The 57671-nt window shown below is 65.2% G+C and carries 44 protein-coding genes, 1 tRNA gene and 1 pseudogene (1 of these 46 cut by a window edge); 31 read left to right on the forward strand and 15 right to left on the reverse strand.

Annotation, left to right across the window (positions count from 1 at the left end; genetic code table 11):
* The first annotated feature begins 424 nt into the window (after positions 1–424).
* The 9 genes from HMPREF2792_RS06150 (at position 425) to HMPREF2792_RS06190 (ending at position 10761) form a co-directional block, all read left to right on the forward strand.
* Positions 425–928, forward strand: coding sequence for an ECF transporter S component (locus HMPREF2792_RS06150; protein ID WP_230307979.1), 504 nt, complete (start codon positions 425–427; stop codon positions 926–928).
* Between the two features lie 107 nt (positions 929–1035).
* Positions 1036–3282 carry an ATP-binding cassette domain-containing protein gene (locus HMPREF2792_RS06155; protein WP_232748477.1) on the forward strand — a complete coding sequence of 749 codons (2247 nt, stop codon included), beginning with the start codon at positions 1036–1038 and terminating at the stop codon, positions 3280–3282.
* Between the two features lie 166 nt (positions 3283–3448).
* The gene (locus tag HMPREF2792_RS13275; RefSeq protein WP_232748479.1) at positions 3449–3976 is read left to right on the forward strand and encodes a hypothetical protein; all 528 of its coding nucleotides are present in this window, start codon (positions 3449–3451) and stop codon (positions 3974–3976) included.
* Positions 3973–5016 carry an ABC transporter ATP-binding protein gene (locus HMPREF2792_RS06165; protein ID WP_070531848.1) on the forward strand — a complete coding sequence of 348 codons (1044 nt, stop codon included), beginning with the start codon at positions 3973–3975 and terminating at the stop codon, positions 5014–5016. The genes HMPREF2792_RS13275 and HMPREF2792_RS06165 overlap by 4 nt, the downstream gene beginning before the upstream one ends.
* Positions 5013–5765, forward strand: a complete 753-nt coding sequence (locus HMPREF2792_RS06170; protein ID WP_070517740.1) for an ABC transporter permease — start codon at positions 5013–5015, stop codon at positions 5763–5765. Before HMPREF2792_RS06165 ends, HMPREF2792_RS06170 begins: the two co-directional genes overlap by 4 nt.
* The gene (locus HMPREF2792_RS06175; protein WP_070523826.1) at positions 5762–6499 is read left to right on the forward strand and encodes an ABC transporter permease; all 738 of its coding nucleotides are present in this window, start codon (positions 5762–5764) and stop codon (positions 6497–6499) included. The genes HMPREF2792_RS06170 and HMPREF2792_RS06175 overlap by 4 nt, the downstream gene beginning before the upstream one ends.
* Before the next feature lie 73 nt (positions 6500–6572).
* A complete protein-coding gene (locus HMPREF2792_RS06180) occupies positions 6573–7256 on the forward strand; it encodes a class I SAM-dependent methyltransferase (RefSeq protein ID WP_070523823.1) in 684 nt (227 codons plus the stop codon).
* The gene (locus HMPREF2792_RS06185; RefSeq protein ID WP_070531852.1) at positions 7253–9031 is read left to right on the forward strand and encodes an ABC transporter ATP-binding protein; all 1779 of its coding nucleotides are present in this window, start codon (positions 7253–7255) and stop codon (positions 9029–9031) included. Before HMPREF2792_RS06180 ends, HMPREF2792_RS06185 begins: the two co-directional genes overlap by 4 nt.
* Positions 9028–10761, forward strand: a complete 1734-nt coding sequence (locus tag HMPREF2792_RS06190; RefSeq protein ID WP_070531855.1) for an ABC transporter ATP-binding protein — start codon at positions 9028–9030, stop codon at positions 10759–10761. The genes HMPREF2792_RS06185 and HMPREF2792_RS06190 overlap by 4 nt, the downstream gene beginning before the upstream one ends.
* Positions 10762–10778: 17 nt before the next feature.
* Here HMPREF2792_RS06190 and HMPREF2792_RS12985 read toward each other — a convergent pair whose 3' ends face one another.
* Both HMPREF2792_RS12985 and HMPREF2792_RS12990 read right to left on the reverse strand, forming a co-directional pair.
* Positions 10779–10946 (reverse strand): hypothetical protein, encoded by a 168-nt coding sequence (locus tag HMPREF2792_RS12985; protein WP_154762579.1) that lies wholly within the window; start codon positions 10944–10946, stop codon positions 10779–10781.
* Positions 10947–10955: 9 nt separating this feature from the next.
* Positions 10956–11126 carry a hypothetical protein gene (locus HMPREF2792_RS12990; RefSeq protein ID WP_154762578.1) on the reverse strand — a complete coding sequence of 57 codons (171 nt, stop codon included), beginning with the start codon at positions 11124–11126 and terminating at the stop codon, positions 10956–10958.
* Positions 11127–11584: 458 nt separating this feature from the next.
* Between HMPREF2792_RS12990 and HMPREF2792_RS06195 the strand changes: the two genes are divergently transcribed.
* The 13 genes and pseudogenes from HMPREF2792_RS06195 to HMPREF2792_RS06255 all read left to right on the forward strand — a co-directional run bounded on the left by HMPREF2792_RS06195 (position 11585) and on the right by HMPREF2792_RS06255 (position 31275).
* Positions 11585–12073, forward strand: a complete 489-nt coding sequence (locus tag HMPREF2792_RS06195) for a hypothetical protein (RefSeq protein WP_070531860.1) — start codon at positions 11585–11587, stop codon at positions 12071–12073.
* Positions 12074–12282: 209 nt separating this feature from the next.
* Positions 12283–12438 (forward strand): annotated as a pseudogene (locus HMPREF2792_RS06200) (protein tyrosine phosphatase); the annotation flags it as partial.
* 94 nt (positions 12439–12532) lie between these two features.
* Positions 12533–14494 carry a glycosyltransferase gene (locus HMPREF2792_RS06205; RefSeq protein ID WP_070531869.1) on the forward strand — a complete coding sequence of 654 codons (1962 nt, stop codon included), beginning with the start codon at positions 12533–12535 and terminating at the stop codon, positions 14492–14494.
* On the forward strand, positions 14484–15011 hold the full coding sequence (locus HMPREF2792_RS06210; RefSeq protein ID WP_070517733.1) for a phosphatase PAP2 family protein: 528 nt from the start codon (positions 14484–14486) through the stop codon (positions 15009–15011). Before HMPREF2792_RS06205 ends, HMPREF2792_RS06210 begins: the two co-directional genes overlap by 11 nt.
* The gene (locus HMPREF2792_RS06215; protein ID WP_070523811.1) at positions 15008–16015 is read left to right on the forward strand and encodes a decaprenyl-phosphate phosphoribosyltransferase; all 1008 of its coding nucleotides are present in this window, start codon (positions 15008–15010) and stop codon (positions 16013–16015) included. The genes HMPREF2792_RS06210 and HMPREF2792_RS06215 overlap by 4 nt, the downstream gene beginning before the upstream one ends.
* A 48-nt stretch (positions 16016–16063) precedes the next feature.
* Positions 16064–17830 carry an arabinofuranosyltransferase AftB family protein gene (locus HMPREF2792_RS06220; protein ID WP_070531874.1) on the forward strand — a complete coding sequence of 589 codons (1767 nt, stop codon included), beginning with the start codon at positions 16064–16066 and terminating at the stop codon, positions 17828–17830.
* A gap of 144 nt (positions 17831–17974) precedes the next feature.
* On the forward strand, positions 17975–19006 hold the full coding sequence (locus HMPREF2792_RS06225) for an alpha/beta hydrolase (RefSeq protein WP_070531877.1): 1032 nt from the start codon (positions 17975–17977) through the stop codon (positions 19004–19006).
* Positions 19007–19308: 302 nt separating this feature from the next.
* Entirely contained in the window at positions 19309–21222 is a 1914-nt protein-coding gene (locus tag HMPREF2792_RS06230) for an alpha/beta hydrolase-fold protein (protein WP_369815760.1), read from the forward strand.
* 10 nt (positions 21223–21232) lie between these two features.
* Positions 21233–21757 carry a DUF732 domain-containing protein gene (locus HMPREF2792_RS06235; protein ID WP_070531881.1) on the forward strand — a complete coding sequence of 175 codons (525 nt, stop codon included), beginning with the start codon at positions 21233–21235 and terminating at the stop codon, positions 21755–21757.
* 54 nt (positions 21758–21811) lie between these two features.
* On the forward strand, positions 21812–22750 hold the full coding sequence (locus tag HMPREF2792_RS06240; protein WP_070531885.1) for a cutinase family protein: 939 nt from the start codon (positions 21812–21814) through the stop codon (positions 22748–22750).
* A 138-nt stretch (positions 22751–22888) separates the two neighbouring features.
* Positions 22889–24748, forward strand: a complete 1860-nt coding sequence (locus HMPREF2792_RS06245) for a FadD32-like long-chain-fatty-acid--AMP ligase (RefSeq protein ID WP_070531888.1) — start codon at positions 22889–22891, stop codon at positions 24746–24748.
* 210 nt (positions 24749–24958) lie between these two features.
* Positions 24959–29731: a type I polyketide synthase gene (locus HMPREF2792_RS06250; protein WP_070531891.1), complete on the forward strand. Its 4773-nt coding sequence runs from the start codon at positions 24959–24961 to the stop codon at positions 29729–29731.
* Positions 29704–31275 (forward strand): acyl-CoA carboxylase subunit beta, encoded by a 1572-nt coding sequence (locus HMPREF2792_RS06255; RefSeq protein WP_070531894.1) that lies wholly within the window; start codon positions 29704–29706, stop codon positions 31273–31275. The genes HMPREF2792_RS06250 and HMPREF2792_RS06255 overlap by 28 nt, the downstream gene beginning before the upstream one ends.
* Positions 31276–31545: 270 nt before the next feature.
* Here the strand turns inward: HMPREF2792_RS06255 and HMPREF2792_RS06260 are convergent, their stop codons facing one another.
* The 6 genes from HMPREF2792_RS06260 to trmB form a co-directional block, all read right to left on the reverse strand.
* Positions 31546–32559 carry an HNH endonuclease signature motif containing protein gene (locus HMPREF2792_RS06260; protein ID WP_070531898.1) on the reverse strand — a complete coding sequence of 338 codons (1014 nt, stop codon included), beginning with the start codon at positions 32557–32559 and terminating at the stop codon, positions 31546–31548.
* 127 nt (positions 32560–32686) lie between these two features.
* Positions 32687–33034, reverse strand: a complete 348-nt coding sequence (locus HMPREF2792_RS06265; protein WP_070523783.1) for a DUF3054 domain-containing protein — start codon at positions 33032–33034, stop codon at positions 32687–32689.
* Positions 33035–34045 (reverse strand): lysylphosphatidylglycerol synthase transmembrane domain-containing protein, encoded by a 1011-nt coding sequence (locus tag HMPREF2792_RS06270; RefSeq protein ID WP_010188581.1) that lies wholly within the window; start codon positions 34043–34045, stop codon positions 33035–33037.
* Complete coding sequence (locus HMPREF2792_RS06275) at positions 34042–36438, reverse strand: MMPL family transporter (RefSeq protein ID WP_070531901.1); 2397 nt, start codon at positions 36436–36438, stop codon at positions 34042–34044. Before HMPREF2792_RS06275 ends, HMPREF2792_RS06270 begins: the two co-directional genes overlap by 4 nt.
* A gap of 7 nt (positions 36439–36445) precedes the next feature.
* Positions 36446–37057 (reverse strand): NYN domain-containing protein, encoded by a 612-nt coding sequence (locus HMPREF2792_RS06280; protein ID WP_070523775.1) that lies wholly within the window; start codon positions 37055–37057, stop codon positions 36446–36448.
* Positions 37057–37830 (reverse strand): tRNA (guanosine(46)-N7)-methyltransferase TrmB, encoded by a 774-nt coding sequence (gene trmB, locus HMPREF2792_RS06285; protein WP_070531906.1) that lies wholly within the window; start codon positions 37828–37830, stop codon positions 37057–37059. The genes HMPREF2792_RS06280 and trmB overlap by 1 nt, the downstream gene beginning before the upstream one ends.
* Positions 37831–38187: 357 nt before the next feature.
* Between trmB and HMPREF2792_RS06295 the strand changes: the two genes are divergently transcribed.
* Complete coding sequence (locus tag HMPREF2792_RS06295; RefSeq protein WP_070531911.1) at positions 38188–40008, forward strand: phosphoenolpyruvate carboxykinase (GTP); 1821 nt, start codon at positions 38188–38190, stop codon at positions 40006–40008.
* Positions 40009–40063: 55 nt separating this feature from the next.
* On the opposite strand, the gene HMPREF2792_RS06300 is transcribed toward HMPREF2792_RS06295, so the two are convergent.
* Positions 40064–40828, reverse strand: coding sequence for a class I SAM-dependent methyltransferase (locus tag HMPREF2792_RS06300; protein ID WP_070531914.1), 765 nt, complete (start codon positions 40826–40828; stop codon positions 40064–40066).
* A gap of 24 nt (positions 40829–40852) precedes the next feature.
* Here HMPREF2792_RS06300 and HMPREF2792_RS06305 point away from each other — a divergent pair, with 24 nt between their 5' ends.
* The gene (locus tag HMPREF2792_RS06305) at positions 40853–41935 is read left to right on the forward strand and encodes a glycosyltransferase family 4 protein (RefSeq protein WP_070531918.1); all 1083 of its coding nucleotides are present in this window, start codon (positions 40853–40855) and stop codon (positions 41933–41935) included.
* On the opposite strand, the gene HMPREF2792_RS06310 is transcribed toward HMPREF2792_RS06305, so the two are convergent.
* Together HMPREF2792_RS06310 and HMPREF2792_RS06315 are read right to left on the reverse strand one after the other, a co-directional pair.
* Positions 41859–43343, reverse strand: coding sequence for an MmpA family trehalose lipid delivery protein (locus tag HMPREF2792_RS06310; RefSeq protein WP_232748481.1), 1485 nt, complete (start codon positions 43341–43343; stop codon positions 41859–41861). The genes HMPREF2792_RS06305 and HMPREF2792_RS06310 overlap by 77 nt on opposite strands.
* 6 nt (positions 43344–43349) lie before the next feature.
* Positions 43350–44324: a PorA family protein gene (locus HMPREF2792_RS06315; RefSeq protein WP_070523757.1), complete on the reverse strand. Its 975-nt coding sequence runs from the start codon at positions 44322–44324 to the stop codon at positions 43350–43352.
* Between the two features lie 53 nt (positions 44325–44377).
* Between HMPREF2792_RS06315 and HMPREF2792_RS06320 the strand changes: the two genes are divergently transcribed.
* Positions 44378–45544: an acyltransferase family protein gene (locus HMPREF2792_RS06320; RefSeq protein WP_070531925.1), complete on the forward strand. Its 1167-nt coding sequence runs from the start codon at positions 44378–44380 to the stop codon at positions 45542–45544.
* 159 nt (positions 45545–45703) lie between these two features.
* Here HMPREF2792_RS06320 and HMPREF2792_RS06325 read toward each other — a convergent pair whose 3' ends face one another.
* From HMPREF2792_RS06325 to HMPREF2792_RS06335, 3 genes are read right to left on the reverse strand one after another with little or no spacing between them, the layout of a single operon-like run.
* Positions 45704–48943 (reverse strand): alpha-(1->3)-arabinofuranosyltransferase domain-containing protein, encoded by a 3240-nt coding sequence (locus tag HMPREF2792_RS06325; RefSeq protein ID WP_070531927.1) that lies wholly within the window; start codon positions 48941–48943, stop codon positions 45704–45706.
* A 1-nt stretch (position 48944) separates the two neighbouring features.
* Positions 48945–49142, reverse strand: coding sequence for a DUF2613 domain-containing protein (locus HMPREF2792_RS06330; RefSeq protein WP_070531932.1), 198 nt, complete (start codon positions 49140–49142; stop codon positions 48945–48947).
* A gap of 32 nt (positions 49143–49174) precedes the next feature.
* Positions 49175–49681, reverse strand: coding sequence for a universal stress protein (locus HMPREF2792_RS06335; protein ID WP_070525873.1), 507 nt, complete (start codon positions 49679–49681; stop codon positions 49175–49177).
* Between the two features lie 58 nt (positions 49682–49739).
* Between HMPREF2792_RS06335 and HMPREF2792_RS06340 the strand changes: the two genes are divergently transcribed.
* Genes HMPREF2792_RS06340 through HMPREF2792_RS06350 form a run of 3 tightly spaced genes read left to right on the forward strand, consistent with a single transcriptional unit; the run spans position 49740 to position 54303 of the window.
* Positions 49740–50801, forward strand: coding sequence for a glycoside hydrolase family 3 N-terminal domain-containing protein (locus HMPREF2792_RS06340; protein ID WP_070531936.1), 1062 nt, complete (start codon positions 49740–49742; stop codon positions 50799–50801).
* 34 nt (positions 50802–50835) lie between these two features.
* Positions 50836–52527, forward strand: coding sequence for a VanW family protein (locus HMPREF2792_RS06345; RefSeq protein WP_198530303.1), 1692 nt, complete (start codon positions 50836–50838; stop codon positions 52525–52527).
* 3 nt (positions 52528–52530) lie between these two features.
* The gene (locus HMPREF2792_RS06350) at positions 52531–54303 is read left to right on the forward strand and encodes an ABC transporter ATP-binding protein (protein ID WP_070531942.1); all 1773 of its coding nucleotides are present in this window, start codon (positions 52531–52533) and stop codon (positions 54301–54303) included.
* A 31-nt stretch (positions 54304–54334) separates the two neighbouring features.
* Here the strand turns inward: HMPREF2792_RS06350 and HMPREF2792_RS06355 are convergent.
* Positions 54335–54408: transfer RNA gene (locus HMPREF2792_RS06355), tRNA-Gly, on the reverse strand.
* A gap of 87 nt (positions 54409–54495) precedes the next feature.
* On the opposite strand from HMPREF2792_RS06355, the gene dcd reads away from it, so the two are divergent.
* The 3 genes from dcd to HMPREF2792_RS06370 form a co-directional block, all read left to right on the forward strand.
* Entirely contained in the window at positions 54496–55068 is a 573-nt protein-coding gene (dcd, locus tag HMPREF2792_RS06360; RefSeq protein ID WP_070523734.1) for a dCTP deaminase, read from the forward strand.
* Between the two features lie 53 nt (positions 55069–55121).
* On the forward strand, positions 55122–56453 hold the full coding sequence (locus HMPREF2792_RS06365) for a UDP-glucose dehydrogenase family protein (RefSeq protein ID WP_198530304.1): 1332 nt from the start codon (positions 55122–55124) through the stop codon (positions 56451–56453).
* Between the two features lie 643 nt (positions 56454–57096).
* A protein-coding gene (locus HMPREF2792_RS06370) for a SpaH/EbpB family LPXTG-anchored major pilin (RefSeq protein ID WP_070531949.1) crosses the window boundary here: on the forward strand, positions 57097–57671 show its 5' end (the start). Its footprint extends 952 nt past the window's final position; 575 of the gene's 1527 nt are visible here — the first part of the coding sequence; it begins with the start codon at positions 57097–57099; the stop codon falls past the right edge of the window.

Raw genomic sequence — 57671 nt, forward strand, 5'->3', positions numbered from 1 at the left:
AGCCATACCGAAGCCAGCGACTAGTTCCACTGTCCTTTCAGACGGAGGGACCGGAAATAAACATAACCAGCCCAATCGGGTGGACAGGCTATGAATCTTCGGTGCCCTGAGGTGGAACTGCTAACAACGTAATGGGGGGAAGCGGGGGCAAAGTCAATAATTCGAGTCTGGCATAAGTTGATAAGGATTGCCTAACCTAATACTGTTTCAAGTTATGTTCCGATCGGGAATCGGCAACGGAAGCGAGGCGGCGACGATGAACAGAAAACGTGGATCGACCAGAGAACCCCTCTCCGGAGGGGGAGTCGGGGACGCGGGCCCGGACGGGACGGGCGACGGCGACGCGGTGGCGTCGCAGACGGACGACGGGCGGTTGGTACACGTCGCACCGGTCGCAGCGGGTGGCCGACCATCCACCCGCGATATGCTCGTCGCCGCCGCGATCGGCGTCGCGGGGTCTCTCGTCGTCGTGCCCCTGACCTACCTGCAGGTGTTCGCCGGCATCGCCCACGTTTATCTCGTCGCGGCGACGCTCGGGTTGTGGTTCCTGCAGTGCGTCGTTCCCCTCATCGTCGTCCGCAAGCCTGGCGCGAGCCTCATTGCGTGCCTTGCCATGGGCGTCGTGTCCGCGGCGACCACCCCGTTCGGCGTCGCCGCGATCGGGGCGCTGATCATGGAAGGATTGCTCATCGAGCTTCCATTCATGGTCACCCTGTACCGGCGGTGGACGCGTACCCAGTTCGTGGCGTCGGCGATGTTGTTCTCCGCGCTGATGGGAACGATGGCCCCGCGCGCAGTTGGCGTCGACTCGCCGACCACGCCCATGACCCTGATCAGCTTCGCCGTAGCCTTGGCCTCGAGCTTGGTGTTTTTGGTCCTGGGCTTTGCCGTCGCAAAGGGGCTTCGCAGCCGCGGGGTCACCCGGTGACCGGCGGAGCACCCGCGTGCGCCGGTGCGACACGCGGGACGGCCCCGGCCCGGTTACGGGTTAGGGGCGCGGGCGTGCGGCACGCCGATGGGCGATGGGCACCCGACATGGTGGATCTCTCCTTCGATTTCGGCACGATCAACGCCATCACGGGACCCGTGGGATGCGGAAAGACAAGCCTGGCCCACCTCATCGCTGGACTGATTCCCTCGCACATCCCCATCGACCATGCCGGATTCGTGCACATCGTCGATGCCGACGGCACCGAACGACCCGTGGACGGGGACCGGGTCACCTTCGTCGGGCAAGACCCGGCGACGCAGGTGCTCACGCTCCGAGTCGTCGATGACGTGGCCATGGCCCTCGAGTTTTCCCTCGTGGAAGCCGGTATCGTCGCCAAGCGATCAGCCGAGGCTCTATCGGAGCTCGGGCTGTCAGAGCTCGCGGAGAAGGATCCGTGGGCTTTGTCGGGCGGGCAACGCCAGCGGATGGCCATCGCTGGTGCGGTGGCCAGGGCGCCGGAGGTCATGATCTTCGACGAGCCCGCCGCCCACGTCGACGAGGACGGTCGGCGGGCGCTGTTCGCCGCCATCCGTGATTTGCGGGCCCCGGGGCGCGTCATCCTGCTCATCGAGCACGACCTCCGTCCGTTCGACGGGTGGGTCGACACGGTGACAATCCTCGATGCGGACGGGAGCGTCGCCGCGCACGGAGCGCCGGAGGGTATCGCGGTGAAGGGCATTGCGACGTCGGCCGCGACCGCCGGAGCGCCGGACGCCAGTACGCCGGGCACGGGGGCACCGGACCGTCTCAGTCCGGACCGGCGGCGAAGGCCCCGGGGAGCCGGGGATGGCGCCGATCCGGAATCGGAGGCGGACGCCGTTCCACTGCTGGCCTTGACCGGAGCCCATGTGGCCCGGGGCAGGGAGCGGATCCTGAACGGGGCCGATCTGACACTGGAACGGGGCGAGATTCATGCCCTAGTCGGTGCCAACGGAGTCGGTAAGTCCACCTTGCTGGCGGTGCTGTCGGGCCAGATGAAGGCGGGAGCGGACCTCCGGATTGACGGCGCGTCCGCCCGGCGCGTCCCCGACGCCTTCGCGTCGTTGGCGTTCCAGAACCCCGAGCACCAGTTCACCCGCGCGACCGTCGCCGCGGAAATCGACTCCGCGCTGGCCGGCACGGACCCGCACGGACCACTCGGCGCCGATGAGCTGTGGAAACTGCGGGAAGCCTTGTGCCCCCGGGCACTTGACCCCGTCTCGCCGTTCGTCCTGTCGGGCGGACAGAAAAGACGGTTGGGCATCTTCCTGGCGGTGGCGGCCAATCGCCGTTTGCTGCTTCTCGACGAGCCGTTGGCGCATCTGGATTCGCCGAGCTCGCGCATCGTACTGGATGCCCTAGCGGAATACGCAGGGGCCGGCGGAACCGTTGTGTTCACGTGCCACGACCGCCGTGCTGCGCGAACGTGGGCGGATCGGGCGAGCATCGTCGCCGAAGGGAAGGTCGCCTGGTCCGGTCCCGCAGCCGACGTGCCGGCTTCCCCGGAGTCGTCCCGGCGGGATCGCGCACTGCCCGCGGCCGGCGCAGGGACGTCCGGGAATGAAAGCCCCTGGACCAGTGAATCCGCCTCTCGAAGGCGCGCAGGGTTGAACGCCATCACGATTGTCGGGGCGGTGATGCTCGTCCTCGTCGCCGGGCTGCTCTCCGGCGGAGACGCCGTTCTCGCTCTGACGGGGGTCGCGTTCCTCGCACTCGCTGCGATCGCGGAACGCGACGTTCGGGCGACGGCGGGGAAGGTCCTCCTCGTCCTGTTGATCGGGGTGTTCTTCGGCCTGCTCGGGTGGCGCTCCGAGTTCTACGGAGGTGGGGATACGGCGGAGGCCGTCCGCCACGGCATCCATCACGGACTGCTGCTGACGGCCGTGTTCGCGGGGACGGTCCTGGTCTCCGCGTGCATGCGCGTCGAGGAGCTCTTCGACGCCATGGTGCAACGCCTCCGGGTGCCCTACACATGGTGCACCATAGCGATTTCCGGGGTGAGCATCGCGGCGTTCCTGCGCAGCGAAATCCCCCAGCTGACATGGGCGATTAGATTGCGCTCGATGCAACCAGGGCAGTTTTCCCGCTCCGGTTTCATTCGCGCGACGACGCCCGCGCGCATCGCCTTCCCCTTGTTCGTCAGCGCCGTGCGCGGCGCCGAAAAGCTGTCCCTGACCCTGGCGATGCGCAACTTCGGCCGCCATCCGCGGCGTACCTTCCGCACCGATCACCCCTGGCGAGTGCGTGACGGTTTCGCGGCCGCAGCGTCCGCCGCGGCCTTCGTTGCCGCCCTGGTGTCCGCAGTGACTTGACGGGCACCCGGAACCGGCGGGCCCCGAGCCCGCGAGCGTTTCCGAGCCTGTACGGAGACGCGCCCCACCCAGTTGCTTCAACCCTTCAGACACATCCTCCGGGTCGCGCCATGCGGGCCCGGTCCGCCCGGCACCGGCATGGCGCCGACAACCGAAAGAGGTACCAGTGAACACGATCCGGACCATCAGCGACGTGCTTCGGGACAAGGCCGATGAGACGAAGAAGGGGATCACCTTCGTCGAGAGTCGGCGGGACGTCCTCGTCCCGTACGGCCGGGTCCATGCGGAGGCGGTGGCGGCTGCGACTCGGTTGGCCGAAGCCGGCATCGGCCCCGGCGATCGCGTGATCTTCCAAGTTTCGGAGAACCGCGGGCTCATCCGGGCGTTCTGGGGCTGCGTCTACGCCGGCGCGGGCGATGCGGGGCCGGCGGCCGAGACGACCGTAGTCCGGGCGACCGGCCCAGGTTCCTACAAAATGACCGCGGCGATTGCTGCCGCCACCGTTGCGTCGGTCGCGGGGAAGCCGGTCGCGCCGGGGTGCCGGGATCTCGTCGGCCACCCCCGGCTCCTCGAACCGGTCCTCGCCTTCGCCCGCGATGCGGGCATCCATATCGAAACGCCGCATGACAACCCGACCACGGGGCCACTGCCGGCAGCGGCCCACTGCGACACCAAAGAAAAGGAGAAACGATGACAGATCAAGCTGAACGGGGTGCGGCGATCGTCGTCCGCGACCTCACGAAGAGCTACCCGATTGCGGGCAAAGCCGGCACCGCGCCCGAAGGCGGGGCAGGTGCTCCGCCGGACGGCGGGCGCAAGGGAAAGCGCGGCGCCCGGATGCGCAAGCATGTGCTCGACGGCGTGAGTTTCACCGTGCCCGCCGGGTCGATCGTGTCGTTCCTCGGCCACAACGGCGCAGGCAAGACCACCCTCATCCGAATCCTGTCGACGCTCATTACCGCAGACTCCGGCGAGGTGAGCATCTTCTCGCGCGATGTGAAAGAGGATCCGGCGGGCGTGCGCGCCGACATTGCCACCACCGGCCAATTCGCGGCGATCGACGAGAACCTCACCGGCCGGGAGAACCTGGAGTTCTTCGGGCGGCTGCGCGGACTCGACCGCGCCGACGCGGCCGCCCGCGCGACGGAACTGCTCGCGCAATTCTCGCTCGCAGACAGTGCTTCGACGTTGGCGTCGGCCTATTCGGGTGGCATGCGGCGCCGTCTCGACATCGCCGCGTCGCTGTGCGTCGTGCCCAGGCTGCTGTTCCTCGACGAACCCACGACGGGGCTGGACCCGGTCAGCCGCGAAGAGCTGTGGGGCTTCATCCGGCAACTGCGGGACGACGGAATGACCCTGGTGCTGACCACCCAGTACCTGGAAGAGGCGGAGGCGCTGGCAGACCACGTCCATCTGCTCAAGGACCGCCGCATCGTCGCCAGCGGAACGCCGGAGGAATTGCGCCGCGACTTCGGGTCGCACGTGCTCCGCGTGTCCTTTGCCACCACCGCCGAGGCGGAGGCGTTCGCCCGCTGCCTCGGACGAACGTGCCTGGACGGCGTCCGCGTCGCGGGGAAGTCGGTGTCCCTCGACGTCGACCCCGGACCGCAGGTCCTCGAGGCGGTGGCGCAGGCGATGGAGGCCTCGGAAGCGTTGCCGGATTCGCTGAGCGTGTCGCCACCCACCCTCAACGAGGTATTCATATCGATGAACGCAGGGGGTGCGGCGCGATGAGTGCGACGTCGGTCGCGGCGTTCCTCCGTCGGGATCTGCTGCTGTTGCGACGCAACACCGCGTCGCTGATCTCCATGTTCGTCGTTCCTCCCCTCTTCCTGCTGTGCCTGTACGCGGTGTTTGGGTACTCGGCAGGGCAATCCGGCTTCGGGTACCTGCGTTTCGTGCTCGGCGGCTGCCTGTTCCAGGCGGCGATGTTCACCGCCGCGGCGTCGGCGATGGCGGTGGGACAGGACGTCGAATCCGGGCTCGTTGACCGCGTGCGCGTGCTGCCCGGGGCCACAGGCGGCTATGTCGCCGGCAGGCTCGCCACCGATGTGCTGCGGATGTCCGCGTCGATCGCGGCGCTGCTGGTCGTCGCGTGGTCCTGCGGCCTCGACATGGCTCTCGGTGACGTCGCGTGGACAGTCCTGTGGTCACTGCTCGCCGCCGCGGTCCTGTCCCTGGTCACGGACGGGGTGATCCTGATGGTGCCCGCCCCGGTGTCGACAGCCTCATCGATCCAGGCGCTGGAAATGCTGCTGCTCATGTTCTCCACCGCGTTCATTCCGGCGACCGCTTTGGACGGCTCCCTGCGCGACGTCGTACGTCACATGCCGTTTTCGCCGATCATCGAGGTGATCAGGGCGGCGTCCCCGGATGCCTTCCCGGATAGTGCCGGGGAAGAGGCAGCCCTGTGGCTCGGTGTCGCGGCGGTCGCCGGAATCGTCTTGTTCATCCGCCGGTTCACCTCGAGGAGCGAATCATGATCGGCCCCATCTTCGTGCATCTGCGGCGCATTGCCCACATTTGGCTGCGGCGCCCCGACTTCTGGTTCATGACGTTCATTGCTCCGCTCGTGTACCTGTTCATCGTCAACCGCATGTTCGGTAGCCTGGTCAGGCAGCTCACCGGAGAGTTCGAACTCCCGAACGCGGTCATCCTGGTCGTGACGACGTGGGCGTTCATCTTGGCCATCACGGGATCGTCCACTGTGTTCGTTGAACGCAGCAATGGCCTCCACGAGCGGTTGATCACCATGCCGGCGCCGTACGCGGCCGTGCCGGTCGCACGGATCATCGCTGAGTTCATCCGGATCATGGCGATGTCGGTCGTCGTCGCGGCGGTGGCCGCCTTGCTTTCCGACAGCCCCCCTGAGGCGTCCTGGTGGTGGAGGATCGCGGTGACCGGCGCGATGGTTGCCGCGGCGGCCGCATGCACCGGCACGTACATCGCGTTCTCCATCACCAGCCCCCAGGGCTCCGTGGCCCTCATCCCGTTAATCATCGTTGCGATGTTCGTCAACACGGTGCTCATGCCCGCCGACCACTTCCGTCCCCTCCTGCGCGGAATCGCCGGGCACACCCCCGTATCCGCGGCCGGCGAGGCCGTCAACGGCACCGGGGCTGCGGGTCTGGTGGTCTGCGCGGCCTGGTTCTTTGGTATCGCCGTGCTCGCGGCGTGGGGCATCGCCGTGAAAACGAGGCCGGGGGAGTCTGCATGACGGCCCGCGAATCCGAGCATCTAACCCGAAACCGCCGCGTGGACGCGGCCCACACACCCGGAGACAGAACCAGATGAAGTCGATCGCCCAGATCGTCCAGAACAACCGCAGGCTCCTCGCGGCCTACGAGGACAAGGTCGAGCCGAGGTTCCTAAGCCGCTATGCGCGCGAACCGATGGACGCCGCCGCCGTGTACCGGAAGCTCCGTGCGCTGGATCCCGGGCCGGATGCGCCGGCCCGGGTCCTCGACCTCGGTTGCGGAACCGGGTGGCTCGCCCGCACGCTCGCCGCTGAGTCTCGCTATCGCAGGGCGAACATCGTCGGCTACGACCTGTCGCCCAATGCGATCCGCATCGCCCGCGAACGCGCCGCCGCCGACGGGCTCGGGGCCCGGACGGAATTCCACGTTGCCGACATCCTCACGCCGCTCGCGGGAGAGCCCGGCGGGGCCTGTGAAATCTGGGTGTGCGGCGCGCTCCACCAAATGAAGGATGCGGGAGCCGCGCTCGGCAGGGTCTCCGGGCTGCTCGCCGACGGCGGCATCGCTTACGTGCAGACGTTCGTCGAGGATCCCGACGTGAACGAGCGGGTCGACATGGCCGTCATGGCGAAGATGGGCCACCGGGTGTTCCGGGGCAGCGAGCTCGAGGACCTCGCCGAAGCCAACGGGCTGAAGCTGGACGGAGCCTCACGCGCCGGCATGGTGTATTTCTGCACTCTCGCGAAGAAAAGCGTGATCGGGGAGGCGGGGAAGTGAGCGCCGTGGACGGGACCGTCGGCCCGTGGTCGCTGCTCGCCCCGATCCGGACCCGGATGCGTGCGGTGGTCGCGTTGTCCGTCCTGTCGTCGGTGGCTACCGTCGCTTCGCTGGTCGGCATCATCGACATCGCGATGACGTACCCGGAGGCCCCGGTGCATCGGACGTGGTTGGCCGTGGCTGTCATCGTCGTCGCCGCGACGGTGCGAATGGCTGCAGACGGCGCCGCCGGCATGCTCTCGCACCGGGCGGATAACGACCTGCAGCTCCACCTCCGGCGCCGGTTGGTTGCCCATATCCGGAAGCTGCCGCTGGGCTGGCTGGACGCCCGGCGCTCGTCGGGGATCATCGGGTCGGTTGAGAAGGACGTCGCGGCCGTCCACCAGCTCATGGGCCACACCGTCGGCGAGACCGTGGTGGCGGTGCTGGTTCCCCTGCTTTCCCTCATCGCGCTCGTCGCGGTCGATTGGCGGATCGCGGCGGTGGCGGTCGTCCCAGTGCTGGTCACCTTCGCCCTGATGGGCATGATGATTTCGCGCGGAGCCGATCTTCAGCGCGACTACGAGCGAGCCTCTGAAAAAGTGACGGCTGCGGTCATCGAGTTGGTGCGCGGCATCCCTGTGATGAAGTCCTTCGGACGCGCCAACCAGGGCGCGGGCCGCTACGATGCCGCGGCGTCGTCGTTCGTCCGCGCGTGGTCCGCCTGGTCCCGGCAGTCGAACATCTATCTCGGGCTCATCGACGTGGTGACGTCCCCGATCACGGTCCTCGCAGTGGTGTGCGGCGCCGGCCTCGCTTTGAGGGACACCGCGGGCGGCAAACCCGAGGGTCTCGTCGCCGGGCTGGTTCTCGGCCTTGGACTCTCCGCGGCGATCGTGCGGGTGGCCATGAACTCCGAACCCATCATCGCGGGGCTCGCCGCTCTGAAGTCCATTGCGAAGGTGCTGAGCACGCCGCCGATCGCCGAGCCCGCCGATCCGGTGCCCGCGCGCGGGGGCGCGCTCGAGGTTCGGAACCTGGTCTTCTCCTACGGGGATGGGCCGCGGGTCCTCGACGGGATGTCCGCGACGTTCGAACCGGGGACCCTCACGGCGCTGGTGGGGTCCTCCGGTTCCGGAAAGTCCACCGTCGCCCGGCTGTTGGCACGTTTCCACGACCCTGTCGAAGGCTCGGTGCTGCTGGGCGGCGACGATCTTCGCGACATCGCCGTGCGCGACGTGCACCGTTCGGTGTCGGTGGTGTTCCAGGATCCGCAGTTGCTCACGCTGCCCTTGCGGGAGAACATCCGGCTGGCCAGGAGAGACGCCACCGACGGCGAAATCATGGCGGCCGCGAAGCTCGCGAACCTCGATACGGTCATCGCGGCGCTGCCGAAGGGCCTGGATTCGGTGGTCAACGTCGACGTGACCTTTTCCGGTGGTGAGGCGCAGCGCGTGGCCATCGCGAGGTCGATTGTCACGGACGCGCCGGTGCTCATCTTCGACGAGGCAACCGCTTACGCGGATCCGGCTTCCGAGGCCCTCATTCAGTCCGCAATCGAGCGTTTGGCTCGTTCGCGGACGGTGATCGTGATTGCGCACAGATTGAGCACGATCCGCAACGCCGACCGCATCCTCGTTCTCGATGGGGGAGCGGTCGCGGAGGCGGGCACCCACGACGAGTTGCTTGCGCGCGGTGGCCGCTACCGGGATCTGTGGCGCGCGTTCGCGCTCGACGACGAACCATCCGCCCCGCGGGGCACTGAAGCAGACGATGAAAAGGCAGGGAACCGATGATCCGGGACTTGTGGTCGATGACGGATCGGCGCTCGAAGATGACGCTGGCGTGGCTCATTGCGTTGGCCGCGCTTGCCGCGCTGGCACAGGGTGCGGCGTTCGTCGCGCTGCTGCCGCTGCTGTCGGCTCTGGCCGTGGGAGATGATGCGACGGCGTGGCGTTTCACCGGCGTCATCGCCGGCCTCGCGGCCGCCCATGCGGTGCTGTCCCTCGCCGCGGGGACGGTCGGCAGGGCGAATTCCGCAGCGGTGCTGTCGTCCCTGCTGCGTTCCCTGGGCGAACGCGTGCTGACGTTGCCACTCGGGTACGTCACCAAGTCCACGGCCGGCCGCTTTTCGGAGATGGCGTCTTCGGGCATGGCGTTCGCGGCGTCCGTGCCGCACGTGATCCTGAGGCCCGTCATCGCTGCTGTGGTTGCGCCGACCGTCATCGCTCTCGGAATTCTGGCGGTGGATTGGCGCGTCGGGTTGGTTCTCGTCGCGTCGGCGCCGGTGCTCTTCTTCGCCTACCGGGCCATTGGCCGGGTTGGCGGGGAGTCGGACGAAGCGCATGCTGACGCCGTAGCTGCCGTCTCCGGCAGGCTGATCGAGTTCACCCGCGGCCAGCAGGTGATTCGCGCCGCGGGCGACGGTTCGGCGGCGGACGCGATGGTGGATGAGGCGATCCAGGCCCAACACGATGCGTTCGCGAAGGCGACGTCGACGCAAGGCGCGGCCATCGGACGGTTGGGCTCGGTCGTCCATGCGGTGTTCACGGCGGCGGTGGTCGTCGCCGTGGCGGTCGCCGCGACGGGCGGGATGTCACCGGCGCATTTGGCGCCGATGCTCATTGTGGTCGTCCAGTTCACCGGACCGATCACCACGGCGGGAGCGTTGTCCGGCGGTTTCGGCGCGGGCCGCAACACGTTGGCTGCGCTGCGTGACCTGCGGGCGATCCCCGCCCTTCCCGAACCGGCCGCACCGGAGCTGCCCGACGGGCATGACGTGGAGTTCCGCGGCGTGAGCTTCGGGTACGGGGAGAAGAAGGTCCTCGACGGCGTCAGCTTCCGTGCACCTCAGGGAGCGCTGGTCGCCATAGTGGGACCTTCGGGGGCGGGCAAGACGACGGTCATGCGGCTGCTGTCGCGGTTTCATGATCCGGACTCGGGGGAGATCCTCATTGGCGGGGTGCCCTTGCCTCGGATCGGCACCGACGGCGTGAACTCGCTGGTGACCCCGGTGTTCCAGGAGACGTTCCTCTTCGACGCGTCCGTGCGGGACAACGTGGTCTTCGCCGACCCCGGATTCGGTTCCAAGCCCGGCGACGGAGACCGCTTGCGCGAGGCCGCCCGGCGATCCGGGGTGGACCGCATCGTGGAGCTGCTGCCTTCCGGGTGGGATAACCCGGTGGGGGAGGAGGGGACGCTGCTGTCGGGAGGCGAGCGGCAGCGCGTCGCCATCGCCCGGGCGCTTCTGAAGGATTCCCCGGTGGTGCTTTTCGACGAGCCAACGTCCTCGCTGGATGCGGCCACTGAGCAGGCGATTGTCGGCACGATGGAAGCGTTGCGCGGCGATCACACCGTGATCGTCGTCGCCCATCGCCTGCACACCGTCCGCGATGCCGACCTCATCGTCGTGCTTTCGGAGGACGGGACGGTCGCAGAACGGGGCACGCACGATGAATTGCTGGCGAAGGGCGGCCGCTACGCCGAGTCGTGGACGTGCCGGACGGGAGGCTCCCCGGGTGCCTGATCCTCGTCCGTCGAGGACTATCGCTCCGGTCCGGTACCGGTGCAGTGGTCCCGCCACGCCGTCCCGGTCAGCGGGTCCTCGACGATGCCCTGGGCGACAGGGTCGTAATTGAAGCCGTAGTGCTCGGTGCGGTGGGCGGGGCACACGTCTTGGACGGTGATGTTGGTGACGCCGGGTTCCCGCACGAAGGAGTTTTAGTGGGGGAGCACGGCATTGTCGTGCCGCGTGCCCAGGAAGGTGTACCGCACGCCCGGTCGAGTGATGTCGCCGATGGTCAGCTCATTCAGCAGCATGGAACCGGAGATCTGCTGTTCCCAGGCAAGCGCGTTTGTTTTGCCGGCGTTTCGGGAGTATCCGTGGCGCATCTCGGGGTGGACGTCAAAGCGATCGGCTGCGCTGTGCGCCCGGGGCCCGTGGTTCGAGGCACCGGTACCGATGAGCTGTTCGACGACCCGGTCCCGGGAATGAGGATGACGGGCAATTCACCGTCCCGGGGCGGCACCGGAAGTCGTTGGCGCCGGGGGCACCAGACCGGGCTTGGCCATGGACAGGGCCCGGGCGGCCGCGGGTGAGGTTTGCCGGCGGCCGGGCCACCGGTCGGGAAACCGCCGTCCGACAGCGACGAGGGGATTCTCGTCACCTCGTCGGGGATGTTCCTATATAGGTTGTCAACTCCGCGGGTGGGCAGTCGAACAGTGCTTTTTGTAGTTGTCTCTCTTGAAAGGTTATTGGCGTCTTTTTCGAAGATTGCTGCGGGTGTTTCAATAGTTGGTGCTCTTTCGGCCGAGCTTCATTCAGCGACAAAGGCGATAGTTCTCCCGTTGTGCTACGTGCTTGGCATTCCCGCTATTGTGTTGTCGGTTTCCAGACAGAGGTGCTGGCATTAGAGCAGTTTGGCCAGGGCATTCAAGACTGGGATTTTCTTATCATCTTTGGTCTTCCCTTGCTATTCGTTGGATTGCTATCTGTTTTTCTTTTTTCGCGGGGGGTGGACCAGATTAAAGTCACCACTGAGCGGCTCGCGCGAATTGGTGTTGCAACTCCGATGATCAATGTCGCACGGTTCATCGGCTTGCCTTTTTGCTACTTGACTTTGTCAATGGCCTTGTCGGTAGTTTTCGCTGTGCTGAGTTCTACATTGCATCTGGCTATCCTTGGTTCCTCATTGGGGCATGTGATGGCGGGGATTTCTCTGAAGGTTTCGTTTTCCCTTGCTGGCGTTCTTTTTGCAGCATTTCTTGTTTGTACCGGCGTTTATCTCACTTGGGGAGCAGTTGGGAAGAGGTTCGCTAAAGTCGACTCTTTGAGCTGACTGAAATAGGAAGAAAGACACTCTGATCATGTGTTGCTATGAGGAGTATCCTTCTTATTGTACAGAGTTAATAGTTGTCAGTTAGCGAAAAATTAGTCAGTATTGTTCTAATTTCTCAATCTCCCTCCGATTCGACACCCTCTTGAGCCTCTGACAATTGCGGCCACGAGTTCGTGACCATCGAGGTCGATTTCCTTTTGGCGCCGCACGAAGTCGGCAAGGACATCAAGATTTGGGATATCGCTACGGTAGAAACCGTAGAGGAGACCCGCGAGCTGGGTGACGACCTCGGCGCCCGCGTGCTTTACATGCTCAACCGCCTGGGCATCGAGCCCATCTCGGAGGATGCCGCCGTCACGGCTTAGCTTTCCACCGCGTGGGAACTCAGCGCAGCAGTACTTAACCACTAATCTTGGTTTCTGAATACTGTCGAAATCTGTGTGGAGAACCGAAGATATCGTGACTGCCAACAATTCTGCTGCGCGCGAAACGCTAGAACCCGTACAGCGCATCCTGCTGCCCAAGCGTGGCGAGCCGGTCGACGTCCGCATGCTCTACCTCATCGAGTCCGAGCAAAACCGCGAGCGCCTCAGCTGGAGCGGCCGCACCTCCGTGACCATCCCGGCCGGCGAGGAAGCCTCCTTCGAGACCTACTTCAACGCCTTCCCGGCCGCCTACTGGCGCCGCTGGTCTCAGCTGAAGTCCATCGTGCTGGTGATGGACGTCGAGGGCGAGGCCAACATTTCCCTCTACCGTTCCAAGCAGGATGGCCAGCGCATCGCCGTGGCCAACCACGTGGTGACCACCGGCCACCACGAGTTTGAGCTGCCCCTGAAGAACTTCGAGGACGGCGGCCTGCTGTGGTTCGACGCCTCCGCCGTCAAGGACACCGTGCTTGCCGACGCCTCCTGGTGCGCCCCCCACGCCCCGAACCCGCAGCTCCTACCGGACGGCAGTGAGTACCCGGCGCAGGACAAGCGCGTCGCCGTGGGCATCCCGACTTTCAACCGCCCCACCGATGCCGTCGCGGCGCTGCAGGCGCTGGCAGAGGACCCGGTGGTGGACGGCATCATCGACTACGTCCTTATGCCGGATCAGGGCAACCAGCACCCGGCGGACGAGCCGGGCTACGACGACGCGGTGGCGCACTTCGGTGAGCGCTTCCGCGAGTTCCGCCAGGGAAACCTGGGCGGCTCGGGTGGGTATTCCCGCATCATGTTCGAGGCGCTGGAGAACACTGACTCGCCCTACATTCTCTACATGGATGATGACATCGCCATTGAGCCGGATTCCATCCTCCGCGCAGTCCAGGCAGCGCGTTATGCCGCCAAGCCCTTCATCGTGGGCGGGCAGATGCTGAACCTGCAGGAGCGCTCCCAGCTGCGCACCACTGGCGAGCGCGTGAACCGCGCCGACTTCATGTGGGGCGCGGCCGAGCACGCCGTATACGACCACGACTTTGCCAAGTATCCGCTGCGAGCTATCGGTGACGCGCAGTCCCACCTCGACCCGAAGAAGTACGACTCCCGCGCGCTGCACCGCCGCGTCGACGTGGAATACAACGGCTGGTGGATGTGCCTCTTCCCGCGCGTGGTCGCCGAAAGCATCGGGCAGCCGCTGCCGCTGTTCATCAAGTGGGATGACACCGAGTACTCCCTGCGCGCCGCCGCCCACGGTTTCCCCACGGTGACCTGGCCGGGTGCGGCCATCTGGCACATGGCCTGGGCGGATAAGGACGATGCCATCGACTGGCAGGCCTACTTCCACCTGCGTAACCGCCTCATCGTGGCGGCCCTCTACCACGAGGGCGATGCGCGCGGGATCACCAAGTCCATCTTCAAGTCCACCCTCAAGCACACCATGTGCATGGAGTACTCCACCATGGCCATCCAGCTGGAGGCCATGAAGGACTTCCTCGCCGGACCGGAACAGCTCTTCGACATCCTGGAGTCCTCGCTGCCGCGCATCGCGGCGATTCGCAAGGAATTCCCGGACGCCGTCATTATCGATTCGGCGGATCAGCTGCCCGCGCCCACCGGCGCGCCGGGCGTGCCCACCCGCAACATCGGCGGCCGCCTGGGCAAGATTAAGAAGATTCCGTGGCTCATCAAGTCCGCTAAGCACCTGGTCAGCAAGGAAGACCCGGCGCACCACGAGGCACCGCAGCTCAACCTCACCCCGGAGGAGGCCCGCTGGTTCACGCTCTCCCGCGTGGATTCCGCCACCGTCTCCACCGCGGGCGGCACCGGCGTGGCCTTCCGCAAGCGCGACCGCGAGCTAGCCCTCGAGCTGGTGAAATCCACCCGCGAGCTGCTCAAGGAAATCGAGGAGAACTTCGATGACCTGCGCGCCGAGTACCGCGCGGCCCTGCCGGAGCTGACCTCCCGCGAGTCCTGGCGAAAGGTCTTCGATGCCCAATAAGCTTTCTGTCGCCGAATCCCACGTCCTCGAGAAGATTCAGGACGTGGCCTTCGAGGCTCCCGGCGTTCTGCCCACCGCGCGGGGCTTAAGCCACTTCGGCGAGCACGCCCTGGGTTGGCTGGCTCTCTCTGGTCTGGGTGCCGCCGTGAATTACCAGAAGCCGGCGCGCCGCCGCCAGTGGGTAGCTGTTGGCGTGGGCGCTTTCACGGCGCACGCGGCCAGCGTTGTGATCAAGCGCATTGTGCGCCGCAAGCGCCCGGACTATGACTACGTCAAGGTGGGCGTGAAAACCCCGTCTAAGCTGTCCTTTCCGTCCTCCCACGCGACGTCGACAACCGCGTTCCTCGTGGGCGCCGCGCACGTTCTGGGAACCCCGGCACCGCTCGTTGGTGTGCCGGTCATGATGGCCTCGCGTATGGTGCTCGGGGTACATTACCCATCCGATACGGCGTTCGGCGCCCTGCTGGGAGCCGCCACCGCGGAAGCATGTCACCGCTATGAAAGGAAGACCGCATGAGCGAACGACCAAACCGCGTCGACGACGGTGAGCAGAGAGTCTTCCACTCTGAGCCGCACACCTCCGGCATCGATACCGGCCGCAAGCGCAAGCCCCCGAAGAACCTCGCCGACGGCATGGTCAAGGCCCTGCGCCCCAAGCAGTGGGTCAAGAACGTCCTGGTCTTGGCCGCCCCTGCGGCCGCGGGTGCGGACTCGCTGTTCCATTCGCGCGTGCTTCTCGACGTCCTCCTTGCCTTCATCGTCTTCTGCATGGGCGCGTCCTCCATTTACCTCATCAACGATGCCCGCGATGTGGAGGCTGACCGTGCGCACCCAACGAAGCGCTTCCGCCCGATCGCGGCGGGCGTGCTTCCGGTGGGCCTGGCCTATGTCATGGCGGCCGTGCTTATCATCGGCTCGATTGGCCTGTCCTTCCTGGCCACGGCGGGCCTGCAGCTCGCCATCGTCATGGCCATTTACATTGGCCTGCAGTTGGGCTACTGCTTCGGGTGGAAGCACATGCCGGTGATCGACATCGCCCTGGTATCCTCCGGTTTCATGCTGCGGACCATGGCCGGCGGCGTGGCCGCGGGCATCGAGCTTTCCCAGTGGTTCCTGCTGGTGGCCGCGTTCGGCTCCTTGTTCATGGCCTCGGGTAAGCGCTACTCGGAGATCCTTTTAGCCCAGCGCACGGGCGCCAAGATCCGCAAATCCCTGGAGGGCTACACGCCCACCTACCTGCGCTTCGTCTGGACGCTGGCGGCTACTGCCGTGGTCATGTCCTACTCCCTGTGGGGCTTCCAGCTCTCCAATGAGTCTGATGGCCCGGCCAGCGTGTGGTACCAAATCTCCATGGTGCCGTTCACCATCGCCATCCTGCGCTATGCCGCCGATGTGGACCGCGGCAATGGCGGTGCACCGGACGAGATCGCCTTGGAGGACCGCGTCCTCCAGATTCTGGCCCTGGTGTGGCTGGCATGCATCGCCATGGCGGTCTACATCATGCCGGTAATGGTGGGCTAGCCAGCGGCGATCGGGAACAGGGCAAGGCAAGTGCTAAACTCTCTCCTCATGCGAAAATCCGATACACGTACCGCGGCCGCGCTCAGCGCGCTGGCCTCGGTCATCGTGATCGGAGTTTTCTCGTTTTGGGGTGGATTCGCCCGCCGCTGGATCTCCGACGACGGCCTGATTGTCCTGCGCACTGTGCGCAACCTCGAGGAGGGAAACGGGCCCGTCTTCAACGCGGGCGAGCGCGTCGAGGCGAATACCTCGACGCTGTGGCAATACCTGATCCTCCTCGTGCGGTGGGTAACGAACGCCCCGCTGGAATCCATCGCCGTCAACCTGGGCCTCGTGCTGGCGGTTGCGGCGATGGTGCTAGGGGCGTGGGCCACGGCACGCGCCTTCTTCCGCTCGGGCCAGTTTGCCGCACCGCTGGTGGCTCCCGCGGGTGCGCTGGTGGCTCCCGCGGGTGCGCTGGTCTACCTCGCGCTGCCCCCGGCCCGTGACTTCTTCACCTCCGGGCTCGAATGGGGCCTGTCCATCTTCTACCTCGCGGCCCTGTGGGCGCTGCTGCAGCACTGGGTGCAGTCCCGCGATAGCGCCAGCGCCTACTGGCTAGCGCTGTGGGCCGGGCTGTCCTGGCTCGTGCGCCCGGAGTTCGCGCTCTACGGCGGACTGGCCGGCCTGCTGCTCTTGGCGGCACACCGTAAGTGGAAGGCGTGGCTGGGCATCCTCGGCGCGGCCCTTCCCATCCCCGCGGGCTACCAATTCTTCCGCATGGGCTACTACGGCCTGGTGACTCCGCACACGGCGGTGGCCAAGTCGGCGTCGTCAAGCGCGTGGGGCAGCGGCCTGAACTACCTGAAGGATTTCGTGGGGCCTTATGCCCTGTACCTGCCCGTTCTCGTGCTGGCGGGTGCGGCGTTGTGGACCTTCCGCGCCCAGCTGCGCCCGGCAGCGCTGCGCAGCGCCACGACCGTGACCTACCTGATGGTCGGGGCGGCGGCGGTGCACGTGCTGTACGTGCTGCGCGTCGGCGGTGACTTCATGCACGGACGTATGCTGCTGCTGCCGCTCTTCGCCGCCCTTCTCCCCGTTTTCGTGCTGCCGCTCAAGGGTCTTGTGTCTTCGCTCGCGGTGGCCTTCTGCGCGGTGTGGGCATTCATCATCGTGCTGCGCGGGCATCCGACGGATTGGGATGCCTATGAAAAGCCGCTGTCCATCGTGGATGAGCGTGATTTCTGGACCTATGCCACCCACCGCGAGGCGGGCCACCCGCCGCGCTCGGCGCGGGATTACCTGGGGATGAAGTTCATGCGCGGCTACGAAGAAGCCGGCGAGAAACTCGTTGGCGGAGATGCCCTGGCCACCATCTATGTGGAGGATAAAGAAAAGGACCTGCTCAACTGGCTCACCGTTCCGCGCGAGCCGGGAATGAACGAGCCACCGACGGTGTACTTGGTGAACTTGGGCATGACGTCGATGAACGCGCCGCTCAATGTCCGGGTTCTTGACACGATCGGTCTGGCCACGCCGATGGCCGCGCGCATGCCCCGCGAGGAAGGCGGGCGCGTGGGCCACGACAAATCCCTCGAGCTGGAATGGCAAGCAGCACTCACGGGCGCGGACATCGAGTATCTCCCGCCGTGGTATGACAAGGACAAGACCCGCCAGGCGCGCGCCGCGCTGGACAGCCCAGAAGTGCAGGAACTCATCGCTTCCTATAGCGCGCCCCTGACGTGGGAGCGCTTCCGCGCGAATCTAGCTTTCTCGCTGACCTCGGGGCGCACGCTCATGTTGCCGTCTGACCCGAGCGATTATCCTGTCCATTAGCTTGGTGTGAGCTGGGGAGCACCCCCATGGGTAGGCGAAAATTGCCAGGGTGCGTTACGCTAAACAAGATTCTTGTTATTGATCTGTAACTATCGCTGGCGTGTTGGCGATGTAGTAGTGGCAGTAAAAACGTTAAGGAGAAACATGAGTTCACTAAGCTCTGGCCTGCGGACTCGGGTCCTCTCAGTGGTGGCAGTCATCGCTGTGGCTTTGGGTCTGGTAGTGACCGCGGGTACGCAAGAAGCATCCGCCGCCAACCGGGACTGGCTGCGTGGCGACGCCACCGGTGCCTGCGAGTGGGACCGCGTCGGCTACTGGGTACAGCGCTGCGACGTGTGGTCCCAGGCAATGGGCCGCAACATCCCAGTGCAGATCCAGCCGGCTAAGAACGGCGGCAACGCAGGTCTGTACCTGCTCGATGGCCTGCGCGCTACCGATTCCACCAATGCCTGGATCAATGACGTCAACGCCGCGCGCACCTATGTAGACCACAACATCACCCTGGTGATGCCGGTGGGTGGCGCAGCGTCCTTCTACGCGGACTGGAACGGCCCGGCCACCTATGACTTGGTCAAGCCGGTCAACTACCAGTGGGAAACCTTCCTGACCCAGGAACTGCCGGCCTACCTGGAGGGCAACTTCGGAGTGGCCCGCAACAACAACTCAGTTGCCGGCCTGTCCATGGGCGCTACCGCTGCCATCACCCTCGCTGGCAAGCACCCGGAGCAGTTCCGCCAGGCGCTGTCCTACTCCGGCTACCTCACCACGACCTTGCCGGGCGCTCAGACCTTTATGCGCCTGGCGCTTCTCGACGCTGGCGGCTTCAACATCAACGCCATGTACGGGTCCATCATCAACCCGAAGCGCTTCAGCAATGACCCCTTCAATCTGATTCCGGAACTGGCTGCGAACGGAACGGATGTTTATGTCTCCGCCGCGTCCGGCATCCCAGGGCCGCTGGATCAGCAGCGCTACCGTCCGGAGCACATCGCGGCCGGCGTGGCCTTGGAAGGCTTTGCCAACGGCACCACCCGCCTGTGGGAGCTGAAGGCCCGCGCAATGGGCGTTCGCCTGCAGACGAATTACCCGGCGCAGGGCCTGCACAACTGGGAGCAGTTCGGATACCAACTCGAACGCTCCAAGCCGCAGGTGCTTAACGTAATGAACGCTTGGTAATCATCTCCTGCGTGGCCGCCGTGCTCTTGAGCACGGCGGCTTTTTCATAGACATGGTGGGCGTGTCCCCCTTCCCAAAGTCTCAAGTTAAACTTAAACTTGAGAACACATTAGACCGCTCACTACGCGTACGGTGGCGAGTTCCGCAGGAGGGGAACCTGCGGAGCCCGCTCGCGGTAGCGCGTGCCCTCATCTCGATTTACCCCTAACAAGGACTCTTCAATGCCGAACACTGCGTCAACTCAGCCCCGCCGGTCCACCAAGGTTTCCGGCCTGCGTTCCCCGTCCGCAGCCCGCAAGGGCCTGACCATCGCTGCACTGCCCACCGCCGTGGCCGTGGGCTTTGCGTTGCTGCCTATTGCAAACGCGCAGTCTTCCGGCTCTTCCAGCGACGGAATTACTGATCTTCTGGGCAGCTCCAACCTCTCCGATTCCTTCGCCCCGTCCAATCCGCCGCAGCGCACTCCGGTGGAGACCGAATACCCGAAGATCGAGGGCTTGCCGGAGGGCGTGTCCGTGTCCCGCGTTGAGTATCTGACCAACCGCCACCTCAAGGTCTACATCAAGTCCGCCGCCATGCCGGACAAGGAACAGGTCGTGCAGATCCAGCTCGCGCGTGACTGGTACTCCAACCCGGACAAGACCTTCCCGGAGGTCTGGGCTCTTGATGGCCTGCGCGCCCGCGACGACGAGTCCGGCTGGACCATCGAGACCAACATCTTGTCCCAGTACGCCGACCGCAACGTCAACCTCATCATGCCGGTGGGCGGCGAGTCCTCCTTCTACTCCGACTGGCAGAAGGAAGACAACGGCAGGCACTACATGTGGGAGACCTTCCTGATGAAGGAACTCATCCCGATCCTGGAGAAGGGCTACCGCTCCAACGGCAAGCGCGCCGTCACCGGCATCTCCATGGGCGGTACCGCCGCTGTCAACCTTGCTGAGCGCAACCCCTGGGCCTTCAAGTACGTTGGCTCCTTCTCGGGTTACCTCGATACCACCACCACCGGCATGCCGGAGGCCATTACCGCCGCGCAGGCCGATGCCGGCGGATTCACCTCTACCAACATGTGGGGTGACCTGTACTCCCAGGATTGGATCGACCACGATCCGAAGCTGGGCATCGAGAACCTCAAGGACATGAAGGTCTATGTCTCCGCCGGTAACGGCAAGGATGACTACGGCCAGATCGGCTCGGTGGCCAAGGGCCAGGCCAACATGGCCGGCGTGGGCCTGGAGGCCATCTCCCGCATGTCCACCCAGACCTTCGTTGATTACGCTAAGCGCGCTGGCGTCGAACCAGTGGTTAAGTTCCGTCCGACCGGCGTTCACAGCTGGGAATACTGGCAGTTTGAGATGACCGAGGCATGGCCCTACATCGCTGATTCCCTTGGCCTGGACAAGAGCGACCGCGGCGCGGACTGCACTCCGGTCGGGGCCATTGCGGAGGCCACCAAGTCCGGCATCATCGGTAACTGCGTGAACAACGAGTATGACGTCGCCGAGCGCGGCAAGGCCCAGGACTTCCAGGCCGGTACCGCCTACTGGTCCCCGGAGACCGGCGCACACGCCGTGATCGGCCGCATCGGCGCTCGCTACTCCGAGCTCGGTGGACCGACCTCCTGGCTGGGCTTCCCGACGACCGGCGAGGAAAAGACCCCCGACGGCCGCGGCCGCTACGTCCACTTCGAGCACGGCTCCATCTACTGGACCCCGGAGACCGGCGCTTGGCCGATCCCGAAGGACTTCTTCGACGCATGGGGCAAGAACGGCTTCGAGGGCGGCGACCTCAAGTACCCGGTTGCCGAGGCACGCAAGGTCGGCGACGGCCAGGTCCAGGACTTCGAGGACGGCGTGCTGACCCGCAACCCGGACGGTTCCTTCCACATCGTGCACGGCGCCATCGGCGCGAAGTACAAGGAGCTGAAGGCTGCTGAGTCCGAGCTGGGCTTCCCGGTTGGTGAGGAAAAGGCCGTCAACGGCGGCTTCTTCCAGGAATTCGAGCACGGCAACATCTACTGGTCCATGGACTCCGGCGCGCACTACATCCTCAAGGGCAAGATCTTCGACGAGTGGGGCAAGCACGGCTGGGAGCAGGGCGAGTTTGGCTGGCCGACGGAGGACTACACCTCCATTCCGGCCGGTGGGCTGACCCAGTCCTTCCAGCATGGCGTCATCCGTGAGGTCATGGGCCAGGTCCAGGCGGATAAGAAGTAGGAGAATCGCCATGCGTCTTTTCTCCGCGCGTCCCGCCGCGGCAGCCGGTGCAGCGACGCTGCTCGCCGCCGGTGCCCTGTTGAGCGGTTGCGGTTCCGCCACCGTCGAGGAGGGCGAGGCCACCGACACCTCCGTGGCGCCGTTGGAGCGTTCCTCCGCGGCGAGCGGTGGGGCGGCGGCAAGCTCGGCGTCAGCTAGTGGGGCGTCGGAAAGCTCTTCGTCGGCGTCGCGCACCGAAGAGGAACAGGACGGGGAGCCGGAAGACCGCGGCGCACGCGAGATCTCCGAGATCCCCGCCCCCGCTCCCGCGCAAGGCCCAGACCAGGACTTCCTGGCTGCGGTGGCGAAGGCCGGCGTCAACGTCGACGGCGTGGAAGACCAAGTGGTGGGTGCCGCGCAGGCCTCCTGCCAGGGCGATGCCGTCACCGCACCGGCAGTGGCCGGACAGCTCATCGAGCAGGGCCGCACCGAGCTTAGCCACGAGGAACTAGTCCGGCTCATCACCGAGCAGGGCCGCAAGCTCTGCGCTCAGTAACGTGGCAGGGATTTTCCAGACAATCCCGTGCCTTCTCGAGGTAGAAATTTCTTCATGCGTAAAACACTTACCGTCCTTGCCGTCGTTGTTCTCCTCGCCGTGATTGGCGGGGGAGCGGTCCACTTCCTCAACACCCGTGAGGAAGGAGAGCAAGGAAACCTTGCGGAGCCCGCCCCCTCCCAGGGGGAGGGCGAAGAAAACGCAACCCCCGAGCAACCGGATTGGTGCCCGCGCGTGGAGTTCATCTCCGCGCCGGGAACGTGGGAATCCGCCGCGGACGATGATCCGATCAACCCGGGGGCGAACCCGAACTCCTTCATGCTGTCGATTACGAATCCGCTGAAGGAGGCCTACGTTCCCGAGGACGTTAAGGTGTGGACGCTGCCGTACACCGCGCAGTTCAAGAACATTAACGCGCAGCACGAGATGAGCTACGACGATTCCCGCAACGAGGGCACCTCGCGCCTGGAGGGCGAGCTGACCTACATGTACGAGACCTGCCCGAACACGAAGTTCATCCTGAGCGGCTTTTCGCAGGGCGCGGTCATCGCGGGTGATGTGGCGGACCGAATCGGCGGCGGCAACGGGCCCGTGCCCGCAGAGAGCGTGGTGGGTGTCGCACTCATCGCGGACGGGCGGCGCCAGGACGGCGTGGGCATTAACCCGGGCGCGCACGTCGGCGGCGTGGGCGCGGAGATTGCCCTGCAGCCGGTCTCAACGTTGATTCAGGGCATCGTCCCGGGTGCCACGATGCGCGGTGAGCGCGCCAACGGTTTCGGGGCGCTGGCGGACCGCACCTTCCAAATCTGCGCGCCGAATGACTCCATCTGTGATGCACCACTGGACGTCAGCAACGGCCTCGAGCGCGCCCGCGATCTTATCGACGCCAACGGCGTCCACGCACTGTATGCCTCTAATCCGGACACCATCGAAGGCACCACGGCCAACCAATGGGTGACGCAGTGGGCCAAGGACACCATCGACGCACAATAGCGCTTGGCGACGGCCTCCGTACGCCACCGCACCGCGCGCCATGTAACGGTCGGCGTAGTCCTTCTGATATTTTTAATGTCAAAAGTACGTGAAGCAGGGGTATGTGCCCCGCTCTACCCTACGAAGGAGCTTTCCCACATGGACTTGAAAGCCTTGATCGGCCAGTTCTTCGACGAGAAGGGCAACATCGCCCTGCCGCCCCACCTCACGTTGGCGGGCCTTGCTGAACACGTCTATGCCGCGGAGCAACAGGCGGGTATCCCGGACCGCCCGGTCATGCGCCAATGGGTCTATAGCGATAACCCGGAGGGAACGCCGCGCGATGTCACCCGATCCCAGGTCAATACCCGCATCAAGGCAGTGGCTGCGCGCCTGCAACAGGTAGGCAAGATGGGGGACCGCGTGGCGATCCTCGCGGGTAACTCCCCCGAGTACATCTTCGGCTTCCTTGGCGCGATGTACGCGGGCATGACCCCGATCCCGCTCTATGATCCGAACGAGCCCGGCCACACCGACCACCTGCGGGCAGTCTTTGGTGACGCAAACCCGTCGATCGTTCTGACCAATAACATCTCGGCCGCCGCGAACCGTGCATACTTCTCGGACCGCCCGGCGGCCGAGCGCCCGCGCATCATCTCCATCGACTCCCTGCCGGATTCCCTGGCGCAGAGCTGGGTGAACCCGCTGGAGACGGAGGAAGGCAAGGCGGCCCTGGCCGCGCTGCAGACCGCGCCGGTGGACCACCCGGCCTTCCTGCAGTACACCTCCGGCTCCACCCGGACACCTGCGGGCGTGCTGCTGACTAACCGCAACATCATGACCAACGTTCTGCAGATCTTCACCGCGGTGCAGATCAAGCTGCCAGCGCGCGTGGTGTCCTGGCTGCCGATGCACCACGATATGGGCATCATCCTGGCGGTCTTCGTGACGATTCTGGGCCTCAACCTGGAAATCATGACGCCGCGTGACTTCGTGCAGCAGCCCAAGCGCTGGATTGATCAGCTCAAGCGCCAGCCCATCGATGAGCAGCTGCAAGGTACCTATGCCGTGGTTCCGAATTTCGCCCTCGAGCTCGCCGCGCGCTACGGCGCCCCGGCCGAGGGGGAGAAGCTGGACTTCAGCAACGTCGATGGCATCGTGATCGGCTCGGAGCCGGTGACCGAGTCTGCGGTGAATTCCTTCTGGGAGACCTTCGGCAAGGAAGAGTTTGGCCTGCGCCGCGATGCCCTGCGCCCGTCCTATGGCATGGCGGAGGCTTCGTTGATTGTCACCACGCCGCAGACTCCGGAGCGCCCGGTCATTTCCCACTTCGACCGCGACCGCTTGGCTGAGGGTGAGGCGGTCATCGTGGAGAAGTCCGCGGACTCCGTGGCCTATGCCTCCTGTGGCCAGAGCGTCGTGGCCCAGCACCTGACCATCGTGGACCCGGAGACCAAGACCGAGCTGCCGGATGGCCGCGTGGGCGAAATCTGGCTACACGGCGAGAACCGAGCCGCCGGCTACCTGGACCGCGCGGAGGAAACCGCCTCGACCTTCCACAACACGCTGGGGGAGCGCTTGGCGGAGAGCACCCGCGTGCCGAATGCCCCGGAGGACAATAACTGGTTGGCCACCGGTGACCTCGCGGCAATCGTGGATAACCAGCTCTACATCACCGGTCGCCTCAAGGACCTCATCGTGGTCGCAGGCCGCAACCACTACCCGCAGGACATCGAGGGCACTGTGCAGGAGGCCTCGGGCCACGTGCGTGCGGACTCCATCGCGGCCTTCTCCGTGGAGGGCGGCAGCACCGAGGAGCTCGTCTTGCTCATCGAGCGCGCCGATGGCGCCAACCCGGCCGATGACGCCGCCGCGTCCGAAGCCATCCGCTCCGCGGTCTCCGCGAACCACGGCGTGACCCCGGCGGTCATCCAGTGGTTTAACGCAAACGAGATCAAGCGCACCTCCTCGGGCAAGATTGCCCGCCGCGTGGCCAAGAAGATCTACCTCGCTTCCTAAAGCCCACGCCGCTTAAACCCCCGTTCCCGCGCTACTGCGGGGCGGGGGTTGCTGCTGCCTGTGGGTATGTCGGTTATGAAACCCAAGTTAACAAAGTGAGATAATTGGTCGATAACCCCTATGTACGCTTCGACGTGCGCGCTTTTGTGCTGCGCAAAATCGAATACAGAGTTAGATATTTTTTAGTCCGCGTAAGAAAGCTAGAGATTTATGACCGTTGAAGAGCTTCGTGGCTGGTTGCGCACCTGGGTCGCGCAGACCACCGGCCTGTCGGCAGAGGAAATCACGGACACCAAACCGCTGGAGAATTTTGGGCTGTCCTCGCGTGACGCAGTGGTCCTTTCCGGCGAATTAGAGAACCTCCTCGGCATTAAGCTCGAGCCCACCGTGGCCTACGAGTATCCCACCATCGCGCAGCTGGCTGAGCGCCTGGTCAACGGTGCAGCCGCTGCAGGGGAGAGCGCGCCGAAGGAGGCGTCGCCACGCCCGGCCACCATCGCGGGCGGTGACATCGCCGTCATCGGTTACGCTGGCCGCTTCCCGGGCGCCAAAAACGTTGATGAGTTCTGGACCATGCTCGTCGAAGGCCGCGCTGGCACCGGCCCGCTGCCTGTCGGGCGCTGGTCGGAATACTCTTCCGATCCCATTACCAGCGAAAAGATTGAGCAGCAGAACACCGACGGTGGCTATATCGAGGACATCGCTTCCTTCGACCCCGAGTTCTTTGGCCTCTCCCCGCTGGAGGCGGCCAACATGGACCCGCAGCAGCGCATCCTCATGGAGGTCTCGTGGGAGGCCCTCGAGGACGCCGGCGTGCCCGCCAACCAGCTGCGCGGCACCGCCACCGGTGTCTACATGGGCTCCACCAACAATGACTACGGCATGCTCATTACCGCCGATCCGGCCGAGATGCATCCCTATGCCATGACGGGTACGTCCTCGGCGATTATTGCCAACCGCCTGTCCTACGCCTTCGATCTGCGCGGCCCTTCCATCAACGTGGACACCGCGTGCTCCGCCTCCCTCGTGGCGGTCAACCAGGCGGTCAAGGACCTGCGCGTGGGTGCGGCTGATACGGCACTCGCCGGCGGCGTGAACATCTTGGCCTCGCCGCACGCCTCCATTGGCTTTAGCGAGCTGGGAGTTACCTCGCCCACCAGCGCCATCCACGCCTTTTCCGATGATGCCGATGGCATCGTCCGCGCGGATGCCGCGGGCGTGCTCGTGCTCAAGCGCCTCGAGGACGCCGAGCGCGATGGCGACACCATCCACGCCGTCATCAAGGGCACCGCGGTCAACTCCGACGGCCACTCCAACGGCCTGACCGCCCCCAACCCGGAGGCACAGGTCGACGTCCTCGAGCGCGCCTATGCCGACGCCGGCATCCGCCCGCAGGACGTGGACTACGTCGAGGCCCACGGCACCGGCACCATCCTCGGTGACCCCATCGAGGCCACCGCGCTCGGTCGCGTGTTGGGCCCGGGCCGCCAGGCCGCGAACCCGACCCTGCTGGGTTCTGCCAAGACCAACATCGGCCACTCCGAGTCCGCCGCCGGCGTGGTGGGCCTCATCAAGGTCATCGAAGGAATGCGCCACGGCGTCATCCCGCCGAATATCAACTACGCGGGCCCCAACCGCTATATCGATTTCGACGCCGAGCACCTCGAAGTGGTCGAGGATCCGCGCGAATGGCCCGAATATTCCGGCCAGAAGGTCGCGGGTGTCTCCGGCTTCGGCTTCGGCGGCACCAATGCCCACGTGGTGTTGACCGACTACCGCGGGCTGACCCACCAGGACGCCCCGCAGGTCGCCATCGGCGAGGGGCAGCCAGTGGCCCTGCCGGTCTCCGGCCTGCTGCCCTCCCGCCGCGCCGCAGCGGCTTCCGACTTGGCGGACTATATCGAGGCAGAGAACCCGAACCTGCTTTCCCTGGCCCGTACCCTTGCGCGCCGCAACCATGGGCGCTCGCGTGCGGTAGTGGTGGCGTCGTCCAGCGAGGAAGCTGTCAAGCGCCTGCGACAGGTCGCCGAGGGAACCGTCTCCGTGGGCATCGCCGCGGCGGATTCTCCCTCCGTCCACGGCCCCGTCTTCATGTACTCCGGCTTTGGCTCCCAGCACCGCAAGATGGCCAAGGACATGATTGAGATCTCGCCGCTGTTCAAGGAGCGCCTGGAGGAGCTCGACGCCATCGTGCAGCGCGAATCCGGCTGGTCCATCCTGGAGCTGGTGCACGACGACGCCCAGACCTACAACACCGAAACCGCGCAGGTGGCCATCACCGCCATCCAGATAGCGCTGACGGATCTGCTCGCCACCTTCGGCGTGCGCCCTGCCGGCGTTATCGGCATGTCCATGGGTGAGATCGGCGCGGCCTATGCTGCGGGCGGCATCACGGCGGCCGACGCCATGCTCATCGCCTGCCACCGCGCACGCCTGATGGGGGAGGGCGAGGCCTCGCTTCCCGACGATCAGCAGGGCGCCATGGCCGTCGTCGAGCTCTCCGCCGAGGAGATTGACGCCCTTCCGGGTTCCATCGAACCTGCCGTGTACACCGGCCCCGGCATGACCACCGTCGGTGGTCCGCGCGAAGAGGTCCTCGCGCTGGTGGAGCGCCTCGAAGGCGAGGGCAAGTTCGCCCGCGCGCTCAACGTCAAGGGCGCGGGCCACACCTCCGCCGTCGACCCGCTCCTCGGTGAGCTCTATGCGGAGATCGCTGGCATCGAGACCCGTCCGCTACACACGACGCTCTTCTCCTCCGTGGACCGCGGCAAGGTCTACCGCCCCGGTACGGTGCTGCACGATGAGGACTACTGGATCCGCATGACCCGCAAGCCCGTCTACCTGCAGGACGCAGCGGAGGCAGCCTTTGCGGCGGGCCACATGCAGATCGTTGAGATTTCCCCGAACCCGATTGCGCTCATGGGCCTGATGTCCACGGCCTTTGCTGCGGGCAAGGCGGATGCGCAGCTGCTCTACAGCTTGAAGCGCAAGGTGGATCCCACCGAGTCGCTGTTGGATCTGCTGGGCAAGCTCTACGTCGCGGGAACTCCGGTGAACTACACTAAGGTCTTTGGCTCGGGCGCGCTTGTCGCCGCCCCGCATACCCGCTTCCGCCGCCAGCGTTTCTGGACCAACGCTCGTCCCTCGTCGGGTGTGTCCGGCCTGCCGGGCGCGCGCGTGACGCTGCCGGAGGGCGCGGTGGCGTTCTCCACGAACGCTGACCAGGCGCCGAGCGCGCTGGCCATCCTGGAGGCCGCCGCCGAGGCCGTCACCCCGGGCGCGCACATCGCGGCGAGCGAGGAGCACCTGGATCTGCCCGCGAAGGGCGAGGTCACCACCATTGTTCGCCGCACGCTGGGCGGGCTGTCGGTGGCGGTGCACTACGTGGATGGAGCGACCACCAAGCTTGTTGCGGAAGGTTTTGCCTCGACCCTTAACCTTGCAGAACCCACCCCGACGGCCGAGCCGAGCCTGCCGCAGGCCGTGACCGCGCCGCAGTTTGCTGACCCCGACGTAGGGGTCGACGCCGTGCGCTGGGACCCGGAGAAGGAGAGCGTGGAGGAGCGCTTGGCGCTCATCGTGTCGGAGTCCATGGGCTACGACGTCTCCGATCTCCCGCGCGAGCTGCCGCTCATTGATCTGGGCCTGGATTCGCTCATGGGCATGCGCATCAAGAACCGGGTGGAGAATGACTTCCAGATTCCGCCGCTGCAGGTGCAGGCGCTTCGCGACGCCTCCCTCGCCGACGTCATCACCATGGTCGAAGAGGCCGTGTCCGAGCAGCCCGATGCCGCAACCGCAAGCGCCGACGCGACCGCCGACGCACCCTCCGCGCTCACCGAGAGCGACGACACCACCCCAGACGCCTCCGCGGTGAGCGCGAAGGGCGGCGAAGGCGTGGGCGTTGCACCGCGCGATGCCTCCGAGCGCATGGTCTTCGGCACCTGGGCCACCTTCACAGGTACGGCCGCAGCCGGCGTGACCTCCGCGCTACCGCAGGTCAGCGATGAGGTGGCAGAAAAGATTGCCGAACGCCTCACCGAGCGCGCTGGCATCGAGGTCACTGCGCACCAGGTCCACGAGGCCGAAGCGCTGGAGAACCTCGCGGATCTGGTCCGCGAGGGCCTGGAGACTGAGGTCGAGGGCAACATCCGCGTCCTGCGCGAGGCCGATGGCCCCGCCGTCTTCATGTTCCACCCAGCCGGCGGCACGACCGTGGTGTACCAGCCGCTGACTCGCCGCCTGCCGGCGGATGTTGCGGTCTACGGCGTGGAGCGCATCGAGGGCAGCCTGGAGGATCGCGCTGCCGCCTATATCGAGGACATCCTGCACTACGCGCGCGGGCGCAAGGTCGTGCTCGGCGGCTGGTCCTTCGGCGGCGCGCTGGCCTATGAGGTGGCCTACCAGCTGCAGGAACGTCAAGCTCGCGGCGAGGATACTGCTGAGGTTGCCTTCATCGCGCTGCTGGATACCACCCAACCGGCCCACCCGGCACCGAAGACGCTGGAGGAAACCAAGGCCCGCTGGGGTCGCTACGCCGCCTTTGCCAAGAAGACCTACGGTCTCGACTTCGAGCCGCCCTACGAAATGCTGGAGACCGTCGGCGAAGACGCACTCATGGCCATGCTCGCCGAATTCCTCAGCTCCACCGATGCCTCCGAGCACGGCCTGTCCGCCGGCGTGCTGGAGCACCAGCGCGCATCCTTCGTGGACAACCAGATTTTGGGCTCGCTGGATATGGGAAGGTGGGCGTCGGTAAGCGTGCCCGTCATCCTGTTCCGCTCCGAGCGCATGCACGACGGCGCCATCGAACTCGAGCCTGCCTATGCGGAGATTAACCCGGACGGCGGCTGGGGCGTTATCGTGAAGGATCTGGAGATTGTGCAGCTGCCGGGCGACCACCTGGCGGTTCCCGACGAGCCCGCAATCGGTATCGTGGGCAAGCACATGGAGGAATGGATCGAGGAGAAGATTCGGAAGTGACTAGCACCGCTGACAAGCTAGCGGACCTACGCGAGCGCCTCGAGCGTGCCCAGGACCCCGGCAGCGAGCGCTCCCGGGCACGCCGCGACGAAGCTGGGCGTTCGACTCCGCGCCAACGCATCGCCGCGCTTCTCGACGAAGGCTCCTTCGTCGAAACCGGCGCCCTGGGCAAGACCCCCGGCGACCCGGACGCGATTTACTCCGACGGCGTGGTCACCGGCCACGGCCGCATCAACGGCCGCCCTGTCTGCATCTATGCCCACGACAAGACGGTGTACGGCGGTTCCGTGGGCGTGACCTTTGGTAAGAAGGTCACCGACATCATGGATTTGGCCATCAAGATTGGCTGCCCGGTTATCGGTATCCAGGATTCCGGCGGCGCGCGCATCCAGGATGCGGTGACGTCTCTGGCCATGTACTCCGAGATTGCCCGCCGCCAGCTGCCGCTGTCCGGCCGCAGCCCGCAGATTTCCATCATGATGGGCAAGTCCGCCGGTGGCGCGGTGTATGCGCCGGTGACCACGGACTTCATCATCGCCGTCGATGGTGAGGCGGAAATGTACGTGACGGGCCCGAACGTGATCAAGGAGGTCACGGGCGAGGAAATTTCCTCCCACGACTTGGGCTCCGCGCGCCAGCAGGAGCTCAACGGCAACGTGTCTGTCGTGGTGCCCTCGGAGGATGAGGCCTTTGACATGGTGCGCGATTTGTTGGACCACCTGCCGCTGACCTGCTTCGACGAATCCCCGGTCTTCGATGCGCCTTCTGATGAGGAGGTAGCCCAGGACACCGAGCTGGATTCCTTCATGCCGGATGATACGAACGCCGGCTACGACATGATGGACCTGCTCACGCAGCTTGGCGACGATGACGATCTCATCGAAATTCAGGAAAACTACGCCCCCAACGTCATTACCGCCTTTGGGCGCATTGATGGCAAGGCCGTGGGTTTTGTGGCCAATAACCCGATGCATTCAGCGGGTTGTATCGATGCGGATGCCGCCGATAAGGGCGCGCGCTTTATCCGTATTTGCGATGCCTACAACATCCCGCTGGTCTTTGTGGTGGATACGCCGGGTTACCTGCCGGGCGTGGACCAGGAGAAGGCGGGCTTGATTCACCGCGGCGCGAAGTTTGCGTTTGCCGTGGTGGAGGCCACCGTGCCGAAGGTCTCGCTGATTGTGCGCAAGGCTTATGGCGGTGCTTATGCCGTGATGGGCTCGAAGAACCTGACCGGTGATATCAACCTGGCGTGGCCGACGGCCCAGATCGCCGTGATGGGCTCGGCCGCCGCCGTGGTCATGATTGCGGGCAAGCAGCTCGAGGCCGCCGAGACCCCAGAGCAACGCGCGATGACGAAGAAGATGTTCATGGACTTCTACGACGAGACCATGACCGCGCCTTATGTCGCCGCGGAGCGTGGCTACCTCGACGGCATGATTAAGCCCTCCGAGTCGCGCTTGGCCCTGCGCCGCGCGCTGCGCCAGCTTGCCGATAAGCAGGAGAAGGACCTGCCCAAGAAGCACACCATCTCCCCGCTCTAGCGTCGTCTGAGCCAGGATAGAGTCTAAAGAAGGCCTGCGGATCGCGCTGAATTTTGTGTCTCGGCGTAACATGTGAGCCTGTTTTATCCGATAAGCCTAAAGACTAGGAATTCAATCAAAGGAGAAACCCAATGCTCTCTAGCGTTCTTGACCTCAGCGGTGACATCATCAACCTCGTCTTTATGCTGCTCAACCAGGCCGGCGTGGACGTTTCCGCCCTGAGCTCGAAGTAAGCCAGCGCTTCTAGCCCCTCCTTGCGGAGGGGCTTTTTTAATCCCAGACCGGGCTGGGTATGGGGACTGGCGGTCCACCGTCGGGAGGCAGCCACGCCATGCGTCCTTCGATGCGGTCGATACGCCCGCGATGCGTGGGGCGGGCGGGGTCATCGTCATTGATGGCGTTGTGGTACTTGCACAGCGGCACGAGGTTGTCGAGGTTGGTCGGCCCGCCATCCTGCCACCTTCTGATGTGGTGCATCTGGCATTCCGCGGCGGGTCTTGTGCAGCCGAGCCAAGCACACGTCGGATGCTCTGCACTGAGCAGGATTCGTTGCTTGTCGTTGGCGAAGCGGCTGCCGTAATACACATTGACCGGCCCCTCGACTGGGTGGAAGAGGGAGACGAAGCCGCGCTCGGCGAATGTGGTGCGAAGGAACTCCGCGCCTGTCATCGTGCCGCCGTCGGTTGCCTGCAGAAGGATGTCATCGCCCTCGCCCCGCACAATCTTGTCCAGCTGTTCGAGGCGCACAATGACGTGCGCGTGCAACGCCGGTTTTGGCGCGCCGCTGCCGGAAAAGACCTCGTGGACTGCCTTGAGCAGGTCCTCTGATGTGGCTTTGAGCGTACCCACTAAATTGGCAATCGCGCGCGGGCGGTCGGTGATGATGAGCTTGTGCATGCCGCCCGTGCTGCGTCGCACGCGGACGCCAGGTGTGGGCTCGGGTGTGAGCTCCGCGAGCCTGCGCTTCGCCACACGCGCGATCTCGCCTTCTGGGGTCGCACACAATTCCACTCGCAAGTCCCATGCCTGGCGCGAGTTCTTGACTCGCGCGACGTGTCGTTCAATCTGCAGCAGCGTATCCAGCGCATGGTTAGTCTCCCGCGCGCGGCGCTGCTTGGCGCTGAAAGCAGTCTGGCCAAAATACACGCGGTGGAGTCCCTCGAGCTGCCGCGCCACGCGCGGCGTCGCGCCCAGCGCCAGCATGTCCTCGTGCGTGTGCCCTGCGCACAAGGAGACGACGTGCATGCCGCGAGCGAGTACCCCGAGTAAGTCCCCCAACTTCATGCCTCACACACTAAACCGCCCCGAAGTACCCCGCAACCGGAACGCCAAACTCCCAGCTCAAACGTCCATTTGCAAGGGCGTAAAGGGGTGAAAGAAGGTCGACGGGTAACCGACTATGTCACAGATTCTAGGCGCGGGAGCGGGAAGCAAAGGCCGCGATGGCTCGCCAGCCAAAGAAGAACAGCGCCGACATTACGGTGGCCACGATGAGGAAGGACCAGTGCGGCAGGCGGCCGTTGACCAGCATCCACAGGGCCATACCGCCAATGATGGCGCTCAGCCACACGACGACGCCCTCCTTCCACAGGCCGCTCAGCTTCGTCGCCATGATGATGATCCAGCCCACGAGTGCGCCCACGGTCCACGGCCAGAAGGCATCAACCCACGAGCTAAAGCTCAGACCACCGTGCGCCAGGCGGGCGAAGATGGCGAAGAGGGCGAGAGCGAGGACGTCGATAAGCGGGGCAACGCGCATTTAGGATTCCTTCCGGTTCAACGCCGCGTAAGAAAAGCCATCGCGGGCGTAGTGGGCGAAGTAGATGACCCATCCAATGATAGTGATGAGCGCAAAGGAAATAAGCCGGTAGATGATGGCCGCGGAGGTGGCGTGCACCACGGTCAGGCCTGTCGCCACCAGAGGGGTGATGAGCGCGGCCTCCACCGTGCCCACGCCACCCGGGGTGACCTGCGCGGAGCCAGCCAGCTTCGCCGCGAGGAAGGCCAGGGCCACACCGGCCAGGGTGGTGTCATCGGCGCCGGCGCGCAGCCATGGGATCTCCCCGGTCACCGCCCACACGGATGCCCACAGCGCTGCCATATCGGCCAGGCGGTGAACCAGCGACGCCCCAGCAACCACAGCAAAGGGGCCGCGCGAAAGGTGGACCTCGCCCAGGTTGCGGACCTCTTGGATCGCACGGTCCCGCTTCGGGCCGGGCCGCAGCTTGCGCAGCCAGCGCTCAAGAGTTACTGGGTGCGAGGTCAACCAGAAAATGCCACCGAGGGCGGCGAGCATGAGGACAACCGTGGTGATGAGCGACCCCAGCGCCATATCCGCGTTGAGGAAAAACACCCCGCCCAAGCCAATGAGCGCGAGGAACATCGAGCTAATGATCGAGGACAGAAACAGGAAGTAACTGCACAGCGCCACCGACGCACCCCAGCGGCGCTGCACCTGGAAGGTGAGCAAAGCCGAAAAGGCAGGGCCCGCCGGCAGAGTCGTGGACCAGGCATTGGAGGCCAGCGTGATGGCATAGGTTTCGCGCAGTGGCACCTTGACGCCGCCTGCGCCGATGAGCCGCTTCATCACTTCCGCCATACCCGCGATGGACAGCAGTGCGAAGAACACCACCAGCACCACGGGGAAAGGCTCAGCGTGGCGCAGGCGGCGCAATCCCTCGGAGATGAAGTCCAGCTGGTCGCGGAAGAACCACGCCAGCGCGGCCAGAATCAGCAGGGAAATTATCCAGGTCAGCCAGTTCTTTTTCATCGACCATCCGTGGAATTGAGGCGCTTGACCAGCTCGGAGAAGGGGATGAGCTCCTCGTCAGTATCGGCGCTGCGGTCCCCGCGTACGGCGGCTTCGTTCGCCGTGCTTGGCGACGCCTCCTCAACCTGTTCTGCCGGAGTCACGGGAGAATGGGGCGCGTCGGCCTGCTCGGTGGACCCAGTCGAAGAACGCGGCTCGTCCCGCTCGGTAGTAACGGCGGGGGACGGCGCAGCCTGTTCAGTCGGTGCGGCCTCTTCGTTGTTCAGTACTGGGGCGGTGGGCACCGGCTCGGCAGCTGGGGAGTTCTCGCCGCCGAGGCGGTGGGTCAGGCGTGTGAGGAAGCGCGGGGCCCACCAGTTGTCCTCGCGCAGCAGGTGCATGACGGCGGGGACGAGGAGCATGCGGACGATGGTGGCGTCGATAAGCAGTGCAAAAATCATGCCGAAGGCGATGTATTTCATCATCACGATGTCGGAGAAGCCAAAGGCTCCCGCGACCACAATCATGATGAGCGCGGCCGCCGTGATGATGCCGCCGGTGTGCGCGGTACCCGCCGCGATGGCCTCGTCCGTGGAAGCGCCCCGGCGGCGGGCTTCTACCATGCGCGAGACTAGGAAGACCTCGTAGTCCGTGGACAGGCCAAAGACGATGGCGATGATGAGCACCAGAATCGGGCTCATGAGCGGACCAGCGGTGAAGTTGAGCAGGCCGGAGCCGAGGCCATCGACGAACATGAGCGTCAAGATGCCCAGCGTTGCACCCAGCGAGAGCAGCGTCATGATGATGGCCTTGAGCGGCAGGATGAAGCTGCCGAAGACCAGCGCCATGAGGATGAAGGTGGCCAGCACCACGTAGAGGGCCATCCAGGGTAGCGTGTCGAAGAGCGCGTCGAGGGACTCGACTTCCATGGCCGGGGTGCCGCCGACATAAAGCTCCACGCCGTCGGGTGCCTCAATGTTCTCGAGCTCGTGGACGATTCGTGCGTAGTCCTCGCGGTCCTGGATACCGGCGCCGAGGACGGTGGTGCCGTCGACGGTCGCGGTCTTCGGGCCCATTGGCTCGGTAAGGCCTTGGATGGAGCGGGCTTGCATGACGACGTCGACAAGCTGCTCATTCGTCGCGTTCTTCACCACCAGCTTGACCGGCTCGGTGCGGAAGGAGGGGAACTGCTCGTTGAACTGATCCTGCGCCACGCGCGCGTCTTGGTTGGGCGGCAGGTAGGTCTCGTTGATACCGCCGAATTTCACGCCCAGCACCGGCAGGGCCAGCGCGATGAGCAGGGCGCAGATGGCGGTGGTCATTAGACCCGCGCGGCCCATGGCCCAGCGTGGCATCCGGTACCACCACGTGTCCTCGATGCGGCGCCCGCGCCGCGAGGTCTTTCGCACAGTCCACTTATCGATATTGTGACCCAGCATGCCAAACAACGACGGCAGCACCATGACCGACAGGAGTGCGGCGAGGCCGACGGCGGAGATGGAGCCGTAGGCAACGGACTTGAGGAAGGCCTGCGGGAAGAGGAAGAGCCCGGAGAGGGACACGGCCACCATCGCGGCGGAAAAGACCACGGTCTGGCCGGCGGTGGCGGTGGTGATCGCCACGGCCTCCTTGGTATCGCGGCCCTTGTCCAGCTCCTCACGGAAGCGGGAGACCATGAACAGGCCATAGTCGATGGCCAGGCCCAGTCCCAGCAGCGTGACGACGGCCTGCGCGAACACGTTGACCTGCTGGAAGCCAGCCAGGATCGAGAGGATGCCCAGCGAGCCCAGGATGGACAGCCCGCCCACGACGAGCGGCATGAAGGCCGCGACGACGGAGCCGAAGACGATCAGCAGCAGCAGCCCGACGAGCGGCAGAGCGGCCTTCTCCGCGCGGGAGATGTCCTTGGACATGCCCTCATCCAGCGCGTCAGCCACGGCGGTGGCGCCCGCGACCTGCACGGGGACGTCGGCAGCGTGCAGCGAATCCTCGATGACGCGGAAGTCCTTGAGAGTCTGCTCGCCGTCGCCCTTCAGACCGATGGCGGCGAAGGCCGTGGAGTGATCCTGCGTGATGAGGTTCGGGTTGCGCTTATCAAAGTAGCTGGTCACGGAGTCGATCTGCTCCGGGTGCTGCGCCTTGAGCTCATCCAGGAAGGCCTTGGCTTCGGTGGCGTGGGCATCGGGGTCATCGAAAAGCAGGATGACGTCGCCGGAATTGTCCCGGCCGAAAGTCTCGAGCTCGATCTGCGCCGCGCTTGTCGACGCCGCCGAAGGATCCTCCCAGCCCTCCTGGCTCATCCGGTCACCCAGGCGGGTGCCGAAGCCGAAGAAGAGGCCGAGGATGAGACCCACGATGATGAGCGGGATGACCTTGCGGTGGGCATAGGAGAAGCGGCCCCAAGAATAAAACATGCGGCTCCTAATTGTGCTCGGGCGCGCGGTCCGGCAGCAGCGCGGACAGCGGGCGGAAAGGCTGCAGCCAGGCGCCGCCTGGAGGCAGGTTGTCCAGGTTCACGCGCGGCAGCGGTTCGCGGAAGACACCCTCGATGTCTTCGAGGTCGACGAACTCGATATCGGGATGGGTCAGCGCCCAGGAGGTGTGCTCGTGGAATCCAAGCACGCAGGTGGGCAGGCCGGAAGCGGAGAGCTGCTCAAGCAGGTGCTGGAAGTTCTGGCCGTCGGCAGAAGCCACGATGACACCGGAGAGGTTCTCGCGGTTGGCCTTGATGTATTCGACCATGTCGGGGTCGACATCATCGTCCTCGTGGAGCTTTGGCTTGGCAAACACGGCGAAGCCGACGTTGCGGATGGCCTCGACCCAGGGGCGGATGACGTCGGCGCCGCCGGGGCTGACGTTGGTGAAAACGGCGGCCTCAGGGGTGGCGTCGTTATCGAAGGCCAGGTCCACCAGCCAGCGGCCGATGGCGTCGAAACGCGGGCGGTAGGCGGCGGTGGGGCGCCCCCCGAGGATGGCGCCGAGCCCCATGTCCATGTTGGGTGCGTCCCACACCAGAAGGTAGGTTCCGGCCATTACTTCTTCTCCCACAGGTACTCGGTGATGACGTGTTCCTTATCCAGGCCTTTGCCCTCAAACTTGGTGATGACCTGGCGGTCGGTGAGGATGGGGCACTCCGGCCAGGGCCAGCCCTTGTAGTCGAGGGAAGGCTCGACCTCGACGAGCTCATTAATCCACTCGGCGTAGCCGGCGTGGTCGGTGGCCACGTGGAGCACGCCGCCGGGTTTCAGGCGGGAAGCAAAAAGATTGAGCGTGCCGGATTGGATGATGCGCCGCTTGTGATGGCGGGCCTTGGGCCACGGATCCGGGAAGAAGATGCGGATACCGTCGAGGGACTCGGGCGCGAACATGCGCATGAGAACCTCGATGCCATCGCCGCGGACCATGCGGATGTTCTCAATATCGTTGCGCACGATGGAACCTAGCAGCTTGGCCAGGCCCGGCTTGTAGAGCTCGACGGCGATGATATTGGTGTCCTGCTCGAGTGGCGCCATGGCTGCGGTTGAGGTACCGGTGCCGGAGCCGATCTCGACGATGGTCTTCGCCCCCTCGCGGCCGAACCAGGCGGGTATGTCGAGGGGTTCGTCGGCAAGCAGGCGCCCCAACCGTGGCCAGTGCTCCTCGAAGAGGGCGTTCTGGTTGTCGGTGAGGGTGCCGCGACGGAAGGTCACGTTGCCGAGGCGTGGGTAGTCCAAATCATTGTTGAACTCGGCGTTGAAATCCGTCTGGAGGCCGCGGCCGTGAGGCATCTGCGCGGCGGGATTCTGGGAAGAGTCTGCGCTATTCATCAGTTGACATTGTTCCCTTAAGCAGGGGTGAGGGGCAACGTGCCGCGCCGTGGAGGGTGGAGGGGCGCCTCGGTGGAGGCCACACAGGACGCCGTGGGGGTAGCGGGACGGGCGTACGGGATGGGTGATCCACAGAAACGAAACCCCCGTATGGGGGCGATTGAGGGCGGTGGGTGCCACATTTCACACTCCGCTGTCCTCGACATAGTCGATATGAACTGGGTGGATATAACCGGGGTGGCGGGCATTACACATTCTGTCATCACCAGTGTCCGTACTCTGGTTGGTGAAACGTCGTTGGGGGAACCTTCGGCGAAATAAAGCACCCTGGCCACACCGACCACAGGAGAATGTGAGATGACCGCAACTATTAAGGGCCTTGTAGGTGAACTGCCCACGAAGAACGAGAAGCTTATTTCGTGGATCAGTGAGAGCGTCGAGCTCTTCCAGCCGGAAGAGGTCGTCTTCGTAGACGGCTCCCAGGAGGAGGCTGACCGCCTCGCCGCCGAGCTAGTGGAAAAGGGCACCCTGATTAAGCTCAACGAGGAGAAGCGCCCGAACTCCTACCTGGCTCGCTCGAATCCTTCGGATGTTGCCCGCGTGGAGTCCCGCACCTTCATCTGCACCGAGACTGCTGAGGACGCTGGCCCGACCAATAACTGGGCCCCGCCGGCAGCCATGAAGGAAGAGATGACCGAGGCCTTCCGCGGCTCCATGAAGGGCCGCACCATGTACGTCGTGCCGTTCTGCATGGGCCCGATTAGTGATCCGGACCCGAAGCTCGGCGTGCAGCTCACCGACTCGGCTTATGTTGTGCTCTCCATGCGCATTATGACCCGCATGGGCCAGCAGGCCCTGGACAAGATCGGGGACAATGGCGACTTTGTCCACGCTCTGCACTCCGTGGGCGCCCCGCTGGAGCCGGGCCAGGAGGATGTCGCCTGGCCGTGCAATGACAAGAAGTACATCACGCAGTTCCCGGAGACCAAGGAGATTTGGTCCTACGGCTCCGGCTACGGCGGAAACGCCATCTTGGCCAAGAAGTGCTACGCGCTGCGTATTGCTTCCGTCATGGCGAAGGAAGAGGGCTGGATGGCAGAGCACATGCTCATCCTGAAGCTCACCAACCCGGAGGGCAAGAAGTACCACATCGCGGCCGCCTTCCCGTCCGCCTGCGGTAAGACCAACCTGGCCATGATTACCCCGACGATTCCGGGCTGGTCGGCTGAGGTCGTGGGCGATGACATCGCGTGGATGAAGCTGCGCGAGGACGGCCTGTACGCCGTCAACCCGGAGAACGGCTTCTTCGGCGTGGCACCGGGCACCAACTACGATTCCAACCCGATTGCCATGAAGACGATGGAGCCGGGCAACACCCTGTTCACCAACGTCGCGCTGACCGACGACGGCGATGTCTGGTGGGAGGAAATGGGCGAGGCCCCGGAGCACCTCATCGACTGGCATGGCAACGACTGGACCCCGGCTTCGACCACCAAGGCGGCTCACCCGAACTCCCGCTACTGTGTGCCGATTACGCAGTGCCCGTCCGCTGCGCCGGAATTTGATGACTGGAAGGGCGTCAAGATTGACGCCATCCTCTTCGGCGGCCGCCGCGCCGATACCGTCCCGCTGGTGACCCAGGCCTTCGACTGGAACCACGGCACCATGATTGGCGCCCTGCTCTCCTCCGGCCAGACCGCTGCCGCCGAGGGAAAGGTCGGCGCCCTGCGCCACGACCCGATGGCCATGCTGCCGTTCATGGGCTACAACGCCGGTGACTACTTGCAGCACTGGGTAGATATGGGTGAAAAGGGCGGCGACCGTATGCCGGCCATCTTCCTGGTGAACTGGTTCCGCCGCGGTGAGGACCGTCGCTTCCTGTGGCCGGGCTTCGGCGAGAACTCCCGCGTTCTCAAGTGGATTGTGGACCGCATCGAGGGCAAGGTCGACGCCGTCGAGACCGTCGTGGGCCACACCGCCCGCCCGGAGGATATCGACCTCACCGGTATCGACTTCGACATCGAGGACGTCCGCGAGGCCCTTTCCGTGAACCCGGCCGATTGGGCTGGTGACATGGAAGACAACAAGGAGTACCTGACCTTCTTGGGCTCCCGCGTTCCGTCTGAGGTGTGGGACCAGTTCACCGCGCTCAAGGAGCGCGTTGAGTCTGCCTCCTAATCTTCGCTGTTAAACGGATGCTCCCCTGCGGGGGAGCTTTCGTCGTTTTAGGGGCTTAAGCGCGCAGGACGAGGACCAGGTTGGAGGTGAGGAACTCGCGCAGTACCGGCACCTTGAGCACCCACCAGGCCCAGGCAGGGTGGTAGCGCGGAAAGGCCGCGAGGAATTCTGCGCCCTGTGGACTAGGCGGAGCCACGCTGCGCGCCCAGTCCAAGCCCTCGCGGGCGGAGAGCGCAAAGAGTGAGGTGCCGAAAACGTTTTTCGGCGGGTGGCCGTGGATGCGGGCGTAGCGGTCGCGGGCGAACTCGCCGCCCACGTAGTGCTCCCACAGGCCGGTCTCGTGCCCGCCGAAGGGCCCCAGCCACACCGTGTAGCTCAAGATCACCAACCCGCCGGGCTTGGTCACGCGCAGCATCTCCTCACCCATGTCCCACGGGTTGGGGATGTGCTCGGCCACGTTGGAGGAATACGTGATGTCGAAGGTGCCATCCGCGAAGGGCAAGCTAGTGCCGTCGCCGCGCACGGCCTGGGCCACCTCGATGCCGGCGGCGGCCATCTCGCCCACGTCCGGCTCCAGCCCGACATAGCTGGCCCCGCGCTGGGCAAAGGCCGAAGCGAAATAGCCGGGCCCGCCCCCGACGTCGAGCACGCGCGCGCCGGTGAGGGAGAGGGAATGGTCGCGGGAGAGGGCGTCGACAAGCGCGGCGGTGTCCTCAGCCAGACCGCCATAAAAGACCGCGGGCGCTGTCTGCTCAAAGCGGAAGGAGCGCAGCAGTCGCCAGGAGCGGCGCAGGGTGGCCAAGGCACGGGTGCGTTTCATAACCCACTAGGCTAGTTCCTCGACATGAAAATCCTTCTTTTGTGCTGGCGCGATTCCACCCACCCACAAGGTGGCGGCTCCGAGCGCTACCTCGAGCGCGTCGGGGAATACCTCGCTGCCCAGGGCCACGAGGTGGTCTTCCGCACCGCGCGCCACATGAACGCCGCCAAGCGCGAGCGCCGCAACGGCGTGCTTTATTCGCGCGCAGGGGCCAAGTTCAGCGTATATCCACGCGCGCTGTTGTGGATGCAGTTTGGCGCGCGCGACGTTGACGTTGTGGTGGATACCCACAACGGCATTCCCTTCTTCGCGCGCCTGGCCACCCGCGCGCCCGTGGTGATCCTGACGCATCACTGCCACCGCGAGCAGTGGCCGGTGGCCGGGCCCGTCTTGTCGCGGCTGGGGTGGTTCCTGGAATCCCGCGTGGTGCCCGCGCTGTATCGCGAGAACACGTGGGTGACGGTCTCGGAGGCTTCGAAGCGCGACCTGGAGAAGCTGGGGATTCACGGCGCGCACATCATTGAGAACGGCGTGGACCCCCTGCCGTCACACGTGCCCACCTTGGAGCGCGAGGCCGATATCCACCTGGTGACGCTGTCGCGCTTGGTGCCGCACAAGCAGATTGAGCACGCGATGGACACCGTGGCGCGGATTCCGGGCGCGCTTCTTGACGTCATCGGTTCCGGCTGGTGGGAATCCCACCTGCGCGAGTATGCGCGCGCCCACGGGGTGGAGGAGCGCGTGCGCTTCCGTGGTCAGGTGACGGAGGATTATAAGCATGCGCTGCTCGCTCGCGCTGATGTTCACCTCATGCCGTCTCGAAAAGAAGGCTGGGGTTTGGCAGTCATGGAGGCGGCCCAACATGGGGTTCCCACGGTAGGTTATGTGTTTGGCCTGCAAGACAGCGTCATCGATGGCAAGACCGGTGTACTGGTGCAGCGCGAGGAGGAGTTCGCGCAGGCGGTGCGCATGCTTGTCGACGACCCCTCCCTCCGCCACCGTTTAGGCAACGCGGCACGCGAGTTGGCGGCTACTTTTTCGTGGGAGAAAACCGGTGCGCGCTTCGAAGAGCGGCTAGAAGCGGAAGTGCGCACCAGGCGGCGCTAAGCCCCCACGGGGCGGGTGCCGGTTGCGCGTTGGTGGTGGCGACGATGCGGCCGTCCTCGACGACCGCGCCCACACCGAGCTCCTCCAGCCGGGCGAGGTCGCGCGTGTTCCAGGCTTCGGTGGCCGCTAGGTAGCGAGGCGATGGCTCATCCACTGTCACACCGTCGACGGTGAGCTCGCCGGAGTCGAGTTTGTTGGCGGCCTTGGAATAGGGGTTGAGGGCAATGCCGCCGTCGAGCGGTACCATGGCAGGGCGGTCGGCGAAGAAGGTCAGGCGGCCGTCGAGCTCTTCGACGAGCTGGCGGTCGATGCCCGTTTCGCGTGGGCGTAACACGGCGAGCTCCCGCGGTGCATCGGGGGCCTGCAGCAGGCAGGCGCACAGCGCGAGTGCTGCGGGAAGCTGGCGCAGGGACGCGATACCCGCCACGGCCAGCGGTAGGGCGAGCAAGGTGAGCTTGGAGGAATCGCGCAGCAGGCCCGCGCCGGGGATGTGCTCCACGGCGAAGGCGATGAGACCGGGGGCGAGTGCGCCGAGGATGGCCAGGCCCATGCCGAGAACCGCCAGGGCCGCGAGCGGGCGCAGCTCGCGCCGGGGAAGGCGGGCAGCGCCCAGGACAGCGAGGGCGGCGACGGCAAGTCCCGCCAGGGCGAAGCCCTGCGCGCGGGAAGCCGGTACTGCTGCGGCATTCCAGATGCCGCCGAAGCCGAGCAGCGAGCCGACCGCACCCACGTAGGCCTCCGCGCGCGGGGCGAAGGCCGCGGCCTGGGCGGCGGGGTCGCCGTGGGTGGTAGGCGAACCGGCCACGAGGCTTGGAACTAGCCACGGCAACCACAGCAAGACTGAGCCGCCCGCGAAGAGCCATCTTCTTCGCCCTTCGCGCTCACAGACAACCGCGATGAGCCCCCCGAAGAGGCCGCCGGTGGGCGTCAAGGACGCGGCCCACAGCGCCAACCACGCCACGCGCGGGCGCGCATGGAGGCAACCCCACGCGATCACGGGCGCCAGCCAGGCGGCGACCGCCAACGACCACTGGCCCTGCAGGAGGCGCTCGATGATAAAAGGATTGGCCACCGCGCACGCCATCGCCGCGGCTGCCGCCCACGGGCTGGACTCGCGCACCCACCGCCCCGCCACCCACGCCGAGGCGCTCGCGGCAGCAAGGATGAAGACCCTGGCCAGCCACGCCCCGCCGAGCAGGGCAAGCACCCCGTCCTGCGGTGCATTGCGGGCGGGAAGGTCACCGGCGCCGAAGGCGGCGGCGCTCAGGGCTGGGCGGTCAAGCAGCACCATGTCGCGCCACAGGAACTCGCCGGGCAGCACGAAGGGCCAGCACACCGCGAGCACGAGTACCACGCCCCAGGCGCAGAGGGCAGTGCGCACCGCAAGGGATGCTCGGGACGTAATCACGGGCGCCTACGCGCTCTGCGCTGCATGGCGGCGCATGAACATCGCGGCCGCCACCGCCAACAACGCCACGCCGATGGCCTTGCCCAGCCAGCCGACGAGGCTCAAGATTTTGACTGTGTCGATGACCCGGCGAACAGAGTCGAGGCGTTCGGTGCGGGTGGAATCGGACCAGGAGAGGGGGACGTCGAGAAGCGCACGCTCGTGTGTGTCATCGGCATCGACCATGGCCTGGGCCTGGCGCGCGTCCGTGGCCCAGAAGATGCGCGGGTGCTCCTCCTCGTTGACGATGGTGCCGGTCGTGGGCTCCACCCACACCGTGCGGCTCACGGCGTAGAAAGGCTCGAGGATGACGTGTGATTTCGGCTTGAGGTTGTAGCGCTCCAAGGACTCCGCGGAGTAAAAATCGCCCGCGGGGCCGGAGCGGTGGGCTTCGAAGGCGAAGACCTCCCCGAGCGAGACCGGCGCGACATCCTGGTGGAAGACGTAGGTGGGGATGCTGTCGAGCTTCTCATCGCGCAGGAAATCGATGGGCTCCGTGTCCTGGGTGAGCGGATCGAAGAAGGGATAGGAGCGCTGCTCCGCGCCGGAGGGGAAGAAGTAGCTGATGCCGTCGCGCTCCACCCGGTCTTCCACCTGTACGTCGAAGGCGGGCAGCTCGATGTGCTGCGTCGTGTTCGGCCCCGCCACCGGGTAGGTGGATTCGCGGTTGAGCTGGGATTCCTCGGTGATGTGCGCGATGGTCTCGCCGTTGAAGGTGAGGTCCACGGTGGACTGCGCGCGGGCCACGGAATCCTTCATCGCGGGGGCGGTGGTGGTGTGGCGGGTGAACGTGGCTCCGTCGTGCTCCGCGTGGATCTCGAGGTTGAGGTCCCTGGGCAGCGGGCGGGATTGGTTGTTATACAGCGGCGGAAGGATGGACCCGAGTATGAGGAACACCGCGGCGGCAATCGTCACCTGCGCTAGGCGGGAGCGAAGGAACACGTCAGCTCCGATCGGTCGAGGGATTCACTGCAGAAATAGTATCGTAGTGGGCCATGCGCTTTCTCCCTGAGCTCGAAGGCGTGCGTGCGCTGGCAGCATTGGCAGTCGTGGTCACGCACGTGTCTTTTCAGACGGCCACCGGCTGGGCCTGGGCTGAGCGCCTGGATTACGGGGTGGCGGTCTTCTTCGTCCTCAGCGGTTTCTTGTTGTGGCGCCGGCGGCACGCGCACACGGCGGGGCAGTACGTGCTCTCCCGCGTGGCGCGCTTGGCACCGCTGTATGTGGTGTGTGTGGTGGTAGTCCTCGCCTTGCTTCCCGACGCTTCCCCCTTAACCCTCCCGCAGGTCATCACCAACCTGACTGGCACGCAGCTCTATATTGCTGATGGCCTGGTTCCCGGGTTAACGCAATTGTGGTCGCTGTGCGTGGAGTTCGCCTTCTACGCGGTGTTGCCGCTGTTGGCGTGGTTGTTGGATAAGCTCTCGGCGCGCCCGCGGGTTGCACTTATTGCTGGAGCTGGCGTGCTGAGTTTGTTCTGGGGTTTTCTGCCGTTTGTGGCCGGATATGAATCCGGCGATGTCAATACGCAGATTTGGCCGCCCGCGTATTTCTCGTGGTTTGCGGTGGGAATGTTGGCCGCGGAGGCCGAGGCCGCGCAGGTGCGCCTGCGTGCTGGGCGGATTGTGCGTCCCGCCTGTTGGGCGGTGGCGGCGGGCTGCGTGTGGCTGGCCAGCCGCGAGTGGTTCGGCCCGCAGGGCTTGGTGCATCCAGAACCGGGTGAGTTTGCGCGGCGCATTGCGGCGGGGGCGGTGTGCGGGGCGTGCATCGTGGTGCCGGTGGCGCTGGCCCCGCGGGAAAGCTGGCTTTCTTCCGAGGTGATGCGAGCGCTGGGCCGCTGGTCTTATGGTGTTTTCATGTGGCACGTAGCGGTGCTGGCCATTGCCTTCCCGCTGTTGGGCGTGTCTGCTTTCTCCGGCTCTGCCGGGGATTTCGCGGTGGTGTTGGTCTTCACGGTGGTCGTTAGCTGTGTGCTTTCTGCTGCGACCTACGCGCTTGTCGAGGTCCCCGGCCGCGACCTCATCCGCTCCTTCGCCCGCGGCCGCATCACCATTCCGCGTTCGCTGCCGCGCCTCGCCGCCGATTCCGCGAGCTCTGGCGGTTCCGGATCCCTTGCCAACGCCGCTGGTTTTACTGGTTCTGCTGGCTCGGCGGGGCCGTAGATGGCACTTCACTCATGGCATTTTCCAGAAGGCATTAGTCAAACGGTTTACTTGACCCCAAACAAACCTTTTACACCGCCGCAGATGGTTTCCTTGCCCCCAAAGACACCTTTTGACTAGTACTTTTTGAGGGAAACCATCTGGGGTGGGGCCGGGTACCTAGGACGTGCGGCGGGATGGGAAGCAGGCACACGTGATAGCCGCGACGCAGAGCAGCTGCACCAGAAGCGAGTCGCCGGCGTAGCCGTCCGTGGGCCAGGGTGCGCGGGCGAGCATCGCGCCCGCGGCCAAAGTGAGCGCGCCCGCCAGGTAGTCGGGGCGCAACGTGGTCCAGCGGGTGATGGCCCACGCCGCGGCCGCGGCGGCAACACCGGGCAGGCCCGCGACGAGCGCCATCGTTGCCGCGATGAGCAGGGCTAGAAGGACACGCGCCGAGGTAGACGAGTGGGTAGCAGGGCTGGACGAGGCGGTGTTGTGTGCCGTGTAAGCAGCGGAGGCGGCGGGGGAAGCGGAGTGAGGGCGGGGGCCGCGGGCCATGACGAGCAGGCACAGCGCGGTGGTCAGCGCGGCGAGCGCGCCGCCGAGGCCCAAGCCGACGCGATAGGCGCGGTCGGCAGCAAAAGACATGTGGAAGGTGCCGCCGGCACCGGCGGGAATGAGGAAGGCCTGCGTGTCGGCATCGATGGAGCGCGGTTCGAGGGGCAGTGGTTCCGAGCTGGAGGCAGGCGTTGAGTCCGGCGCTGAGTCTTGTGCTGAACCTGGCGTCGAGACCGCAGCTGTGCTGGGGGAGCGCAGCTCGCCGCGCAGGCCTTCGTTGAAGGCACGGCCGGTGATGAGGAGGCGGTCGTGGTCGGCGGGCTCGATGGTCTCACCGGCAGCGAGCGGGGTATAGCCGTGGTCAGCACCGGATGTGGCGGCTGAGCCGGCGGAAGACCCGGCTGCGGCTGAAGAGCGGTCAGAGGAAGCGGGAAGGGGCGCGGGCAGGGAGGATGCGGTATCGGTCAGCGCCGCCCAGTCGCCGGTGGTGCGCAGGAGGTGCTGACCGGCGGGCAGGTTGAGGGTGGAGTTGGGGGCGTGGGGGGAGCCGTCGATAAGCACTGTCTTCTCACCGGAGACCCGCACCGTCATGTCGCGCGGGGTAGTAAAGGAGCGGATGAGGATGTGCTCGTTGTCCTGCTGGAAGAGGAACTGCTCGGCATCGGGCGAGGTATCGGGCACGGTGACGATGCGCCGCGGGGTGGGCTGATCCACGATGGAGGCTTCCGCAATTCCGGTGCGGCGCTGCGGCTCGATGCGGATGGTGGAGGCTTTCGCGCCGGGCACGCGGATATCGCGGGCGCGGTAGGCCTCCATGGTGACCGTCACCTTGGAGTCGCCGTTGTGGATGGTCACCTCAGTCGTGCCGGTGGTCATCAGCCGCAGCGTGGGCGAGGTCCACGTGGAATCGGAGTGCAGCTCCAGCCAACCGGAATCGCCGGGTGCTGGCCACCACGCGGTGGAGTTCTCGTCGTCAACGGCCGCGGTAAGAGAGCGCGCCGGGTTCGCCCCGCCGAAGGCAGAGGCATCCGCGGCAGACGAAGATGCGGTGACGCGGCCATCGTGCTCCACCACCTGGGTCAGCGGGCCGGCGGAAGGGTAATCGCGCAGTCGATTGCGCACGGTGGAGGGGTCATCAGGGGCCAGCGGCGCGGAGACCGGGCCGGAAAGCGTGCCGTAGTTGCGGTCGCGCAGCGCAGGCGTATCGGTGACGATATCGGCGTTGGAGGAGACGAGTTCGTGAGGACCGGAGAGGAGCGCGAGCGACTCCCCACCGCCCGCCACGCGCGGCGGATTCGCAGGCGCCAGGTTCATGGAGAGGTCGGGGTCGAAGACCACGACGTCGACCTCCCCGAAGGTGTGGACCTCGCCCGGGATGTGGTCCGAAGAACCAGACATGAGGTCGTGGCGCACCGCGACGGCCCCGATGCCTAGGCGTTGCAACACTAAGGGCGCGGTGGCAGGGTCGCGTTCGATCTGCGCCATCGCACCGTCCAGACCACGGATTGCCTCGGGCGGGATGAGGGGAACGGCGTCGCGGACGGCCCAGGGGACGTCGAGAAGCGGCTGCGCCGGCTCATCGCGCGTCCACCCCCAGTCCTGGCGGGCAAAGGACGCCGGTGGGTAGATGAGCACGCGCGTATCCAGGCTGTTCATGAAAGAAGCGGCCTCCTGCCAATAGCTGGGCACCTCCTCGTACGCGCCCTTCGGCAGTAGCCTGCCCGCCCACGCCGGGGCGGTCGCGCCCATCACCACGAGGCACACCAGAAGGCCCGCTGCTTCACGACGCCCCAGTGCCAACGTCCGCGGCAACCTCACCCGGGCGGCAATCGCGGCCACGCCGAGAACCAGCGGGATGCGCACCAGCGGGTCGAACTTGTGCACGTTGCGCAGCGCGGCCAGAGGGCCATCGAGCGCGTCGAGGTACCAGGTGGCATGCGTGCCGAGCACGGCCACCCCCACCAACAGCATGAAGGCCCACTCGCGCGGCAGCCGGGCCAGGCCCATAAGACCCAGGGCGGCCACGGCCACGGTGACAAGCACGAAGACCGGCTCGGTGGCCAGCTCGTTGCCAGCGACGCGTTCGGTATCCACAAACGGCGCCCAACTGGTGGTGCCGCGCAGGATTTCCGCCAGGTTGAGCCACCGCGTGGTCACGCCGGCGGACTCGATGAATTCCGTGAAAGGCGGGGCATAGCGGCCCAGGATGAGCAGCGGGGTAATCCACCACGCGGATACCGCAGCGCACCCAGCCAACCACACCAGGCCGGTCTTGCCCGCGCGCCGCCACAGCAGGATCACACCCGCCGGCAGGCAAGCGGCGAGTGTGGCCGTGGCGTTAACCGCGCCCATGCACGCCACCGCCACCACCGAGGGTGCGGCATCCCGCCAGCACAGACGGCCCGGCCGCAGGAAGGGCAGCAGCACCCAGGGGGCCAGCATGACCGGCCAGGTCTCCGAGGAAATCGCGCCCAGCGTGGTCAGCGTGCGCGGGGAGAGCGCATAGAGGAGGCTGCCCATCAGCGCGGCATAGCGCGGCGCGGCGGGAAGCACTGTGCGGACCACGCGGAAGAAGCCCAGAAAGCCCACGGCCAGGACCAAGAACCACCAGGCGCGCTGCGCTATCCAATCCGGCAGTGGGTCCGCCAGCAGGAAAAACAAACCCTGCGGGAACAAGTAGCCATAGGCCTGGTTCTGCAACTGGCCCAGCGTGAAAGTATCGGTATAAGCATGCAGCGCGCAGCGCAAGAAATGCGCGGGGTTGGCCACCAGATCGTGCTTGGTATCAGCAGCGGTCAGCCCCCACGGCTGCACCAGAACCACGAGGGCTAAAAAGAAAAGCCCCCCGATACGTGCGCGCACGCTACTTGCGGGAGCCGTACTCCGGCCCGCCCATCACGGCGTCGGAGGCCTTGACGGAATTATCGTTCGGCACGGCATCTGCCTGCGAGAACTGTGCGATGCCCAGGATGGTTACGACCCCTAGCGCCACGCCAACGACCGCGCTGCCCAGGGCCGGGCCCAGGGTGCGCTTGTTGAGTGAATCGCTGTCGAATGCCATGGCGCCAGATTCTAGCAGCTCGATGCCGCCTTTTAGGAGTGGCTCTCCGCGGCGTCGTCGTCCTCTTCATCGTTCTCCGGCGGAACGATGAACACCGGCAGGCCCGCGTTGCGCACGATGTACTCCGCAGTGGAGTTATTCCACAGTGAGCGGAAGCCCGTGAGCGCGCGGGTTCCGGTGACGATGACGTCGATGTCGAGTTCGTGGGCGGCGTCAACAATCGCGCTCTGAATCGTCGTCACCGATTCCACCAGGTGGGCATGGCCGCGCAGGCCAAGAGACTCGGCCTTGGCAATACCGCGGTGGCAGATGGCGAGGGCCTCTTCATAGGCCGGGTCATCCTCCACGCTGTCCGGTGAGACCGTGGACTGGTGCAGCCCGGTGCGGCTGACCGCGCGGGCGGCCTGGCGCGCGGACGGTTCCCAGGCGGTGAGGATTTCGACATCGGTGGGGCGCAGCAGCCGCGCGGCGTATTCGAGGGCGCGGTCGGCGCGGTCGGAGCCGTCATAGGCAATGAGCATGGTCTCTCCGTTATTCATGTGACCATCCTAACAACCGGTTGTTGCCCGCGCGGGTGCTTCAGGCACACTGGGGTGCATGAAAAAAGCAATGCCCGCCCTCCTGTTGAGTGCTACCTGCGCGCTAGGCGCGTGCAGTACGGAGCCTGAGCTTTCCGACGCCCCGCCCAGCGAAACCAGCGCCGCGGCCCCGAGCGCCGCGTCGGGCGACGCGACACCACAAGAAGCCGCGCCTGAGGACGTCCGCGCCCGCGCCGCCGCCAAGCTCATGCCGCCGGCGCTGAACTATGACGATGCGCGCGCCAAGCTGGAAGCCGGCGTGGGCGGGCTCTTCATCCCGAGCTGGGCCGACCCGGAACTGCTGGGCGACGGCCCCCGCGGCCTCAACGCCTTGCGAGAGGAGTTGGGCCGCGACTTCGAAGTCTCCATCGATTTCGAGGGCGGGCGCGTGCAGCGCTTCTCCGAAATCTTAGGGGACTACCCCTCCCCGCAGGCCATGGCGGAGGGCCATAGCCCGGAGGAGGTTGAGGCCCTGGCCACGGAGATCGGCCACAGCCTGCGCGCCCACGGCGTGACGGTGGACTTCGCACCGGTGCTCGACGTGGATGGGGGAGACCTGGAGGTCGTCGGCGACCGCGCCTTCTCCACCGACCCACAGGCCGCCGGCGAGTATGGTGCGGCCTTTGCCCGCGGTCTGCAGGCCGCCGGCGTGAAGGCCGTGTTCAAGCACTTCCCCGGCCACGGGCGCGCCTCCGGGGACACGCACCTGGGTGAGGCGGTGACCCCGCCGCTGGAGGAGCTCTCTGGCCACGAGTTCGTGCCTTTCCACACAGCAATCCCGCAAGCCCCGGACGCGGCCCTTATGATGGGGCACCTCGTGGTCCCAGGCCTCGGCGACGAACCCGCCTCCCTCAACCCGCGGGCCTACCAGCTGGCCCGCGAGGAGCTGGGCTTCGAGGGCACCATTTACACCGATGACCTGGGCGGAATGGCCTCCATCTCGGAGAACTTCAGCGTGCCGGAGGCCGTGGCCGCAGCCCTTGCCGCAGGTGCCGATATGCCGCTGTGGTCCACCGACGATGACATCAACGCGGTCATCGACGCGGCCGCCGAAGTCGTGGCCCAGCACGAGGGCGACTAGTAAAAACCAGCTGGCAGCCGTTAATCTCGTACACGTGAAAAAGGCAATCGGACACAGCCAACAGCGGCGCAAGGGGCTCCACGTGGCCCTTGGCGTGCTCGTTGGACTTCTACTCATCGCCGGCATCGCCTACGCGTGGGACGTCATGGCCAACCAACACAAGGTTCCGCGCGCGACGTCGGTCGGCGGCGTGGACATCTCCCGCATGGAGCGCACCGCCGCGGTGGAGAAGCTGGAGCAGGAGCTTGGGGACGTCGCGGCCCAGCCCGTGGATATCCGCTCCGGGGAGAAAAGCTCGCAGCTTATCCCCCAGGACTCCGGCCTGAGCCTGAACTACCAGAAGGCCGTCGATGGCATCCCCGATGCCTCCCTGAATCCCTTCTCGCGCCTGTACAGCTTCATCAAGCCCACCCAGGAAATCCCTGTTGCCGTGGACATCGATGAGAACCAGCTCTCCGGCCAGCTCGAGCGCGTGGGCAACGAGCTGAAGATCGAGCCGAAGGACGGAAACCTGGAGCTTATCGACGGCTCCCTCAAGGAGACCGCGCCCGTTCTGGGCCAGGCGGTGGACGAGGGGGAGCTGCACGAGGGCGTCGTCAAGCACTGGCTTGACCCCGAGGGCGTAGACGTCGAGCCGATGGTGGTGGAGCCGCAGATTAATGATGAGGCCATCGAGGCCATGCGCACCGGGGATGCCGCCCGCGCGCTGGATAACCCGCTAACCCTGAAGGGCGAGAACAACACCACCGGCACTCTGCGCAAGCCGGAGATTTCCCAGTTCGTTTCCATCGCCGCCGAAGACGGCGAGCTGCGCCTCAAGGTAGATAAGGACCGCGCGCGCGAGCTTTTCCAAGAGCGTATGCAAGGCTCCGAGGTGCCCGGCACCAACGCCAAGATTTCCTTCAGCGGCAATGACAAGCAGATCACGCCGTCTGTGGATGGCTCCATCATCGACTGGGATAAGACCTTCGAGGGCTTCGAGGACCGTGTGAGCAGCGAGGACGACCGCGAATGGGATGCCGACTACAAGCCGGACCCCGCCGAGTTCACCACGGAGATGGCGGAGAAGGCCACCTTCGATGACACCGTGTCTGAGTTCTCCACCGGCGGTTTCTCCGGGGCCTCCGGCACCAATATCCGCCTGGTGGCCCAGCAGGTCAACGGTGCCGTGGTCAACCCGGGTGAGACCTTCTCCCTCAACGGCTACACCGGCCCACGCGGTACCGCGCAGGGCTACGTGGAATCCGGCATCATCATCGATGGTCACGCGGGCACTGCCGTGGGCGGTGGCATCTCGCAGTTCGCCACCACCTTGTACAACGCCGCCTACTTCGCCGGCATGGAGGACGTGGCGCACACCCCGCACTCCTATTACATTTCGCGCTACCCGGCCGGCCGCGAGGCCACCGTCTACGAAGGTGCGATTGACCTGCAGTTCAAGAACACCTCCAACCACCCGGTGCGTATTGAGACTGACTTCGGCAGCGACATCACCGTGCGTTTCAAGGGCGTGAAGACGGTCGACGTCGAATCCATCAACAACGGCCGCTGGGCCAAGACCGAGCCGCAGCGCAAGTCGGTGAGTGAGGACTGCTCGCCGTCGTCTGGTGCGCCGGGCTTTACCACCTCGGATACCCGCGTGATCAGGGACCTCTCCGGCAAGGAGATCTCCCGGGAGACCACCACCACGGTCTACGACCCGCAGCCCATCGTTACCTGCGGTTAAGCCATGACCCGGCCGATGCACACCGCGGTGAAGGACCCGGCGGACGTCGATCAGCTGGCCCAGCACCCGGTTGCTTTCCGCCGCGTGGCCGGCCTGTTTGCCCCGCACCGCGGCACGCTGCTTGTGGTGGTGGCGCTCATCATCGCCACCTCCGGGCTGACGGTGGTGCAGCCCTTCCTGGTGCGCCGCACCGTGGATGAGGCCATTCCTGAACACGACACCACGCTGCTGTTGTGGCTCGTCGGCGGCATGCTGGCCATTACCGTGGTCTCCCAGGCCATTGGCGTTATCCAGTCCTTCCTGTCGGCGCGGGTGGGGCACATCATCATGCACGAGCTGCGCACGCAGGTCTTTGCCAACCTGCAGCGCCAATCCCTGCAGTTCTTTACCAATAACCGCGGCGGGGAAATTCAATCGCGCCTGACCAATGACATCGCGGCGATGCGCGGCATGGTCACCACCACGGCGACGTCTGTGGCCAGCAACCTCACCATGACGGTGGCTACGTTGGTGGCGATGGTCGCGCTCTCCCCCACGCTGTCGCTTTTGTCCCTGGTGGTACTGCCGCCTGCAGTGTGGCTGACCCGCCGCGCCGCCGTGCTGCGCCGCAGCCTCATGGAGAAAAACAGCCGCGCGCAGGCAACGTTGCAGCAGACCATTTCGGAGAATCTCTCGGTTTCCGGAATGCGTTTGGCGGCCACGCTGGGTGCGCAGGAGCGCGTCTATGACGGGTTTGAGAAGACCTCGCGCTCCCTCATCCGCCTGGAGTTGGAATCGCAGCTGGCCGGGCGCTGGCGTATGGCGCTCACCCAGATTATTTTTGGTGTGATGCCGGCCCTGATTTACCTGGTGGCCGGCCTGCGCCCGGGGATTACGATTGGCACCCTCATCGCCTTTTCCACCCTGCAGACCCAGATTTTCCGCCCGATTACCGGCCTGCTCAACGTGGGCGCGCAGTGGGTGGCGTCGATGGCGCTGTTCAGCCGCATCTTCGAGTACCTGGACCTGGAGCCCGATCTCACTGAGGTCACCCGGCCCGCCCAGCTTGCCGACGCCTCCCTCACCCTCCACCACGTCTCTTACCGCTACCCCGGCACGGACACCGACGCGCTTTCCGACGTCTCTCTCACCATCCCCGCCCACACCACCACCGCGCTAGTGGGGCACACCGGTTCCGGCAAGTCCACTGTCGCCGCACTGTTGGCACGCCTAGCCGATCCCACCGAAGGCACCGTGCACCTAGGCGGGGTAGACCTGCGTGACATTCCGCCGGCGCAGCGCGCGGCGGTCATCGGCGTGGTCTCCCAGGAGACCTACCTCATTCACGGCACCGTGCGGGAGAACCTCCTCTTCGCGCAGCCCGATGCCAGCGAGGAGCAGATGTGGGCGGCGCTTAACGCCGCGCGCGTGGACGAGGTCATCGCCGCGTTGCCGGAAGGCCTGGACACAGTGGTGGGCTCGCGCGGCTACCGCTTCTCCGGCGGTGAGCAGCAGCGCCTCTCGCTGGCGCGCACGTTGCTGCGCCAACCCCAGGTGCTCATCCTCGATGAGGCCACCTCGGCCCTCGACAACGAAACGGAGCGCGCCATCCAGGATGCAGTGCTTGGCGCGGACGCCACCCGCCTGGTCATTGCACACCGCCTGTCCACCATCCGCGATGCCGACCAGATCGTCGTCCTCGACGCCGGCCGCGTGGTCGAGCGCGGCACCCATACCGAGCTACTTGCGCGTGGCGGCGCCTATGCTGCGCTGCTTCGCGCCGCCGACGAGACCTAAAACAAAACCCAGCCTGAGCTGGGTAAATAAGTGGAGCCGACGACGGGAATCGAACCCGCGCCAGCAGCTTGGGAAGCTGCAGTTCTACCATTAAACTACGTCGGCGCAATGCAGAATCTGCATCGCAGTAAAGCTTAGCACCGCCGCCGCCCGAGGCCATAAAAGGCCCAGTGGGGAGGTAGACTGTGTGCCGTGCTTCTTTCCGATCGTGATATTCGTGCCGCCATCGACTCAGAGGGGCCTGATGCCTTGGGCATTGAGCCTTATGACGCAGAGATGGTCCAGCCTTCCTCAATCGATGTGCGCCTAGACAAGTTCTTCCGCGTGTTTAATAACTCGCGCTACACGCATATCGACCCCAAGCAGGAGATGCCGGACCTCACCAGCGAGGTAGAGGTGGCTGAGGGCGATGCCTTCGTGCTGCATCCGGGTGAGTTTGTGCTCGGTGCAACGCTGGAGAAGTTCACCCTGCCTGCGAATTTGGCTGGACGCTTGGAGGGTAAGTCCTCCCTGGGGCGCTTGGGCCTGCTGACGCACTCCACGGCCGGATTCATTGATCCGGGTTTCTCCGGACACATCACGCTCGAGTTGTCTAACACCGCGAACCTGCCCATTACCTTGTGGCCGGGGATGAAAGTGGGCCAGCTGGCTATCTTCCAGATGTCCTCGCCGGCGCAGGCCCCGTATGGTTCCGGCGCACTGGGGTCGAAGTACCAGGGCCAGCGCGGGCCTACACCGTCGAAGTCCTATCTGAACTTCCGTTAAACTTTTCGTTCTCGCCGCGCGCTTCAGGTCAACCGCGCCTAAAATTCCCGGTTATGCGTATGACTGTGATTGGTACCGGCTACCTGGGTGCGACGCACGCCGCCTGCATGGCGGAACTCGGCCACGAGGTACTCGGTGTAGATGTTGATGAAAGCAAGATTGAAGCCCTCAAGAACGGCCGCGTGCCGTTCTATGAGCCCGGCCTCCCGGAGGTGCTTGAGCGCAACATCGAGTCCGGCCGCCTGGGTTTTTCCACCAGCTATGATGACGCCGCGGAATTCGCCAACCTGCACTTCCTCGGCGTAGGAACCCCGCAGGCACACGGCTCCTATGCGGCGGACCTGACCTACGTGAAGTCCGTCATCACGGAGCTCGTGCCGCGCTTGAAGGGCGAGCACATCATCTTTGGCAAGTCCACCGTCCCAGTGGGCACCGCAGCGGAGCTGCAGAAAATGGCAGATGAAATCGCCCCGGAAGGCACCAGCGTGGAGATTGCGTGGAACCCGGAGTTCCTCCGTGAGGGCTATGCCGTCAAGGACACCATCACCCCGGACCGTATCGTCCTCGGCGTCGGCGAATTCGCCGAGAGTCGTGCCGAAGAGGTTGCCCGCGAGGTCTATGCCAAGCCGCTGGCGCAGAACACCCCGTTCATCGTGACCGACCTGCAAACCGCCGAGCTGGTCAAGGTCTCCGCCAATGCCTTCCTGGCCACCAAGATTTCCTTCATCAATGCGGTGTCTGAAATCTGCGAGATTGCAGGGGCGGACGTGGTCAAGCTTGCCGACGCCATCGGCTACGACGAGCGCATCGGCCGCAAATTCCTCGGTGCTGGCCTCGGCTTCGGCGGCGGCTGCCTGCCCAAGGATATCCGCGCCTTCATGGCGCGCGCCGGCGAGCTGGGTGCGGATCAGGCGCTGACGTTCCTGCGCGAGGTCGACGCCATCAACATGCGCCGCCGCGATCGCGTCGTGGACCTGGCCAAGCAGGCTTTCGATGGCTCCCTCCTCGGCCACCGCGTCACCGTTCTGGGCTGCGCCTTCAAGCCCAACTCCGATGACGTCCGCGATTCGCCGGCGCTCTCCGTGGCCGGTTCGCTCTCCCTCGCTGGTGCTGCCGTCACGGTCTATGACCCGGAGGGCATGGAGAACGCGAAGAAGGTGTTCCCAACCCTCAATTACGCGCCGACTGCCGACGCCGCCCTCAAGGACACCGAGCTGGTCATCCTCGCCACCGAGTGGCAGGAATTCCGCGACCTTGACCCGGCGGAGGCCGGTGAGCTCGTGGCCCGCCGCCACATCATCGATGGCCGCAACGTACTGGACGTCGACAAGTGGCGCAGCGCCGGCTGGACCCTCGATGCTCTGGGGCGCGTCCTGCCAGCTTAATGCCTACAATCGCCGAATGCGTTGTCTCATCGCCCTTGGGGGTGGGCGGTGATTCTTAATTGAGGATTCGGTGCAGAGCTTTGGTCGCCTTTGAATGAAAAGGGGGCGAGGCATCTATTTCTGACAGCAGTTTTCAGCTTCCGCGAAATCGAAGCTGAAAACTGCTGTCAAGAGTATTGGCTATTTGAGAGTTAACGGGAAGTATTTCAAGGGTCAAAGGGGGTAAAGGCCTGAGTTATAGTTCCAGTACAGCACCTATTCGGCACCCCCGAAAAGGGTCCTGAATGTTACTGGTGTTCAGCAACTATGTGCGAGATTCAGGGTTGGGTGAATGTCTGCAAGTTTTAAGTGTATGTCGGTGTCCAGCCCATATTTATGCTGGTTATTGTTGTGGCCGTGGTGATGGATAGTTTTGGGCTATGGCTGGAAGAAGTATGAGTCTGTCAAAAAGATTTAGTATCGGGCTGTCGTGCAGGTAGTCGGGTGGCAGGTGAAATCGACTTGATTTTAAGCAAGTAGTAAGGTTTCAAATGGAGCCCAAGCTGGGCCCAGAAAACTTGAGAAGTTCTTGAGCGCTCAATTTTCTCTCATCGCTGACCGCAACGGGCCCAGCGAATACTGAATCTCCGAAAGGAATCTCACCATGGCACTTGTCATTAAGAAGACTGCCGCAATCGCCATCGCAGCGGGTCTCACTTTTGCTGGCTCCGCAGGATTGGCTATTGAGAATGCAGCCCCGGCCGCTGCACAGGTGGAGCAGCCGGGCAACGAGGCTGGCTACTCCTTGACCATCACGAAGCGTGACCTCAATGGAGACAACTCCGGGACGTCTAATGGTTCGAAGCTGGATGAAGCTAAGATCCCGGGTAAGACCCCCGATACTCCTGCAGGCTTCAAGTTCTCGATCATCCGCGTAACCCCAGCTACGGGTGATGACAAGAATGATGCCTCGAAGGCCACTCCTGTTGAAGGAGCAGTCAAAAAGAGTGGTGTGACTGATGGAAACGGTGTCATCGAGTTCACCGGCCTTGAGGAAGGCGTCTACCGCGTCTCCGAGCTTGAGGTTCCAGCAAATTCTGGCTTCGTTCCCGGGCCTGACTTCTTGGTTTCCGTGCCGGTTACCAATGAGACCGGCACTGGTCTGATCAATAACGTTCACGTTTACCCGAAGAACACCCGTGCGGGCATTGAAAAGACCGTTCAGGATAAAGACAAGCA

The sequence above is a fragment of the Corynebacterium sp. HMSC068H04 genome (assembly GCF_001811255.1).
GTDB classification, from domain to species: Bacteria; Actinomycetota; Actinomycetes; order Mycobacteriales; family Mycobacteriaceae; genus Corynebacterium; species Corynebacterium hesseae.

What these genes read in the sequence shown, in the direction of transcription:
- HMPREF2792_RS06150 (WP_230307979.1), top strand. Translation starts at nt 425, where the DNA reads ATGCTCGTCGCCGCCGCGATCGGCGTCGCGGGGTCTCTCGTCGTCGTG.
- HMPREF2792_RS06155 (WP_232748477.1), top strand. Translation starts at nt 1,036, where the DNA reads ATGGTGGATCTCTCCTTCGATTTCGGCACGATCAACGCCATCACGGGA.
- HMPREF2792_RS06165 (WP_070531848.1), top strand. Translation starts at nt 3,973, where the DNA reads ATGACAGATCAAGCTGAACGGGGTGCGGCGATCGTCGTCCGCGACCTC.
- HMPREF2792_RS06170 (WP_070517740.1), top strand. Translation starts at nt 5,013, where the DNA reads ATGAGTGCGACGTCGGTCGCGGCGTTCCTCCGTCGGGATCTGCTGCTG.
- HMPREF2792_RS06175 (WP_070523826.1), top strand. Translation starts at nt 5,762, where the DNA reads ATGATCGGCCCCATCTTCGTGCATCTGCGGCGCATTGCCCACATTTGG.
- HMPREF2792_RS06180 (WP_070523823.1), top strand. Translation starts at nt 6,573, where the DNA reads ATGAAGTCGATCGCCCAGATCGTCCAGAACAACCGCAGGCTCCTCGCG.
- HMPREF2792_RS06190 (WP_070531855.1), top strand. Translation starts at nt 9,028, where the DNA reads ATGATCCGGGACTTGTGGTCGATGACGGATCGGCGCTCGAAGATGACG.
- HMPREF2792_RS12990 (WP_154762578.1), bottom strand. Translation starts at nt 11,126, where the DNA reads ATGCGCCACGGATACTCCCGAAACGCCGGCAAAACAAACGCGCTTGCC.
- HMPREF2792_RS06210 (WP_070517733.1), top strand. Translation starts at nt 14,484, where the DNA reads ATGCCCAATAAGCTTTCTGTCGCCGAATCCCACGTCCTCGAGAAGATT.
- HMPREF2792_RS06215 (WP_070523811.1), top strand. Translation starts at nt 15,008, where the DNA reads ATGAGCGAACGACCAAACCGCGTCGACGACGGTGAGCAGAGAGTCTTC.
- HMPREF2792_RS06220 (WP_070531874.1), top strand. Translation starts at nt 16,064, where the DNA reads ATGCGAAAATCCGATACACGTACCGCGGCCGCGCTCAGCGCGCTGGCC.
- HMPREF2792_RS06225 (WP_070531877.1), top strand. Translation starts at nt 17,975, where the DNA reads ATGAGTTCACTAAGCTCTGGCCTGCGGACTCGGGTCCTCTCAGTGGTG.
- HMPREF2792_RS06235 (WP_070531881.1), top strand. Translation starts at nt 21,233, where the DNA reads ATGCGTCTTTTCTCCGCGCGTCCCGCCGCGGCAGCCGGTGCAGCGACG.
- HMPREF2792_RS06240 (WP_070531885.1), top strand. Translation starts at nt 21,812, where the DNA reads ATGCGTAAAACACTTACCGTCCTTGCCGTCGTTGTTCTCCTCGCCGTG.
- HMPREF2792_RS06245 (WP_070531888.1), top strand. Translation starts at nt 22,889, where the DNA reads ATGGACTTGAAAGCCTTGATCGGCCAGTTCTTCGACGAGAAGGGCAAC.
- HMPREF2792_RS06250 (WP_070531891.1), top strand. Translation starts at nt 24,959, where the DNA reads ATGACCGTTGAAGAGCTTCGTGGCTGGTTGCGCACCTGGGTCGCGCAG.
- HMPREF2792_RS06255 (WP_070531894.1), top strand. Translation starts at nt 29,704, where the DNA reads ATGGATCGAGGAGAAGATTCGGAAGTGACTAGCACCGCTGACAAGCTA.
- HMPREF2792_RS06260 (WP_070531898.1), bottom strand. Translation starts at nt 32,559, where the DNA reads ATGAAGTTGGGGGACTTACTCGGGGTACTCGCTCGCGGCATGCACGTC.
- HMPREF2792_RS06265 (WP_070523783.1), bottom strand. Translation starts at nt 33,034, where the DNA reads ATGCGCGTTGCCCCGCTTATCGACGTCCTCGCTCTCGCCCTCTTCGCC.
- HMPREF2792_RS06270 (WP_010188581.1), bottom strand. Translation starts at nt 34,045, where the DNA reads ATGAAAAAGAACTGGCTGACCTGGATAATTTCCCTGCTGATTCTGGCC.
- HMPREF2792_RS06275 (WP_070531901.1), bottom strand. Translation starts at nt 36,438, where the DNA reads ATGTTTTATTCTTGGGGCCGCTTCTCCTATGCCCACCGCAAGGTCATC.
- HMPREF2792_RS06280 (WP_070523775.1), bottom strand. Translation starts at nt 37,057, where the DNA reads ATGGCCGGAACCTACCTTCTGGTGTGGGACGCACCCAACATGGACATG.
- trmB (WP_070531906.1), bottom strand. Translation starts at nt 37,830, where the DNA reads ATGAATAGCGCAGACTCTTCCCAGAATCCCGCCGCGCAGATGCCTCAC.
- HMPREF2792_RS06295 (WP_070531911.1), top strand. Translation starts at nt 38,188, where the DNA reads ATGACCGCAACTATTAAGGGCCTTGTAGGTGAACTGCCCACGAAGAAC.
- HMPREF2792_RS06300 (WP_070531914.1), bottom strand. Translation starts at nt 40,828, where the DNA reads ATGAAACGCACCCGTGCCTTGGCCACCCTGCGCCGCTCCTGGCGACTG.
- HMPREF2792_RS06305 (WP_070531918.1), top strand. Translation starts at nt 40,853, where the DNA reads ATGAAAATCCTTCTTTTGTGCTGGCGCGATTCCACCCACCCACAAGGT.
- HMPREF2792_RS06320 (WP_070531925.1), top strand. Translation starts at nt 44,378, where the DNA reads ATGCGCTTTCTCCCTGAGCTCGAAGGCGTGCGTGCGCTGGCAGCATTG.
- HMPREF2792_RS06330 (WP_070531932.1), bottom strand. Translation starts at nt 49,142, where the DNA reads ATGGCATTCGACAGCGATTCACTCAACAAGCGCACCCTGGGCCCGGCC.
- HMPREF2792_RS06335 (WP_070525873.1), bottom strand. Translation starts at nt 49,681, where the DNA reads ATGAATAACGGAGAGACCATGCTCATTGCCTATGACGGCTCCGACCGC.
- HMPREF2792_RS06340 (WP_070531936.1), top strand. Translation starts at nt 49,740, where the DNA reads ATGAAAAAAGCAATGCCCGCCCTCCTGTTGAGTGCTACCTGCGCGCTA.
- HMPREF2792_RS06350 (WP_070531942.1), top strand. Translation starts at nt 52,531, where the DNA reads ATGACCCGGCCGATGCACACCGCGGTGAAGGACCCGGCGGACGTCGAT.
- HMPREF2792_RS06365 (WP_198530304.1), top strand. Translation starts at nt 55,122, where the DNA reads ATGCGTATGACTGTGATTGGTACCGGCTACCTGGGTGCGACGCACGCC.